We start from the raw sequence: 57,671 nt of genomic DNA, 5'->3' as shown, positions 1-57,671 counted from the left end.
CCTCTGGATGAACGCTCGTGTGCAACGATGATCTGCAACCGCTCTTTGGCCAGTTGTGCGGTGTTCTGTTTCTTGTTGGAACGAAAATAATCCAATAATGACATGCTTAACTCCCGAACAGTCGGCTAAAGAAGCCCTTCTTCTCTGCTTCCAAAAAACGAAATTCCTTGGTGTCGCCCAGCAGGCGGGACACCGCATCTTCATAGGCCTGACCGGCATCGGACTCTTTGTCCAGAATCACCGGCTCGCCGGAGTTGGAGGCGCGCAGCACCGCCTGGGACTCCGGGATCACCCCGAGCAGGGGGATGGCCAGGATCTCCTGCACGTCCTGCACGCTCAGCATGTCGCCGCGGTTGACGCGGGTCGGGCAGTAGCGGGTCAGCAGCAGGTGCTCCTTGATGGGGTCTTCTCCGCGCTCGGCACGGCGGGACTTGGAGGCCAGGATGCCGAGGATCCGGTCCGAGTCACGCACGGAGGAGACTTCCGGGTTGGTGGTGACGATGGCCTCGTCGGCAAAGTAGAGGGCCATCAGGGCGCCCGCTTCGATCCCGGCAGGGGAGTCGCAGACGATGTAGTCGAATTTCATCTCGGCCAGCTGATCCAGGATCTTCTCGACCCCTTCACGGGTCAGTGCGTCTTTGTCCCGGGTCTGGGAGGCGGGCAGTATGAACAGGTTCTCGCAACGCTTGTCTTTAATGAGGGCCTGGTTAAGGTTGGCCTCGCCATTGATGACGTTGACGAAGTCATACACCACGCGGCGCTCGCAGCCCATGATGAGATCCAGGTTTCTCAGACCGATGTCAAAATCGATGACCACTGTCTTGTGACCACGCTGGGCTAAACCTGTGCTCAGGGCCGCACTGGTTGTGGTCTTGCCAACGCCACCTTTACCCGATGTAACGACAATAATTCGCGCCATTCTCGCTTCCTTGTAACTCTATTTGATACGGTCTATTCGGAGTTGTTCATTGTCCAGCCGGATATGTACCGCTTGCTGGATCAGGCCTGCCGGCAGGGCATCGCTCAACTGGAAAGTACCCGCGATGGAGAGCAGCTCGGCCTGCAATTGCTGACAATAGATCCGGGCCCGGGTGTTGCCACGGGCGCCGGCAATGGCCCTGCCACGCAGGGTGCCATAAATATGAATGCTGTCATCGGCGAGCACTTCGGCCCCCGGACTGACTGAGCCCAGCACCACCAGGGAGGTGCCTGCGGCATAAATCTGCTGACCGGAGCGCACCGGCCCCACGTGTACCCTGGTCGGGATCAGGGGGGCTGGCTCGGGTTCGAGGGCCACCACGGGGGCGACCGGCTCGGGGGCCGGTTCACTCTTGCGGCTCTTGCCGGAGGCCATCACCGCCAGCCCTGCTGCCTTGGCCGCCGTCTTCATCTCTTCATTGCGCGCCCCGGTCACGCCCACCAGCACGAACTCCTCGGATTCCACCAACTCCTTGAGCTGCTCAAAATCCGGGATATGTTCCAGCCGGGAGACATTGATCACCAGGGGAGCACAGTTAAAAAAGTAGGGGGCCTGGGCCACCTTTTCGGCCAACAACTGACGGATCCGCTCTGGCTCGCCATCGCTGATATGCAACACAGAAATAGTGAAGGTGGACCCTTTCAATTCGTTATCGCGCTCAACCATGAATCTTCCCCGAGGCAGAGATGCTAATCCGTTATTGTTATTCAATTCCTGATGTTATAGTTTGCCCCCATCAGAGGCAATAAACTCGTCGGATTATATCAATTTCCATGTTGTGTGCAGTCTATAAAAGTCGCAAAAAAGCCGAGACCTATCTTTTTGTTGAAAGAAGAGAGGATTTTTCCCGCGTACCCGAGGCGCTGATGACCACCTTCGGCCGTCCCGAGCTGGTGCTGATGACCAAGCTGGACCCCGCCAAGCCTCTGGGGCTAGCCAATGTCAGCAAGGTGATGGCTGCGCTGACGACCCAGGGCTTCTATCTGCAGGTGCCACCCCCTCCGGAAAATTTGCTGGAACAGCACAAGGCGCAGCTGAAAAAGTCTGGTTAAATATCCAGTACCCAATCGCCGAGAATGGATGGCGAACCGGCTATTTGTATTTTTAGCGCCCCATTTCGGGGCGCGTCATCTCATGGCAAGGATGCAGATAATTCCGGCAATAATAGGTACGCCGAATTAATCGGTGCGTTGAAATATTGCCCAATACATCCAAATTAAAAGTCAATCCGGCCCGGACACAATATCATCAACTTTTGCGACCGCTCACAAAATAGCGTGAGTGACCACCCCTGATACTTATTTCAGCGCGGACTTTTTGCCCCTTGTCCATATTTGCAACTCCCTGTTGCGGCTGAACTTCTCTTGTCTGGGCAAGTGCTCTCGTACGCAGACCCGCGCAGGCAATGAGACGGACTGCCGTATACCGTGATACTGCGGGTGGCTGGCGAGGGCCGATAACGGGCGTCCGGAGCTGTGCCAGGAGAAAAGGAAGGGCGCTGTGAAAGAGAGTATTAAAGCGAGTCTAAAAAGAGGGTTAGCTGCACGAGCATAGCGGTACTGGCCGGCGCTATTGGCTTGCGTGATCCAAAAAGCTTGGCGCTGGCGTGGCGAAAAACGGCAATAAAAAAGGCGGGATAACCCGCCTTTTTTATATTCTGGACTGCTTATTCGCAAGCAACCTGCATCACCTTGATGGCTAGGCCACCGCGAGAGGTTTCGCGGTACTTGGAGTCCATGTCCTTGCCGGTGATGTACATGGTCTCGATGACCTTGTCCAGGGAGACGCGCGGTTTGGAGGTGCGGCGCAGGGCCATGCGGGAGGCGTTGACCGACTTCATGGCGGCGATGGCGTTGCGCTCGATGCAGGGTACCTGCACCTGGCCGGCCACCGGGTCACAAGTCAGACCCAGATTGTGTTCCATGGCGATCTCGGCCGCTTCACACACGTGCTCCGGGCTACCACCCATCAGCTCGGTCAGACCGGCTGCGGCCATGGAGCAGGAGACGCCCACTTCACCCTGGCAACCCACTTCGGCGCCGGAGATGGAGGCGTTCATCTTGTACAGGATGCCGACGGCACCGGCTGCCAGGAAGAAACGGGTGTAGTCGTCGCGGCCAACCGGCTGGATGAACTTGTCGTAATAGGCCAGCACGGCGGGGATGATGCCGGCGGCGCCGTTGGTCGGTGCAGTCACCACACGACCACCGGCCGCGTTCTCTTCGCTCACCGCCAGGGCAAACATGTTGACCCAGTCGACGATACCCATGGGATCGTTGGAGAGGTTCTCGTTGGTGCTCAGCTGACGGAACAGGGGAGCGGCACGACGGGGCACGCGCAGCGGACCGGAGAGCACGCCCTCGGTGCGGCAGCCGCGATCGATGGCTTCACGCATGGTGTTCCAGATCTTGCCGAACTTCTTGTAGATCTCTTCCGGGGTGTTGAAGCACTTCTCGTTCTCCATCATCAGGGAGGAGATGGAGAGACCGGTCTGGCTGCAGTGGGCAACCAGTTCGGCTGCGCTCTTGAACGGGTAGCGCACGGCCATGTCGCCGCTGTCGGCCTTGCCGAAGTTCTCCTCGTCGACGATGAAGCCACCGCCGATGGAGTAGTAAGTCTTGCTGTAGATGACGTCGTCTTCGATGAAGGCGGTCAGCTTCATGCCGTTTTCGTGCAGGGGCAGGGCTTCATCGTGAAACACCATGGCATCGCGTGGGAAGCTGACGGTGTGGCAGTGCAGACCAATGGGCAGACGCTCGGTCTGCTCGACACGGGAGATGAACTCGGGGATAGCGTCGATATCAACGTTCTCCGGCAGGTTGCCGGCCAGACCCATGATGATGGCGGTGTCGGTGTGGTGGCCCTTGCCGGTCCAGGAGAGAGAGCCGTAGACGTCGACCTTGATCCGGGTGATATCGCGGATCTTGCCGCCTGCGCGAAGCTCGTCAACAAACTGTTTGGCAGCCTTCATCGGGCCAACAGTGTGGGAAGAGGAGGGGCCTACACCGATTTTGAAGATATCAAAAACGCTGATCATGTCACTATTACCTCAGGGTAGAAGGGGGCGGCATGCCCACTCACTTGAATTGGGGAGATCCATGGTGCGCACAGATTGCGCGGCTCATTGAACCAGATAACCGCAGTGTAACGGTTCAAAGCCTAAAAAAAGTTGAAATAGATCTATTTTTGTTGAATTTAAGGCGCGAGTATAAAATTTATTTTGGTACTTATCCATTTTGTTAAGCCGATAAGCAAAAAAATACCCGGCCAGGCCGGGTAGTTGAGGGCTGAATGAAGCTCGCATCGGCTTATTAACATTCTGTAATGTTAACAGCCAGGCCACCACGGGCCGTCTCCTTGTACTTGGTCTTCATGTCGTTGCCGGTTTCCCACATGGTCTTGATCACCTTGTCGAGCGACACCTTGTGCTCGCCGGTACCGCGCAGCGCCAGGCGCGCCGCGTTGATCGCCTTGACCGCCCCCATGGCGTTGCGCTCGATGCAGGGGACCTGTACCAGCCCGCCAATGGGGTCGCAGGTGAGCCCTAAATTGTGCTCCATGCCGATCTCGGCGGCGTTTTCCACCATGGCGGGGCTGCCACCAAGCAGTTCGGTGAGGGCACCGGCGGCCATGGAGCAGGCGACCCCCACTTCCCCCTGACAGCCCACTTCGGCCCCCGACAGCGACGCGTTCTTCTTATAAAGGATGCCGATGGCGGCGGCGGTGAGAAAGTAGCGCACCAGGATCTCGTCATCCACCTTGTGAACGAAGCGATCATAGTAGTGCAGCACCGCCGGGATGATACCGGCGGCGCCGTTGGTGGGAGCGGTGACGACCCGGCCGCCCGCCGCGTTCTCTTCATTGACGGCGAGGGCAAACAGGTCCACCCACTCCATCACCATCAGGGGATCCTTGTTGAAGTTGGTCTCGCAGCTGAGCTGGCGAAACAGCCCGGGGGCGCGGCGACGCACCTTGAGTCCGCCCGGCAGCACCCCCTCGCTCTTGCAACCCCGCTCGATGCAGCTTTGCATGGTGTGCCAGATCTTGCGAAGTCCCGCCTTTATCTGTTCGTCGCTGCGAAAGACCCGCTCATTGGCGAGCAGCAGGCCCGAGATGGAGAGGCCGCTCTCCTGGCAGTGGGCGAGCAGTTGGGCTCCGCTGTCAAAGGGATATGGGATGGGGTGCTCGGCATCAAGACGGGCCGCGTCCTCCTTGGCCGTGGCGAACTGGCTCTCCTCTATGATGAAGCCGCCCCCGACCGAGTAGTAGGTCTGGCTCGACACCATGGCATCGTCGGCGGCAAAGGCGCGCAGGGTCATGCCATTGGTGTGGGCGGGCAGGGTGGTACGCCGGTTGAAGATGATGGCGCCGCTGCGGGGGAAGCGACTAGGTTGCTCGCCTGCCAGCAACAGGGTTTGTTCTTGGTCGACCCGGGCCAGCATGGCCGGGATGGCGTCGATGTCGACGGATTCGGGTTCAAATCCCGCCAGCCCCAGAATGATCGCCTTGCCGGTGCCGTGCCCCTTGCCGGTCTGGCCCAAAGAGCCGTAGCACTCCACCTCGACCCGGGTGATGTGGGGTAAATGCCCCTGCTGCTTGAGTTGTTGAACGAAGGCATAGGCTGCACGCATGGGGCCCACCGTGTGGGAAGAGGAGGGGCCGATACCTATGGAAAAAAGATCAAACACGCTGATCATGTCATCACTCCGGTGATGGTTTATGTCTGTTTATTCTAGGATTTTTCCCATGGATGAAAAGCGGTGATCTGCTGCGCTGTGACCTGGACAGCGATATGGGAGCCGGTAGGCAAACCGGGTTGAAGGGGAAACCCCCTTCAACCGGCAGGATCAGGAGAGAAACTCGCAGAGGTAGGCGGTGGGGGTGGCCACTTGCAGCTTGAAGGAGGAGTGTCCCGCGACCACGAAAGAGTGGCCCTGGCTGTAGGTGTGCCACTCCTCTTCACCGGCCAGTTGAATGGTCAGGGCGCCCTTGATCACCGTCATGCGCTCGGGGGCGGCAGTGTTGAACAGGTAATCACCCACGTTCATGACGCCAACCGTGGATTTCTCGTCATTTTGCTCAAAACCGATGGATTTTACATTTCCGTCGAAATATTCGTTAACTTTCAGCATCTTTACATCCTTGTTTATTCGTTGACAGGGTCAAACTAGCACACTCTTTCGCCCGTTGTCATGGCAAGATGCGGGAAAAACAGACAAGACCGTATTGAATCTTTACTTTTTAGCAAAATTATTAATAGCTTCGGTTAACGATTTGCTGATTTAAAACAGCAATTAAATATGAGATAAAGCGCCCAAACAGGGGAATGAGCAGATGCTCATTCCCCTGTTTGGTTAATTGCACTGGGAAAAGTGTGAATTTTGCTACATAAAGGAACAGATTGTGTTAACTAAAGGACTCATTAGAAATATCGGCTTCCAAGTGATGGTTGCCATGGTACTGGGTGTGCTGGCCGGGGTGTTCATGGGTGAACAGGCGGCCATCTTCGCTCCACTCGGTAGCCTCTTCATCCAGCTGATCAAGATGCTGGTGATCCCTCTGGTGGCGGTGGCCATTCTCTCCGGTGCCGCCAACCTGGGGACCAGCCCGGCGGCCGGCAAGATAGGTGCCGCCACCCTGGGCTTCTTCCTGCTGACTTCTGCACTGGCCGTCTCCTTGGCGCTGGTGATGGGACAACTCTTCAAGCCCGGCATCGGTGTCGACTTCGGTGCCATGTCCACCCTGTTCAGTGGTGACTACTCCGACAAGGGCGCACTGCCCGATGCGGTGGCCACCGTGCTCGGGATGATCCCGACCAACGTGTTCCAGTCTTTGAACGAGGCCAACATTCTGCAGATCCTGGTGTTCTGCATGTTCCTCGGCATCGCGCTGGCCAAGCAGCCCCGTGAACGGGCCAAGCCGCTGGTCGATGGCCTCAACACCCTGGTGGATGCTTTCGTTTGGATGATCAACAAGGTGATGCTGATTGCGCCCCTGGGGGTCTTCGGCCTGATGGCCGATGCCATCGGTACCTATGGTTTCGATGTGCTGACCCTGGTGCTCAAGCTGTTCCTGGTCTATGTCGGCGCTATCCTGATCTTCGGTTTCGTGGTCTACCCGCTGCTGGTAGCGATCTTCTCCAACACCCCGGTGATGAAGTATCTCTCCGCCATGAAGAAGCCGCAGATCGTGGCCTTCTCCACCGCCTCTTCCATGGCGACCCTGCCGGTCAACATGGAAACCTGCGAGCGGGAGTTGAAGGTGAGCAACGCCACTGCCTCGTTCGTGCTGCCTCTGGGTGCCACCATCAATATGAGCGGTAACGCCATCTATTACGGTCTGGTCGCTATCTTCTTCGCCCAGATCTACAACATCGATCTGAGCGCCGGTGCCTGGGCGGCCATCATTGTGACCTCCACCCTGGGGGCTATCGGTCAGGCCGGCGTGCCGGGCCCGAGCTTCCTGGTGGTGGCCGTGCTGCTGGCGGCCGGCATTCCCATCGAAGGCTTGCCGCTGCTGTTTGCCCTGGATCGTCTGTTCGACATGATCCGTACCGCTCTCAATATCACGGGTGATGCGGCCTGTGCGGTCATCGTCGACCGCTTCAGCCCGGAATATGACCCGCAGCGCTGGAACAAGGCGTAACGATGCCATCTGCCAGCCTGATTGCATAGCTTGAAGGACAAAGCCCCCACCTCGCGGTGGGGGCTTTTTTGATCCCAGCTGGCAGGCAAAAGTTCGTTCAGACGAGGTGAGCGAGTACGGTCAGGCCAGGGAAATTCAGATTGGGAGGGCAGGCCGTGGGGGGATGGCAGCGCCGATGGTCATTCAGGATTGAAGATGACGTGAGCAATCGCGGGCAGCAAAAAGGGGAGCCATGCTCCCCCGGATATGATTGGACACTTCGTCCTGCTGTCCTGTCACCCTGGCGGTGAAAAAAACGACGCCAAGATGATGAAATCATATTTAAGTGGCTTGTGATGGCATCAAGGCTGAAAAATGCCTGTTAGTGGCGATTTATCAGGCTTGGCTGACACAAGCGGTCCGGATTGATGTCTCCCTATCCGGCTCAGAACTGTGACAGTGAGGGCAGAGAGACAGCAACCAGGGTGAAAAAGACGGTGAATACCGCAGTCACAACAAATTCTTTCATTTTTTTCTCCCCAAGTCGTTGATTGATGATGTCAAGATACCATACGTCAGCCTTAAAACAAGGGTTAAATTTGAAAAAGTGATGTCTTTTGTCGCCCATGATGATGAAGGCTGTATTTTTACAATATGGAGCTCGTTTAATGGGCATGGTGATGGTTAGGGAACATCTTTCTTGTTTGATGATATTTAATTCTTTTAAATTCATATTGTTATGCGATCATTTATCCTTCTTTTTTGTGGGTTTTATATGATTCCCATTCGTGAAATGGCACTTATCTGACTGAAAAGGGGTGCTTTTGGTTGACTAAAGTGCGTATAAACTGGATTTGACAGGATGTGACATGGATATCTCATCCACTGAATATCACCGCGCGTCATTTCACGGTCAGGCCTTGTCATATCAGGCTTCTATTCGCAGTGAACTGCATCAGAGTTTGCAGAAAATGGCCCGTTTTCAGGTGCGTTGACCGCATAACAGAGGCTGCAGAGGCGTGGGTGTGCATTTTATCGCCACCAATATAGTGGTGCGACCGGTTAGCCTGTCTAGTTTGTCAGGGCAAGTCGCTGGTAGTGACGGATTGGCACGGGAGGTCAGGCTGGAATGCGCTTGCCTTACATTGCTCGGCTTGAGGTCGGTATAAGCAAGATGGGCGTCTTGGTTGTCGTGCACAGCGGTACGCAAGAGAGCAGGGGGTGATGGTGATCGCGTCTTTGTTGAGTCGCGAATGTTGAGCCGCGAGCCTGACAGGTACAAGCGCTTGGCGCTTTGCGTTTCTCCTGAGCAGAGGCAGGCACATGTTGTGCTGGATAAGAGCTCTGGCGCAATGAATGGGGTTGGCCATCAGGCAGAAATAAAAAACCCTCCGGGTGGAGGGTTTTTATCAGACTGGCCTGTTTGGGCTGATATGCCTTAGAACAGGGTGGTGGAGAGGTTATAGAGCTCCTGATCGAAGGGGCGCTTCATGTTCTCGATGCAGTCGATGATGTCGTGGTGAACCAGCTCGTTGCGCTGGATACCGACGCAGCGGCCACCGTGGCCGGCCAGCAGCTGTTCGACGGCATAGGCGCCCATACGGCTGGACATGATGCGGTCACGGGCCGTCGGGGCACCACCACGCTGGATGTGGCCCAGGATGGTGGCTCGGGTTTCGCGGCCGGTCATGGCTTCGATATCCTTGGCCAGTGCATTTACGTCGGTAACGTGTTCACAGATGGTGATGATGGCGTGCTTCTTGCCTTTGACTTCACCTTCCTTGATCTGTTGCAGCAGCTTCTCTTTGTCGAAGGCCACTTCCGGCACGATCACGTATTCGGCACCACCGGCAACGGCGGCAGACATGGCCAGATCGCCACAGTGGCGGCCCATGATCTCGACCACGGAGATGCGGTGGTGGGAGCTGCAGGTGTCGCGCAGACGGTCGATGGCGTCTACGACCACGTTCAGGGCAGTATCAAAACCGATGGTGAAGTCGGTGCCTGCGATATCGTTGTCGATGGTGCCCGGCAGGCCGATGCAGGGGAAACCCTCTTCGGTCAGCTTCTTGGCACCCATGTAGGAGCCGTCACCGCCGATCACCACCAGGGCGTCGATGCCGTGCTTTTTCAGGTTCTCGATCGCTTCGGCGCGAACGGCCGGATCTTTGAAGGCAGGGAAACGGGCAGAACCCAGGAAAGTACCACCACGGTTCACCACGTCGGAGACGCTGTGGCGCTCCAGCTTGACGATGCGATCCTGGTGCAGACCGAGATAGCCATCATAGACGCCGTACACTTCCAGGCCATGATGCAGGCCGGCGCGCACCACGGCGCGAATGGCTGCGTTCATACCCGGCGCGTCGCCACCACTGGTCAGAACACCAATACGTTTGATTTGTTTGGTCATGAGTGCCTCTGGATCTGAGTTGTCAAATACGAATGTTTGGAAATAGACAAGCCATTTTTACTATATCGGCTTTCGTATGGGATGCGGGGGCCACCATAGGAAAAGCGATACGCAGGAGGGGGCAAGCGCCCCCTCCATGGCAGCCGATTACTTGGCCGCGCCAGCGATGATCTGGGAGAAGTCGTCCACTTTCAGGGACGCACCACCCACCAGGCCACCGTCGATGTCCGGCTGACCGAACAGGTCGGCAGCGGTCGCGCCAGTTACGGAACCACCGTACAGGATCTGTACCTTGGCAGCCACGTCTGCGTCAAAACCGGCCAGGTACTGACGGATGTGGGCGTGAACGGCCTGGGCGATTTCCGGGGTGGCAGTCTTGCCGGTGCCGATGGCCCATACCGGCTCGTAAGCGATGACGGCGTTGGCGAAAGAGGCGATACCGCAGCGGTCGATAACGGCCTTCAGCTGGGTCTCAACCACCTGGTTGGTGGTGCCGGCCTCGAATTGGGCCAGGGTCTCACCGATGCACAGAACCGGTACCAGACCGCCTTTCTGGATGGCTTCGTACTTGGCAGCAACCACGTCGTCGGTCTCTGCGTGCAGGGTGCGACGCTCGCTGTGGCCGACCAGGGAGTAGGTGCAACCGAAGGCCTTGAGCATGGACGGAGCGTTCTCGCCGGTGAAGGCACCAGACTCGTGCACGTCAGCGTTCTGGGCGCCGTAGGCAATCTTGGTGCCGGCAGTCAGCTGTTCAACCATACCCAAAAAGATAACAGGGGGGCAGACGGCGACTTGAACAGAAGGATGAGCGGCAGCCGCCGGGGTCAGTCCTTTGATCAGTGCTTCTACGGAAGCCTTGGTGCCGTTCAGTTTCCAGTTACCCATTACCAGGTGCTGTCTCATCTTCTATATCTCCTAGGCATTTGATTGCGCGACATTATATGAATTGAACCGAGCCCAAGATAGCTGACCCGGCGGCAAATGACGTAATTTTTTTTCGCTTTCCTGATCCAAATCAGGAATGAAACGCTTGATCGCTCATTCGTTAACCTGCCCCCGCAAGCGTGCCCACCATACCCCAATCCATTCGTGAATGGCAGCCTCGGAATACATCAGATAACGCCCCTTGGGCAGATAACTATAGAGAGGCTGGGGCTCCTGGCTCTGCTTGGCGGTGTAATCGGTGGGGGCCGGCACGGCATTGAGTCCCTGTCCCTGATAGAGGGCCATGGCGCGGGGAAGATGGGTGGCTGAACTCACCAGTGCGACCCGTTTTCCCTTGAGATGGCGGCTGATACTGACTGCTTCATCATGAGTGTCTTTGTTGTTTTCAAACAACGTGATCCGTGTACGCGGTATGCCGAGGCTCTGTGCCATGCGGGCATTGACCTCGGCGTTCGACAGGGGATCCCCCGACACGTAACCGGAGAAGATAAGCTCGGCATCGGGATAGGCCTGGGCCAGGCGCACCCCTTCCAGAGTGCGGGCCAGGGCAATGTTGTTCTGCCAGGAACGCTCGGGCACCGCCGGATCGCTGACATGGCCGTTGCCCAGTACCACGATGGCCTGGATATCCGGATGCTGGCTCACCTCGAAGGGCGGGAAGGTCTGCTCCAGTGGGCGGGCCAGCTCATAGCTTATCGGGCGCGTGCCCATCAGGGCGACGATGAGCAGGGAGAGGGTTGCCAGCAGCTTGCCGGTTTTCTGAAAGCGTGTGAACCAGAGCAGCAGCAGGGCCAGCAGCAACAAGGAGAGAGAAAAGGGGAGCGGCATCAGCAGCTGGCCAAGCCACTTCTTGATGGCAAAAAAGTTGAGCGCAAACACGGCACTATCGTCCTTGAGTTTTCAGCAAATTCGGGATGTGACAGAATACCTCTCTTTTTTGGGATGGCCACAACCCTGTGGCGCAAAAGTTGAGTTTCTCCTTGAAGCAAGATCAGAGTTTCGACGGGCGGGCCGACAAGTTCGCCCGCAATATTTATGACTCCACCAAGGGGCGCATTCGTACCACCATCGTCTGGAGCGACATCGAGGCCTGTCTGGCCCGCCTTGGCAACCGGCCCCTGCGCATCCTGGATGCGGGGGGCGGATTTGGCTACTTTGCCCAGAAGCTGGCGGCCATGGGCCATCAGGTGGAATTGTGCGATCTCTCCGCCGAAATGCTGGCACTGGCCCGGACCCAGATCGCCGAGAAGGGGCTGGAAGACAATATTCGTCTCATTCATTGCCCCATTCAGGATCTGAAGCAACATGTGACCGGTACCTTCGATCTGGTACTCTGCCACGCCGTGCTGGAGTGGCTTGCCGAGCCACGCCAGACCCTGTTAGGTCTGTTTCCTTTCGTCAATGCCGGGGGCATACTGTCGCTGCTTTTTTACAACCGCCATGGTCTGCTGTTCCAGAGCCTGGTGGTGGGCAACTTTGACTATGTGCGCCTGGGTTTGCGCAAGAAGCGTCAGACTGCCCTGACCCCCACCAATCCCCAGCTGCCGGAGCAGGTCTATGACTGGATAGGGCGGGGGGGCTTGCGGATCATCGGCAAGACCGGGGTGCGGGTCATTCACGACTACATGCGCCACAAGCAGGATCAGGTGGAAAAATTCGACGATCTGCTGGCCATGGAGCAGCAATATTGCCGCCAGGAACCGTTTGTCGCCCTGGGGCGCTATATCCACGTGATGGCGCAAAAGCCCGCCAGTTGATAGACGTTCTTGTTTTTATCGGTGGGATGCTGCCAAAGGCAGCTGTGAACGGGTTGCCGCTTGCATTTGATAGCACGACGAGATGGCCGGATTGTTCTGATAAGGCCATCCAATGGATAACAACGAGATGGCCGGATCTTCCTGATGAGGCCATCCAGATGGATAACAACGAGATGACAACGTCATGATGAGTACATCCCGTACCCTGCCCGAGCGTTCTTTGCCGGAGATAGTAGGGTGGGTCAGGCAGGAGGGGTTGGCGCTAAACCTGCCCACCGACCGGCTGGCCTTTCTGATTGCAATCAAGACCCTGTCCGAAGATGAGTCGGATCTGTCGGAGGCGGCCCTGCACGATGCCTTTGGCTACGTCAGCAGTGCCTTTGGCCAGATGGACGAGACCCTCACCGGCCGCGCCAACAACGCCATCAACGATCTCATTCGCCAGCAGTTGCTGTCGCGCTTCAACACCGACATGGTGGCGGGGGAGAGCCTCTATCGCCTGTCGCGCCTTGGCATGAGCATCGTCGATTTCTTCCTGGATCAGCGTCAGGTTGACTCCATCAAGCTCTCCATTTTGCTCGAACACCTGGCGGCCGAGCTCGATACCGCCCGCAAGGCGGCGCTCGAGACCAACACCCGCGAGCAGTGGGATGCCGAGGTGCTGCCGCGCCTCACCTTCTCCCTGGAAGAGACTCTGGGGCGCATCGATCTCACCCAGCGCGCCATGGATGAGCAGCAGAATCAGGTCAAAAACGAGATCGCGGCCCTGCTGACCCAGAACTGGGTCGATGCCATTCACAGCTGCGAAAAACTGCTGCACGAGACCGGCCAGACCCTGCGCGAGTTGCAGGATACCCTGGACGCCGCTGGCCACCGCCTGCAGGCGGGGCTGCTCAACATTCAGGAAGCTGCCCAGGGGCGTGAGGATCTGTTCCACGTCGAGGAGCTGACTCACGCCTTGCAAGGACGGCTCGACGTCATCACCTCCTGGGGCCAGCAGTGCATCGAGCTGTGGGCCCGCTACGACAGGCACGTCCACAAGTTCATCCGCAACGCCATCGACATGGACAAGAACCGCGCCTTCAGCCAGCGGCTGCGGGAATCCATCCGTAACTTCGATCAGCACAACTGGCAGCTGCGGGTGGCCGAAGAGCCGCGTTTGCTGGAGCTGCGCGACGAAACCATCGCCATCCACGACGAGGAGGTGACCGGCGAAGTGCCCCTCGAGATGGAGTACATGGAGATGGTGGACATCAACCAGGAGCTGGCCGAGCGTATCGAGCGCTACCTGGCCCGCTATCCCGAGCAGGGTCAGCAGCTGGATTTGGCCGACGTGCTGCGGGAATACCTGCTGGACTACCCGGCCCATGCCCACTTCGACGTGGCGCGTCTTCTGATTGACCAGGCCGTGCGCCTGGGCCATGCCAGCGGCGAGCGCGAGCTGCATCGCCAACCTGCATGGAAACCCATTAACCAAGCTGGATCCAAGGTTCAGGCCTATGTCATTGATCAATACTGAGTTTCCCTTGCCGCTGCGGCTCGCAGAGGCCATTGCCAACCCCTTGTTTCCGCGCATCGATACCGCCTTGCGCTCCGGTCGTCACATCAGTGCCGACGAGTTCGAACAGCACTCGGCACTGGTGGAGTATCACCAGGAGCTGGAGATCTTCTACGGCCGCTATCAGGTCGAACTCATCAAGGCGCCGGAAGGCTTTTTCTACCTGCGTCCGCGCCCCAGTGCCGACATCGGCACCACAGTGCTCTCCGAGCTCGATATGCTGGTGGGCAAGGTGCTTTGCTACCTCTATTTGAGCCCTGATCGCCTCGCCTCGGAAGGGGTGTTTGCCATGGGCGAGCTGCAGGAGGAGGTGCTGAGCCTGGCCGACGAGAAGCAGCTGCTGCGCATGGTCAACAGCCGCTCCGGCGGCACCGATCTGGACAAGAAGAAGCTGCTCGAAAAAATTCGCACCTCCATGCGCCGGCTGCGTCGCCTTGGTATGATCACCGCCCTTGGCAACGGGGACAAATTCCGGGTCAACGAGTCCGTGTTCCGCTTCGCCGCCGATGTGCGTTCCGATGAGGATCCCCGCGCCGTCCAACTGCGGATGATCCAGGAAGGGGAGGCCATCTTCCACGACGACGAAATGCCGAGCAGCGACTCGCTGTTTGACGATATCGAGGCGGACCTCGATGAAGAACAACTGGATCTGGAGGTATAAAAGGTGCGAGGCAAGTTCAAATCCCTGACCATGGTCAACTGGAACGGCTTCTTCGCCCGGACCTTCGATCTCGACCAGCTGGTCACTACCCTCTCCGGCGGCAACGGCGCGGGCAAGTCCACCACCATGGCGGCCTTTATCGCGGCCCTCATTCCCGATCAGTCTCTGCTCCATTTTCGCAACACCACGGAGGCTGGATCGAGCAGCGCCTCCCGTGACAAGGGGCTCTACGGCAAGCTGCAGCGCGGTCACTGCTACTCAGTGCTGGAAGTGATGAACAGCCGCGAGCAGCGGATCTGGGTCGGCGTGCATCTGGAGCAGGTGGCCAACCGTGACAACAAGGTCAATATCACCCCGTTCGCCTTGGTGGATGTGCCGGACAATCTGGTGCCCACCGATCTGCTGCTGGAAAAACTCGAGGACGGCAAGGGGCGGGTGCGCGCGTTTGCCGATCTGAAAGGGGCGGCGGCGGAGCTGGGGGCGTTGAAAGTCGCCAAGTTCAATACGGTGACCGACTATCACAACTTCATGTTCGAGTTCGGCATCACCCCGAAGAAGCTTCGTGATCAAAAAGATCGCGGCAAGTTCTATCGCCTGATCGAAGCCTCCCTCTACGGCGGTATCTCTTCGTCCATCAGCCGATCCTTGCGTGAATACCTGCTGCCGGAGAACTCCGGCGTGCGCAAGGCGTTCCAGGACATGGAGGCGGCCATCTACGAGAACCGCCGCACCCTTGAGGCTATTAAAGAGACTCAGGGCCAGCGGGATCTGTTCAAGAACCTCATTACCGAGACCACTCACTATGTGGCGGCGGATTATGTGCGCAATGCCGCCGAGAAGAACCGCCTCTCCGAGCAGGCCCTCAAGGCTCGTCAGGAGCTGGCAGGAAAACGCCGCCTGTTGGCCGAAGAGAAGCAGCGCGCCATCTATCTGGCCGACGAGGTGGAGCAGCTCACCAACCGCGAGAAACTGCTGACCGACGAGCTGGAGTCCGCCGCCGAGCATTTGGCCAAGGTGATGGCCGCAGTCAGCTTGCAAAAGAAGATCGAGATGTACCGCGCCGATCTGGCGGATCTCTCTAACAAACTCGAACAGCAGCAGGCGGTGGTAGAAGAGATCCACGGCCAGTTGCTGGAGGTGGAGGAGCGCAAGGAGCTGGCGCAAGGAGAGGTGGACAGCCTCAAGACCCAGCTCGCCGACTACCAGCAGGCGCTGGATATCCAGCAGACCCGCGCCATCCAGTACCGTCAGGCGGTGCAGGCCCTGGAGACGGCTCGCGAGCAGTGCGAGCTGCCGGGGCTGACCGCCGAACAGGCAAGCGATACCCTGCACCAGTTCCGCGCCGCCGAGCAGAGCCTCACCAGCCGGGTGCTGGGGGCCGAGCAGCAGCTGGCGCTGGCCAAGGCGGCGGTGGCCGAGCACGAAGCGGCGCTGGCGCTGCTTTTGAGCATCGCCTCCGAGACCGCCCGCGAGGCCGCCTGGCCCACCGCGCAGGCACTGCTCAAGCGCCATATCGAAGACAAGGCCCGCATCGCCCAGGGGCAGGGGCTGCGCGCCGCGCTGGCCCGCCTCGAGAAAGAGAGCGAGAGCCAGCAGGCGCTGCTGCGCTTGCGTGACGAGCTGCAGCAGGCTTCTGGCCAGCTGATCGCGAGCCAGGACGAGCTGGAAATCTTCCTCGAAGCCCAGCGCACCCGTCAGGAGGAGCTGGCCGAGCAACAGGCTGAAGTCAATCAGCGCCGCGCCAGCCTCGAGCATCAGGGCACTCAGCTCGGCCGCGATATCGCGGAGCTGACCAAGCTTGCCCCGCGCTGGCTGAAATCCTTCGAAAAGCTCGAGCAATTGCGCGAGCAGAGTGGGCTGCCGCTCGCCACCGCCGAAGAACTTTCTTCCGGCATGCAGAGCGTGCTCGACAAGGAGCGTGAGTTCGAGCAGGAGAGCAACCGCATCGCGGCGCAGAAACAGGCGCTGGAGCTGCAAATTCGCAACCTGCAGCTGGGGGCTGGTGAGGCAGATCCGCGCCTGGCCCGCATTGCCGAGCAGGTGGGGGGCGTGCTGCTCTCCGATGTCTATGACGACATCTCCATCGACGATGCCCCTTACTACTCCGCACTCTATGGCCCGGCTCGCAGCGCTCTGGTGGTGCTCGACCTGGAAGGCGCCATCGAGCGGCTGAAAAAGCTGGAAGATTGCCCGGAAGATATCTACCTCATCCAAGGCAACCCCGACTCCTTTGACGAGGATCTGGTGGAGGCCGACGAGCTGGGTGACGCCGTGCTGGTGCGCACCAGCAAGCGTCAGGTGCGCTTCTCCCGCTACCCCGAGCTGCCGCTGTTTGGCCGCGCCGCCCGGGAAAAGCGGATCGAGCAGCTCGACCTTGAGCGCGAAGAGCTGATCGAGGGTTACGCCAAGGCCGCCTTCGAGCAGCAGAAGTACCACCGCCTCTACGGTCACTTCCGCGACTTTATCGGCCAGCATCTGGATATCGCCTTCCGCCCCGACCCCGAAGCGGAAGTGCATGCCAAACAGACCGAGCAGCGCAAGCTGCAAGAGACCATCGCCGAGTGCAACAAGCAGCTGAATGATGCCAAAGCGGCCGCCGCCCAGCTGACCCGCCATATCCAGCTGGTGCAGGGGATGCTGCCCTTTGCCCACCTGTTTGCCGAGACAGAGCTGGCTGCCCGCCTCGAGGCGGCTCACGCCGATGTGGAAGCGTTGAAACAGGCCGAAGCCTTTATCGCCAAGCACGGCAAGTCGCTCGAGAAGCTGGAAACCATGGTGCAGGTGCTGCGTCAGGATCCGCAGGATCTCTCTGCCCTACAGGCGGCGTTTGACGAAGCCAACGAATTGCTGGCCGAGCAGAAGCGCCGTTGCTACGCCCTCGATCAGCTGGTGGCCCGCCTGCCGCACTTTGCCTATCAGGATGCGCAAGACCTGCTGGGCAAAGCCTCCGAGATGAGCGAGCGACTCAAAGAGAAGCTCAAGGCGGCCGAGTTGGCGGCCCGCACCGCTGGCGAGCAGCACAAGCAGATTGCCCAGCGTCACACCGAGGCGTTGCAGCTGCGCACCGCCCTCAACTCCAGCGTCGAGGCCAAGCGCCAGACCCTGACCGAGTTCGAGCAGGAGCTCGCGGCCATGGGGCTGACCCTCTCCGATGACATGGAAGAGAAGGCGCGCGCCCACAAGAAAGAGATTGAAGAGCTGCTTATTCGCACCCGCTCCCGTCGCACCAGCGCCGAGGCCCAGCTGCAGGTAACCAAGCGCGAGATCGAATCCCTCGGTGGTCGTCTCAAGCTCGAAGGCAAGGATTACTACGGCGCTCGCAAATCCCTGGTGGGTCACAAGGCGAGCTGGTCGCGGGTGGTGCGGCTGGCGCGGGAGACCGACGTCGAGAAGCGTTTGAATAAGCGCGAGCTGGCGTATCTTGACAGCGACGAGCTGCGCTCCATGTCGGACAAGGCGCTCGGCGCCCTGCGGGTGGCGGTGGCCCACGACGAGGCCTTGCGCGATGCGCTGCGTCTCTCCGAAGGCAACCGCAGCACCGAGCAGAAGGTGGCCTTCTACGTGCAGGTCTACCGTTACCTTAAAGATCGCATCCGCAACGACATCATCCGCTCCGATGATCCGGTGGAGGCCATCGAGGAGATGGAGATCGAGCTGGCCCGTCTTGCCGACGAGCTCAAGCAGCGGGAAACCCATCTGTCGCTCTCCTCCCACGAGGTGGCGGCCAAGATCACCAACATCATCCGCCGCGAGCAGAACCGCATCCGGGTGCTGAACCAGGGCCTGCAGAACATCGCCTTCGGTCTGGTGCGCGGGGTGCGCCTCAACGTCAATATCCGCGAGGCGCACACCCGTTTGCTGACTGCGCTTGCCGATCAGACCGCCATGCACAACGACCTGTTCGCCGACAAGGAGCTTAGCTTCTCCGAGGCGATGGCCAAGCTGTTCCAGCGCCTCAACCCGCAAATTGAACAGGGGGATCGCAGCTATCAGGTGATGGGCGACGTGCTGCTCGACTATCGCAACTACCTGGAGCTGGAGATCGAGGTGCAGCGCGGTGCAGATGGCTGGCTGCGGGCCGAAAGCGGCGCGCTCTCCACCGGCGAGGCGATCGGTACCGGTCAGGCCATCCTCTTGATGGTGCTGATCAGCTGGGAGGAGGAGTCCCGTCGTCTGCGCGGCAAGGACATAGCCCCCTGCCGCCTGTTGTTCCTCGACGAAGCGGCCCGTCTGGATGGCAAATCCATCGCCACCCTGTTCGAGCTGTGTGAGCGGCAGGACATGCAGCTGCTTATCGCCGCGCCGGAGAACATCAGCCCCGAGAAGGGCACCACCTACAAGCTCATCCGCAAGGTGCAGGGCAAGCACGAGCACGTGCATGTGGTGGGTCTGCGCGGCTTCGGCTTTAGCGATGACAAGCTTATCGCCTGACCACGCCTGACAAAGGTTGACGGGTGAATAAACAAAACGGGAGGCTTGGCCTCCCGTTTTCTATGGAAAATATGCGAAAGTGGACGACTCGTGCGCGAAAGCCGCATTTTGGCAACGAAGCGTCAGCCTGCGGGTCGGGTGGCGCCATCAATATCGGGGAAACAGGATGAAGAGGGGAGTGCAAAAAGGGCTGCTGTTATCGCTTAGTCTGCTACTGGCAGCCTGCAGCAGCCAGCCTGATGCAGGTCGCGGCGGCAACTGGCAAGGCTATACCGAGACGGGGCTCGCCTCCTACTACGCCGACCGCTACCACAACAAGCGCACTGCCAGTGGCGAGCGCTATCAAACCAATCTCAACACCGCCGCCCATATGACGCTGCCTTTTGGTTCCATGGTGCGGGTCACCAATCTCGCCAACGGCAGGAGCGTGGTGGTTAAGGTCAATGACAGAGGCGCCTTTAAGCGCGGGCGCATCATCGATCTCTCCCGCTCCGCGTTCAGCGCCATCGGCAATACGCGCGCTGGCCTTATCAAGGTAAAGATCGAGGTGATGTAGCGAGTGGCGTGAGCCCAAAAATGGCTCCGCCCCCTGCCTTTGACCAACTTTCTCCATTTCCCGTGGAGTTTACTGGCGCCGGTTATGTCAGTTTCGATGGCTCTCGGGTATCGTCCTGATGGACTCGTTCTCTGACTGATAAAGAGGACGGAGTACCCGATACCTATTTTGATGATGTTTCTGGGATGGAGCAGAGTTGATGGAAATTATCAGGGCCGGCATGGATGATCTGGATATCATCAGCCCCTTATTTAACGCATACCGGATCTTTTACGGCCAACAAGAGGATATGACCCTGGCTCGTCATTTTCTGGCCGAGCGCCTGTCACAACAGGAGTCAGTGATCTTTTTTGCCAGAGATAAGCAGGGTGCCGGCATCGGTTTTACCCAGCTCTACCCCTCATTTTCATCCGTCGCCGCCAAACGGATATGGGTTCTGAACGACCTGTATGTCGTGGCGCAGGCCAGGCGCTTGGGAGTTGCCAAAAAATTGATGGATACGGCAAAGGCGTTTGCCATGGCGACAAACGCCAGGGGGCTGGCCCTGGAAACCGCGAGAGACAATTCGGCCGCGCAAAGATTGTATGAGTCCCTGGGGTATAGGAAGGAAGATGGGTATCACTATTTCCTGGCGCTCGATAAATAGCCGTTCGCAGGCGTGTAAAACCAAATACGGGGCAGCCTCTCCTCAAGGTGAATGGGGAGGAAAACAGAGCAGGGGAGCAGAGATGAGGCGATGGCCGGGGATATCAATTCACCAGCGGCCCTTATCGCTATGATTGTGAGGTGACCGTGATAGGAGAGCCTGATCGCCCGCCCGGGATGCTGGTGGTCTATAAAAAAGGTGTCGAGATAGTGCGCCAGCCGGTGTTAAAGAGCGAATAGCCATCTCAATGCCATGACGGCGTTTCTCGCCATAACCCGCGGCCAACAGGCCGCTTTTCTATTTGCGTGGTTTGCGTGCGAGTGTGCTCGACAAGCTGTTTGATATGACCCACATGTCCGTCAGCCCTGTGGCACCCTGACTCCTTTATCGAGATAGAGGCTGCTGTAGTGGGCACGGTGGGTGATAAACATGATCTGATGGCGGCTGCCGTCGGAGAGAATGATAAAGTCCCCGGCGAGGGCGGGGCTTTGCAGGCTGATCTCTTGCTCCGGGGCGGTCAGGCGATCGGCTTCATCCTTGAAGGTGAGGGTGTAAGAGTACATATGGCGCTCCACAACAGGCTCATATCAAACACATCATCAAGGCTAGTTCGTGATAACGCCGTGCGCGGCGCCCGTTCGGCGCTCTTGCCCTTTATTTATGGGCAACCCGCGGGGGCCGGTGTTATTTGAGGATATGCGGCAATAAAAAACCGCCTGCTGGCGGTTTTTCTTATCGCGTAGCCCTTACTTCAGGGCCTTCTTCAGCTTCTTGATCTTGCTCTCGTGCTTGGCAATCTTCTCGAGACGGGCGGCGATCTTCTTCTTGATCTCTTTCTTGCTGACTTTGGCCATCGGTGGCGCTCCTTTGCTGTGATGACACCTCGGTGTCGTGGTGGATCTTTCCCTGAGATTGGCCAGAGTGCCACAAGCTGGTTGCCCGGGCCACCCATAGCCGTTTCTTTTTGTTGGAAAAGTAGTCTATTTCGCAGTTGTGGGGGTATTGGGTCAGGGATGTTGACTGTCGCGTACCTGTGCTTTTTCCGGTTGTAAGGGGGCGCAGCGGTTGTGGTCAGCTCTGGCCCGACGCTTGATCTGCGCCATATGATGGACGCCGGAGTACGGCTACCAGGGATGAGGCTCTTATTATCATAATGATAATGGCAGCCCCGCCCATATCATTTATGTTCCCCATTGCAGGGCCCTGATGATAATTCCTGGTTGGCAGGAGGCGTTTTTATCAATCTTGATTCATGCACTATTCACGGCAAATGACAGAAGCCGCCGACGTGATTGGATAACTCTCTGAAATAATCGTTATTTTTGTGCCGTTCATCACATACTTTTTCCTTTTCCTATTATTCCCCCGCCTTTTTTTAATCTGGCACGCTTATTGATTATCTCTTGTCGACGCTAACCGATGAGCTCACCCACAACCGTGACGCTGGTGACATCGTGAGTGAAAGGGGAGCTATCCATATATCATCCAATGATTGGGGCGAACGATGAAAGCAGTTAACGATTTAATCAAAGAGATAAAGGCACTCAACTCCAACCTTCACGAAAAAGATTTTCTGCTGACCTGGGAGCAAACCCCGCAGGAATTGGAATTGGTATTGAAACTGGCCGAATCCCTCAAGACCCTGCGCGCCGAAAATATTTCCACCAAGCTGTTCAACAGCGGGCTCGGTATCTCGGTTTTCCGCGATAACTCCACCCGGACCCGCTTCTCTTACGCGTCCGCCCTGAATCTCCTTGGCCTGGCCCAGCAGGATCTGGATGAGGGCAAATCCCAGATAGCTCACGGTGAGACGGTACGCGAGACCGCCAACATGATCTCGTTTTGTGCCGATGCCATCGGCATTCGCGACGACATGTATCTCGGGGCCGGCAACGCCTATATGCGCGAAGTGGGGGCGGCGCTCGACGAAGGGTTCGAGAAGGGGGTGCTGCCCCAGCGTCCGGCCCTGGTCAACCTGCAGTGCGACATTGATCACCCGACCCAGTCCATGGCTGATCTCGCCTGGCTGCAGGAGCACTTCGGGAGCCTGGAAAACCTCAAGGGCAAGAAGATTGCCATGACCTGGGCCTACTCCCCGAGCTACGGCAAACCGCTCTCTGTGCCGCAGGGCATCATCGGGCTGATGACCCGTTTTGGCATGGACGTGACCCTGGCTCATCCCGAGGGGTATGACCTGATCCCGGACGTGATCGAGGTGGCCAAAGAGAACGCCAAGGCCTCCGGCGGCAGCTTCCGTCAGGTCACTTCCATGGAAGAGGCGTTCAAGGATGCGGACATCGTCTATCCGAAGTCCTGGGCGCCCTACCAGGTGATGGAACAGCGCACCGAGTTGCTGCGGGCCAATGACCACGCCGGCCTCAAAGAGCTCGAGAAACATTGCCTGGCGCAAAACGCCAAGCACAAGGATTGGCACTGCACCGAAGAGATGATGAAACTCACCAAGGGGGGCGAGGCGCTTTATATGCACTGCCTGCCGGCGGATATTTCCGGTGTCTCCTGCAAGGAGGGTGAGGTGACCGAAGGGGTATTCGAGAAATATCGCATCGCCACTTATAAAGAGGCGAGCTGGAAGCCCTATATCATCGCCGCCATGATCATGGCCCGCAAATTCTCGGCGCCTGCCGAAACCCTGGAAAATCTGATCAAGGAAGCGCAAAAGCGCGTCAAATAATGGCAAGTCGGGCAGGGTGGTTATTTCACCCTGCCCACTGCAAGAGCGCATTTATTATCGCGAGTCTTCTCCCCGGATAGCCCCTTGAATAAGGTCTCTCCGGCGAGATGGCTCTTGGTGAAGTCACTCTTCGTGAGGTCACTCTTTGTGAGGTCACTATGTCCCAATTTTCTCTGAAGATGGATATTGCGGATAACCGCTTTTTTACCGGAGAAACATCCCCGTTATTTTCCCGTGTCGAAGCACAAAAGGCCCGTGCATTTCATAAAAAACTGGCCGGATATGAACCGACGCCGCTCTGTGATTTGAAAGCACTGGCGGATTATGTCGGGGTGAAAAATATATTGGTCAAGGACGAATCCAAACGTTTTGGTCTCAACGCCTTCAAGATGCTGGGGGGCGTCTATGCCATCGCCAACCTGCTCTGTGAAAAATACGGGGTGGCCATCGAGGATTTCACCTTCGATCTCATCAAGCGCACCATCAAGGAGCCGATGACCTTTGCTACCACCACGGATGGCAACCACGGCCGTGGCGTCGCCTGGGCCGCCAAACAGGTGGGTCAGCATGCGGTGGTCTATATGCCCAAGGGCTCGGCCCGGGAGCGGGTGGATCACATCCTGAACCTCGGCGCCGAGTGCATCGTCACCGACATGAACTATGACGATACCGTGCGCCTCACCATGAAGATGGCCGAAGAGCGCGGCTGGCACATAGTGCAGGACACCGCCTGGGAGGGGTACACCAGGATCCCGACCTGGATCATGCAGGGTTACTCCACCCTGGCCGATGAAGCGGTCGAGCAGATGCAGGCCATGGGCATCCAGCAGCCCACCCATGTGCTGCTGCAGGCCGGGGTCGGGGCGCTGGCAGGCGGCGTGCTCGGCTATCTGGTGGACTGCTTCGGGGCAAGAAACCTGCACAGCATCGTCATCGAGCCGGAGCAGGCCGACTGCCTCTACCGCTCCGGCGTGGCCGGCGAGATGGTCAACGTGGGGGGCGACATGCGCACCATCATGGCCGGGCTCGCCTGCGGTGAACCCAATCCCCTCGGCTGGCCGCTGCTCAAGCACTGCACCACCCAGTTCATCTCCTGTCACGACAAGGTGTCGGCGCTCGGTATGCGGGTGCTCGGTAATCCCCTTGGCGACGATCCCCGCATCATCTCGGGCGAATCAGGCTCGGTCGGCACCGGGTTGCTGGCGGCGGTGCGCCACCACCCGCAGCGGGATGCCCTGATGGCGCGGCTGGGGCTCAACCAGGATTCAGTGGTGCTGCTGATCAACACCGAAGGGGATACCGACGTGGCCCACTACCGGGAGGTGGTGTGGGAAGGCAAGCACCCCGCCTGCGAGTAAGAAGACGAATTGAAGCATTGATCGCGCCCTGTCAACGGGGCGCGGTGAAGGGTCAGGGCGGGGCTGGCAAACAGGCCAAACCTCGCACATCAGGTTGTTATGGAGGATCACAATGAACAAGCAAATTCCGTTTGAAATGGTGTTGGAGAAGGCCTACCAGTACAAGGCCGAGATGAGCCAGTTCCTGCGCGACATGATCGCCATTCCCAGTGAAAGCTGCGACGAGAAGAAGGTGGTGCTGCGCATTAAGCAGGAGATGGAGAAGGTCGGTTTCGACAAGGTCGAGATTGACCCCATGGGCAACGTGCTGGGTTATATCGGCCATGGCCCGCATCTGATTGCCATGGATGCCCACATTGACACCGTGGGCGTCGGCAACATGGCCAACTGGACCTTCGACCCCTATGAGGGGATGGAAGATCACGAGATCATCGGCGGGCGCGGCGCCTCGGATCAGGAAGGGGGCATGGCCTCCATGGTCTACGCCGGCAAGATCATCAAGGATCTGGGGCTGGAAGATGAGTACACCCTGCTGGTGACCGGTACCGTACAGGAAGAGGACTGCGATGGCCTCTGCTGGCAGTACATCATAGAGCAGAGCAAGATCCGCCCTGAATTCGTGGTCAGTACCGAACCGACCGACTGCAACATCTATCGCGGCCAGCGCGGTCGCATGGAGATCCGCGTCGAGGTGCAGGGGGTGAGCTGCCACGGCTCGGCGCCCGAGCGCGGCGACAACGCCATCTTCAAGATGGGCCCCATCCTTGGCGAGTTGCAGGAGCTGAGCCACAACCTCGGCCATGACGACTTCCTCGGCAAGGGCACATTGACCGTCTCCGAGATCTTCTTCACCTCCCCGAGCCGCTGCGCGGTGGCGGATAGCTGCGCCGTCTCCATCGACCGCCGCCTCACCTGGGGCGAGACCTGGCAAGGGGCGCTCGACGAGATCCGCGCATTGCCGGCCGTCAAAGCCGCCGGTGCCGAAGTCTCCATGTACCAGTACGACCGTCCTGCCTATACGGGTCTGGTCTATCCCACCGAGTGCTACTTCCCGACCTGGAAAGTGGAAGAGGATCACATCACGGTCAAGACCCTCTCCAAGGCCTATCGCGAGTTGTTCCGCAAGGAGCCGGTGGTCGACAAGTGGACCTTCTCGACCAACGGGGTTTCCATCATGGGTCGTCACGGCATTCCGGTCATCGGCTTTGGCCCGGGCAAGGAGCCGGAGGCCCACGCCCCGAACGAGAAGACCTGGAAGGAGCATCTGGTCAAGTGCGCCGCCATGTATGCGGTGATCCCCATGCTCTATCTGGCGGAGCTGGACAAGTAAGCAAGGGTGCAGGGATGCCGGCATCCCTGCTACCAACGATATGCCCCGCCCAGGCGGGGCTTGGTGCGTGAAGGGCAACAGGGGTTGAGGGGGAGCGGATGAAACGGCTCATCAAGAACGGCATCCTGGTGGATGCGCAGGGGGAATATCGCCAGGATCTGCTGATCGATAACGGGGTGATCCGGGCCCGCGCCGCCCATATCCAGCCCGATGACGAGACCGAAGTGATCGAGGCCGACGGCTGCTACGTGATGCCGGGGGGGATCGACGTCCACACCCACTTCAACATCGATGTGGGCATGGCCCGCAGCTGCGATGACTTCTTCAGCGGTACCCGTGCCGCCGCCTGTGGTGGCACCACCACCATCATCGATCACATGGGGTTCGGCCCGGCGGGGTGCAACCTGCATCACCAGCTGGCTCGCTATCACGATTATGCCGCCGATCAGGCGGTGATCGACTACGGTTTTCACGGCGTCATTCAGCATGTGGATGACGACATTCTCCACGAGATGGCCGCCATGGTGCAGGAGGAGGGGATCAGCAGCTTCAAGCTCTATCTCACCTACCGCTACAAGCTGGGAGACAGCGACGTGCTGCGCGCCCTGGCCCGCCTCAAGGAGGTGGGGGCGCTTGCCACCGTGCACCCCGAGAACGATGCCGCCATCGCGGCGCGCCGGGCTGCCTTGCTGGCTGCCGGCCACTGTGAGCCCAGGTATCACCCGCAAAGCCGCCCGCTGGAGTGTGAAGCCGAGGCGGTGGCCCGGATGATTAATCTGGCGGGGCTTGCTGGCAATGCGCCCCTTTATATCGTTCACCTCTCCAATGGCCTGGGGCTGGAGTACCTCAAGCTGGCGCGCCGTCAGGGCCAGCCGGTCTGGGTGGAGACCTGCCCGCAATATCTGCTGCTTGATGAGCAGTGTTATTACAAGGAGAACGGGGTCGACTACCTGCTGAGTCCGCCACTGCGCTCGCGCCGCGAGCAGGACAAGCTGTGGGTCGGGTTGGCGGCCGGGGATATCGATACGGTGGCGACCGATCACTGCAACTTCTCCCACGCCCAGCGCATGACCCTCTCGGGGGGCGATTTCAGCCGCTGCCCCAACGGCTTGCCCGGGGTCGAAAACCGGATGCTGCTGCTGTTTGCCCACGGAGTGCTCGGCGGGCGCATCTCGCCGTCCCGCTTCGTGGCCTTAACCAGCGCCAACCCGGCGCGCCTGTTTGGCCTCTGGCCGCGCAAGGGCAACCTGCAACTTGGGTCTGACGCCGATCTGGTGGTGATGGATCCCCGCGGTGAAACCCTGATTTCCCATCAACAGCTGCACGACAACGGCGACTACAGCCCCTACGAGGGGATGCGCTGCCCCGGCCGGATCAGGCTGACCCTGAGCCGCGGCGAGATAGTGGCCCGCGACGGCGAGTTTCTGGGGCGGCGCGGCCATGGCCGTTTTCTGGCCCGCGCCCCCTTTGCCCCCGAGCTCAATCTGCTCCTGTATCCGGCGCCGCACTAGCATTTTGAGAACACCGCCTAGGAGCGCCTGCCCGTGGGGCGAGAGCCCCGCATGTTGGCCGAACAGTTTTTTCATAGAGAGATAGATGCACACAAAGGGAGCCGACCGCGCGCCGGCTTCTCCCATCACTGGAGAGCACAAGAATTGGAGAGCACAAGATGAAACAGCGAATCGTACTGGCCCTTGGCGGCAACGCTCTTGGCAACAACCTGCCCGAGCAGATGCAAGCGGTGCAGGGCACGGCGCGCACCATCGCCGACCTGATTGCGAAGGGGCATGAGGTGGTGGTGACCCACGGCAACGGCCCGCAGGTGGGGATGATCCAGCAGGCGTTCGAGGTGGCGGCCCGCCACGACGAAAAGGCGCCCCATCTGCCTATGTCGGTCTGCGTGGCACTGAGTCAGGGTTATATCGGTTATGACCTGCAAAACGCCCTGCGCGAGGCGCTGCTCGAGCGCGGTATCCATAAGCCGGTTGCCACCTTGGTGACACAAGTTGAGGTGGATACAAACGATCCCGCCTTCCTCGACCCGAGCAAACCCATCGGCGGCTTTTTCAGCAAGGAGGAGGCCGAGGCGCTGATGGCCAAAGGCGAGCGCCTCAAAGAGGATGCCGGTCGCGGCTATCGCCGGGTAGTGGCGTCCCCCAAACCCGTCGACATCATCGAGAAGGAGACGGTCTCGGCCATGCTGGCGGCGGGGCAGGTGGTGATCACGGTCGGTGGCGGCGGCATCCCCGTGCTGCGCGAGGGGAACCACCTGCGCGGCGCCAGCGCGGTGATCGACAAGGATTGGGCCAGTGCCAGGCTAGCGGAGCTGATTGATGCTGACATGCTGATCATCCTCACCGCGGTGGAAAAAGTCGCCATCAACTTCGGCAAGCCCGACGTGCAGTGGCTCGACACCCTGAGCGTGGCGGATGCCCGGGGCTTTATCGAGCAGGGGCAGTTTGCCAAGGGTTCCATGCTGCCCAAGGTGGAGGCGGCGCTTTCGTTTGCGAGCTCCATGCCGGGGCGCAAATCCCTCATCACTCTGCTGGAGAAGGCGGCCGAGGGGATCGCCGGCAAGACCGGCACCCTGATAAGTCAGTAGGCTCGATCTTGTCAGCACAAACAGGGGGCCATCGGCCCCCTTTCTGTTGGCTGGCGCAAGGGATTGGCAGACGGGAAAAATAAGTCGGCAAGTTGTGATCCGCGATGGGCAGGGTGACAGGAGCGGCGTAAGATGGCTCCCCCAAAAGCGGGCTGATTGGCGATAGAAGAGGCAACAAGGCAAGTAATGAGTAGCAAGATCAACATGGCGGCGCTGGGGGGATTGGTTCTGCTCACCGCCATCTGGAGTTACAGCTGGATCGTGATGAAGCAGGTGATGCTCTACGCGGGGGCCTTCGAGTTCACCGCCCTGCGCTGCCTGTGCGGCTCTTTGGTGTTGCTGCTGGTGCAATGCCTGCGTGGCCGCAAATACCTTAAACCCACTCCGTTTCGCTACACCCTGGCCATCGGGTTGTTCCAGACCTGCGGTATGGTGGGGCTGGCCCAGTGGGCCCTGATCAGCGGCGGGGCGGGCAAGGTGGCGATCCTGAGCTACACCATGCCGTTCTGGGTGGTGATCTTCGCGGCGCTCTTTTTGGGTGAGCGGATGCGCCGACTCCACTACGTGGCGGTCGGGGTGGCCGCCTGCGGCTTGCTGCTGGTGATCGAGCCCTGGCAGCTGCACCTCGACTCCATGAAGAGCGCGCTGCTCGGGATCGCTTCCGGCATCTGCTGGGGGATCAGCGCCATCATCGCCAAACGGATGTATGCCCGTCATCCCACAGTGGATCTCATGTCCCTCACCACCTGGCAGATGATCTACGCCACCCTGGTGATGGCGCTGGTGGCAGCCTTGGTGCCGGAGCGACCCATCGACTGGCAGCCCTATGTGTTTGGCGCGCTCGCCTACAGTGCTATTTTTGCCACGGCGCTGGCCTGGAGTCTCTGGCTGTTTGTGCTGAAAAAACTGCCGGCGGGGATTGCCGGGCTCAGCACCCTGGCGGTGCCGGTGAGCGGCGTGCTGCTCTCCTGGTGGCTGCTCGGGGAAAACCCGGGGCCGGTGGAGGGGAGCGGCATCGCCCTTATCGTGCTGGCGCTTGTCGTCATCAGCCGCAAGGGCAAACGCTCCGTGGTGTCGGTGGCGGGGGAGACCCGGGTCAAGCAGGGTTGAGTCGTATTGCTGGTAAAGGCATAAAAAAGGGCCCGCCATTATGGCGGGCCCTGTTGTCTTTGTGTCTGCTTATCTGCGTTGGGCCAGGTGCATCATGGCCTCCTGCACGGCGCCGCCCATCGATAACGCGGGCCTTGCCGATAGGTTGTGTGTTCGCGCTTATCGGCGCTGGGTCAGGTGCATCATGGCTTCCAGCACGGCGCCGCCAATGGCGCGGGCCTTGTCCGACACCGTAGTGGCATCGGCCCGCTCGCCCCTGGGATCGATATCCCCGATCTTGAAGCCTGCCGGTACCTCTATGCCGTCACTCAGCAGCCCCCGCACCATGCCTGAAAGCGGCGCGATAATGGGAGCGTCCCCCACGTGGGCGATCACGTCCCCTTCCTGCACCAGATCGCCGAGCTTGATCAGGCTTTTCATCACTCCGGGGGCGGGGGCACGCACCACCCGGCGGGCCGAGTGTCCCTCGATGACCCCGGGAATGCCGGTATTGGGCTGGGCGGGGCCCTGATAGATGACCCGGCCCAGATGGTGGCCGCGGTTGGTCTCGATCACCGCATTGCAGTCGCGGCCCGCCTCAAAGCCCGGGCCGAGGGCCACCGTGATAGGGGCCATCTCCCTGCGGGTGCCGAGGTTCTGCTTGGCGAGGATGGCATCCACCAGGTAGCGGGGCTTGAGTTCGGCGAGAGTCGCGCAGTCGGGGTCCACCAGCAGGGGGATGATCCCCTGCTCCAGCAGCGCAAAGGCCTGCTCGACACTCTCGGCCCGCTTGGCGCGCACTCCCTCGACGCAGGTCTCGCCGTCAAACATCCCCTGGGCGAAGGCGACGGTGCGGCGGATCACCGTGGGCTTGTCGAGATCCAGCATTACCACCTTGAAGCCTGCATTGTGCAGGCGTAGCGCCACCCCGGTGGCGATATCGCCTGAGCCGCGCATCACTACCAGCCGATCCTGTTTGAGGCGCACATCGTCCTGCATCAGGCCACCCGCCTTGCCGTTTTTCACCTGCAACAGCTCGGCGAGGATGCTGATGGCGATCTCCTCCGGGGTCTCGGCCCCTATGTTGTAGCCGATGGGAGCGTGCAGCTGCTGCAGCTGCTCCTGACTCACCCCTTGCTGGCGCAGCGCCTGGGTAAAGGTCTGCACCTTGCGCTTGCTGGCGAGCAGTCCCAGGTAGGCGAGGGGACGGGTGATGAGCCGATCCAGCGCCTCCTTGTCCTGATGGTTGGTGGCGATGATGACGAAGTTGGCGGGCTCGATGGCCAGCGCCTCGATGACGGCGCTGATGGTGTCGGCCTGCTGAAGATGAGTGCCGGCGGGGAAGACCTCGGGATTAAGGCTCCCCTCGAAGCAATCCCCCACGTGGATGTCAAAGCCAAGCGGGGCCGCGGCATGGGCCAGCGCCCGGTTGACGTGACCGGCGCCGATGAGCACCAGCCGGGGACGCAGGCCGTAGACATCGATATAGACCGACATGGCGCCGCCGCAATCCGAGCCCACCGCATGTTCGCCGTTGCGGGCCATCCGGCCCTGGAAGATGCGCGGCTTGCGCTCGGCAATGGCGGCGATCGCCTCCTCGATCACCCGTCGCTCTATCATGCCACCGCCGATGGTGCCGTGGATCCGGCCATCTCCCTCGATCAGCATCTGGGCCTGATGGCGCGGGGTGGAGCCGCGGCTCTCGATGATCCTGGCCATGGCGAACGGGGTGTTGGCTTGTTCCAGCCGGGCAGCGTGTGCAAACAGATTCATAAGGTACCTCTTGTTATCCTTAACCAAACCGGGACCGTGGCTAAACCGGCTCCCCGGGTATGAGCGCGATGGCGTGGCGGATGGCTTGCGGTTCGCGCACCGCCCCCTGCCAGATGGCGTGAAGTTCGGGGTGACGGGCCAGCAGGTTTATCAATGGCGGCTGCCATGACGCCTCATTTTGATAATCACCGTTGATAAACCAGATCCGTCGCGCCCTTGCAGGGGTGCCCTTGAACACCCCGTCGGGGTGGGAGAGCAGCCTATCGAACAGCGGCCAATCCAGCGGTTCACCTGGCGCAATCCCGCATAAAGCCTGAAGCTCGGCCCAGCGGTGGATCTGCGCCGGGTCGGCCTTTGCCCCTACCATGGCGCCGCCCACCAGGGCTATCACCCAATCACTGCTTCCTGGAATGCAAGGTTCGTGCAAAGCCGGCACTTTCAATAACTTGTGATGGGCACCGTCCGCCTCGACCAGGATGATGTCGAAGCGCTGCTGCCCCTTGATGAGATCCAGCTGCTGGGGCGTGGGGCCTGCTACCTTGCCGCTGGCCTGCTCGATATGGCTGAACAGGGCGATCAGGGCCGGGCCATCGGGCAGCTGCTGGCAGCGGGTCAGCTGGTGGACCGGATCTGCTTCGATGATCAATTCCCGATAGTGGGACGGGGAGGGCAGAAACATCCGGGTGGTGGTGGTGATCAGCACTTTCTTGCCCTGTTGATGGAAATAGTCGGCCAGCCAGAACAGGGTGCTGGTTTTGCCGCCGGCTCCGCACAGACTAATTAATGTGGTATGGCTATCACTATTTTTTATGAGCTGGTCTAATAATGAGGAAATATCCGGAAAGGGGATCGATACAGGAGCAGGTAATGACATGGTGATGTCCGAATTAAATAAAGAAGGAAGCGAGAAACAGTCTGCCAATCGAAAAGAATCGTGCGACTGCGTAATGACGGCGGCGGGATTGTCCTCCCGAATGGGTAGCTGGAAAATGATGCTACCTTACGGTTCGGGGACAATACTTGATGCAAGTCTCAAAAATGCCCTGGCTTGTTGTGAGCGGGTCATTCTGGTGGTGGGATATCGCGGCGACGAGCTGGTGGCCCGTTATGGCGGGCGGCGCGATATTCAGATCGTGAATAATCCCGACTATGAACAGGGGCTGGGCAGTTCCATCCGCTGCGCCCTGGCGGCGAGTGAGGCGGACTACCTCTTTATCAGCCACGGGGATCTCCCCTGCATTCCTCCTTCCGTGTTCCAGACGCTCTGGCAGGCGCGGGGAGAATATGCACTTTTTCCGACCTGGCAGGGGGAGGCGGGTCACCCGGTATTGTTGCCAAAATCCCTTGCCAGGGCGCTGGCGGCGGCTCCGGCGCAAGGTTCGGTGCGGCGCTGGCTGCAGCAGCACCCTCACCGTCTGGTGCCGGTCGACAGCCCCGCCATCCTGTTTGATGTGGATACGCCGGACCGTTATCAGGCTCTGCTGGCGCAGGCGCCGACAGCAGGTGCTGAGATGCCCGCATCCACTCTTTAAGCAAGCCTGCCTGACAAGGTAGCCGCAGCTCATCTCTTGCTTTTCCTTTATTCCGGCAGCACCCGTGCATCTATATATGGCGGCCGACAGGGCCGCCATTATCGTGATAAAGGCGATAATTTTGGCCGTATCAAAGTGATATGGACATCTGCCTGATTTGATAGCCCCCATTTTTTATCACGGTATGCCTGAATATATTTTCGAGTGAGTGATAACCACTCTCATTTAATATGGCGGGCCAATTGTCTGTCACTTTCATTAATTGGAGCTGCCTCACGCTTTTATCGCAAAAAAATCATTTGCAGCCGCGCTGGCCTGATAGTTGCTCTTCTCCTTTACAAGGGGCGATCCCGCAGGAAAACCCCAGTTATTCACCATGTAAATGAGCAGAGCCGCTGCAAGGAGATCATCATGGGCGATATTATGCGACCCGTTCCCTTCAAGAACCTTCTGACCCGAATTTTTGCGGAATATAAAGAGAGCCAGTCCATCTTCGGCATTCCCGCCGCGCAATTCTATCGCAAGCAGGACGAGCGCAAGATCAAGGTATTCGGTGAAACCTGCGAGACCCCCATCGGCCCGGCGGCCGGCCCCCATACCCAGCTGGCCCAGAATATCGTCACCTCCTGGCTGACCGGCGGGCGCTTTATCGAGCTCAAGACGGTGCAGATCCTGGACCGTCTCGAACTGGCAAAGCCCTGCATCGATGCCGAGGACGAGTGCTTCAACACCGAGTGGTCCACCGAGTTTACCCTGACCAAGGCGTTTGACGAGTACCTGAAGGCCTGGTTCGCCCTCTATCTGCTGGAGGAGATCTTCGATCCGCGCCTCGACGGGGAAGCCAAGTCCTTCATCTTCAACATGAGCGTGGGTTACAACCTCGACGGCATCAAACAACCACCGATGCAGCAGTTCATCCACAGCCTGATGGATGCAAGCCAAAGTTCGAAATTTGCCGAGTACCAGCAGGTGGTACGTGACCTGGTGGCCGACGAGCAGTTTATCGCCGAGCTGGGGCTGGAGGCGCGCCGGGATCGCCTGCAGCAGCTGGCGGACTGCATTCCGGCCACCCTGGTCCACGGCGTTACCCTCTCCACCATGCACGGCTGTCCACCCAACGAAATCGAGGCCATCTGCCGCTACATGCTGGAAGAGAAGGGGCTCAACACCTTCGTCAAACTCAACCCGACCCTGCTGGGCTACCCGCGAGTGCGCGAGATCCTCGATGGCTGCGGCTTTGATTACATTGGTCTGAGCGAAGAGTCGTTCGATCACGATCTCAAGCTGGATCAGGCCAAGGGGATGCTGACCCGTCTGATGGCGCTGGGCGCCGAGAAGGGGCTCACCTTCGGGGTGAAACTCACCAACACCCTCGGAACTATCAACCGCAAGGGGGCGCTGCCGGGGGATGAGATGTACATGTCCGGCCGCGCGCTGTTCCCGCTCTCCATCAACGTGGCCGCCGTATTGTCGCGCGCCTTCGATGGCAAGCTGCCCATCTCCTACTCGGGCGGTGCCAGCAAGTTCAATATCTGCGAGATCTTCGAAACCGGCATCCGCCCCATCACCATGGCCACCGATCTGCTCAAGCCGGGTGGCTACCTGCGCCAGCTGGAGTGTCTCAAGGAGATAGATGCGTCCGACAGCTGGGCCATGACCCGGGTGGATGTCGCCAAGCTGGAGGCCCTGGCCGCCAAGGCCCTCACCATGGATTACACCCAGAAGGAGTGGAAGTCCGAGGATCGCATTGAGGTGGGTGGCGGCCTGCCGCTGACCGACTGTTACGTGGCGCCCTGCGTCACCGCCTGCGCCGTGCATCAGGATATCCCCGAGTACATTCGCCTGATGGGCGAGGGGGAGTATGTGGCGGCCCTCGAGCTGATTTACCAGCGCAACGCTCTGCCCGCCATCACCGGCCATATCTGCGATCACCAGTGCCAATACAACTGCACCCGTCTGGACTACGACAGCCCCCTCAATATCCGCGAGCTGAAAAAAGTGGCCCTCGAGCGCGGCTGGGAAGGGTACAAGGCGCGCTGGCACAAGCCGGCCGGCAGCGGTGACAAGCACCCGGTCGCGGTAATTGGCGCAGGTCCGGCGGGTCTGTCCGCCGGTTACTTCCTGGCCCGGGCCGGTCATCCGGTCACCATCTTCGAGCGCGAGGCCGACGCCGGCGGTGTGGTCAAGCACATCATCCCCGAGTTCCGCATTCCGGCTGAACTTATCCAGCACGACATCGACTTTGTCGCCGCCCACGGGGTCAAGTTCGAGTTTGGTTGCGATCCGGCGCTAACTGTCGACAAGCTGCAGGAGCAGGGCTTTACCTATGTCTTCGTCGGGATCGGGGCCGACAAGAACGGCGGCATGCGTCTGGAAGGGGATCACGAGCGCATCTACAAATCCTTCCACTTCCTGCGCAGCTTCAATCAGGGCAAGCCGCTGCCGCTCGGCCGCCATGTGGCGGTGATCGGCGCCGGCAACACCGCCATGGACTGTGCCCGCGCCGCCCTCAAGGTGCCGGGAGTGAGCGATGTGACCGTGATTTACCGCCGCAGCGAAAAAGAGATGCCCGCCTATCGCGAGGAGTATCTGGAAGCGGTGGAGGATGGGGTGCGTTTTTGCTTCCTCACCAATCCGGAGCGCTTTGATAAAGATGGCAAGCTCACCGTGCGAATGATGTCCCTCGGGGATCCTGACGAGCAGGGGCGCCGCCGCCCCGTGCCCACCGAACAGACCGAGGTGATGCAGATGGATGCGCTGATCACCGCCATCGGCGAGCAGCCCGATTGCGAGGTGTTGCAGCGCATGGGGATTCCCCTTGGCAGCGATGGTTGGCCCGAGGTGGATGCCCAAAGTGGCGAGACCCGCCGTCGCAACGTCTTCCTCATCGGCGACGTGCAAAGCGGCCCGTCCTCCATCGTGGCTGCCATCGGTGGTGCCCGCCGCGCCGCGGATCTGGTATTGGCCCGCGAGCACATTGCCGGCCAGCCGTGCGATGTGACCAGCCAGCCGTCTGACAAGGAGGAGATCTACCGCCGCAAGGGCAATATCGCCGTCACCCTGGTGGACAAGGGGGAGCGGGATGCCTTCGTGGCCCAGGAGGCGCATCGTTGCCTCGAGTGCAACTACCTCTGCAGCAAGTGCGTGGATGTCTGCCCCAACCGGGCCAACGTCGCCATCGCGGTGCCGGGCTTCAAGGACCAGTTCCAGACCTTGCACCTGGACGCCTACTGCAACGAGTGCGGCAACTGCGCCCAGTTCTGCCCCTGGCAGGGCAAGCCCTATCAGGACAAGGTCACCATCTTCAGCCTGCCCGAGGACTTCGACAACAGCCGCAACCCCGGTTTCTATCTGGCCGAGGGCCATGACGGAGGCGGTGAGCTGCGGGTGCGTCAGGGCGGCGAGACCTATCGCCTGACCATAGACGCCCAAAGCCGGATCCTGGATGTGCCCGAGGCCCTTGGTGACATGTGCCGCATCATCAGCCATGTCCATGCGCACCACCACTACCTGCTGGGGGCCGTCGCGGCCTGAGCGAATAACGAATAAGCGAAGGAGCAAACCATGTTTATTCTGAAAAACGTCACCGCCGTCCAGCTGGAGCCGACCCGGGTGTTGGAGGGGGTGGATATCGCCATCGAAGGTTCCCTTATCAAGGCGGTAGGCCCTAATCTGCGGGCCCTCTACCCGGAAGCGAACTATCGGGAGATGGGGGGCAAGCTGGTGATGCCGGGCATTGTCTGTGCCCACAACCACTTTTACTCCGGCCTGTCGCGGGGGATCATGGCCAACATCGCCCCCTGCCCGGACTTTATCTCCACCCTGAAAAACCTCTGGTGGCGCCTCGATCGGGCGCTCGACGAGGAGTCCCTCTACTACAGCGGTCTCATCTGTTCGCTCGAGGCGATCAAGAGCGGCTGCAGCGCGGTGATCGACCACCACGCTTCGCCCAATTTCATCAAGGGCTCCCTCAATGTGCTGCGCAAAGGGTTCATGGAGGCGGGGCTGCGCGGCATGACCTGCTTCGAGACCACGGATCGCAACGGGGGGCTGGCCGAACTGCAGGCCGGGGTGGAGGAGAACATCCAGTTTGCGCAAGCCATCGATGCCGCCAAGGCCAAGGGGGACGAACCCTATCTGGTGGAGGCGCACATCGGCGCCCACGCCCCCTTCACGGTGCCGGACGAGGGGCTGGCCATGCTGCGTGAAGCGCTGCAAGTCACCGGGCGCGGTCTGCATATCCATGTGGCGGAAGACCGTTACGACATGGCCCACGGCCACCACCACCATGGCAAGGAGCCCATCGCCCGGCTGGACGAGTTTGGCCTTGTCGACAGCAAGACCCTGATCGCCCACGGCATTTACCTGAGCCCGGCCGATATCGAGCTGCTCAACAGCCGCGATGCCTTCCTGGTGCACAACGCCCGCTCCAACATGAACAACCACGTGGGCTACAACCTGCACCTGCCGGAATACCGCAACCTGGCGCTTGGCACCGACGGCATCGGCTCTGACATGTTCGAAGAGCTCAAGTTTGCCTACTTCAAGCACAGGGATGCCGGCGGGGCGCTGTGGCCAGACAGCTTTGCCCGGTTCCTGTGGAACGGCAACACCCTGCTCGAGCGCAACTTCGGCGCCAAGTTTGGCCGACTGGAGGCGGGTTACAAGGCCGACCTCACCATCTGCGACTACGCCGCACCGACTCCGCTGGCGCCGCGCAACCTCGGCGGCCACCTTGCTTTTGGCATGGGTTCATCCTCGGTCAACAGCGTGATGGTGGAGGGGCGCATGGTCTATCAGGATCGCGAGTTCGCCTTTGACGTCGAGCCCATTTATCAGCAGGCCAGCAAGGTGGCGAGCCGCCTGTGGCAACGGATGGACGCGCTGGCCTAGGGCCGCCGTTTGCAGATTTGCACCGGATTGCCCGCCCTGTGGAACGTCCCGGCGGCGGGCAGCAAGAGTAAGGACGACACATGATTGAACAATTCTTCCGACCCGAGCAACTGGGTCAGGCGTTGGCCCTCAAGGCCCAGTTTGGCAACGACGCCGTCTACATGGGGGGCGGCAGCAAGCTCAACGCCGCCCCGACCCGCACCGACAAGAAGGTCGCCATCTCCCTGGCGCGGCTCGGCCTTGGCCAGATTGAACAGCAGCATGGCCAGCTCCACATCGGCGCCAGCGTCACCCTGCAAACCCTCAAAGAGGATCCCCGTACCCCGGCCGCGTTGGGCGAGGCGCTGGGATTTGTCTACTCCCGTCACCTGCGCAACCAAGCCACGGTCGGCGGCGAGCTTGCCTGCCAGCAGCAGGACTCCCCCCTGCTGCCGGTGCTGCTGGTGCTCGAAGCCGTGGTGGTGCTGGAGAACAACCAGCTGCAGCCCATCGACGCCTATCTGGCCGGCCAGCGCAAGGAGCTGGTGTTGGGGGTGGTGCTGCCGGAACCCGACCTGCGCTGCGCGACCCGTCGCATCAGTCGTAACGCCGACGGCCTGGCCGTGATGACGGCGGCGGTGGCCCTCGATGCCCTTGGCGAGATGCGGGTCGCCTTGGCCGGCGTGACGCCTCAGCCCATGCGGTTGCGTGATGTGGAGCGGCGCGATCTGCACGATGCGGCGCTGGAGGCGGCGGTGAGCGAGCTGGTCACTCCGCGTGCGGATCTCGGTGGCAGCGTGGCCTACAAGCGCTATATCAGCGGCGTGGTGGTGGCGGATCTGCTGGTGGAGTGCCAGCAGCAGGAGGTACAGGCATGATGGAACTCAACTTCACCCTGAACGGTGCCCTGCGCACCGTCATTTGCCCCGCCGGCGAGAATGCCCAGCGGGTGCTGTTCAACCAGTGCCGGATGCATTCGGTGCGCAACAGTGACGACGGCTTCGGCTTTGCCGGCTCCGACGCCATCCTCTTCAATGGCAAGGTGGTCAACGCCTCCCTGCTGATCGCCGCGCAACTGGAGGGGGCCGAGGTGCGCACCGCCGAGTCGCTTGGCAGCTGGAACCAACTCAGTCTGGTGCAGCAGGCCATGGTGGACGTAGGGGTGGTGCAGTCCGGTTACAACGATCCGGCCGCCTCCCTGATCGTGACGGACCTGCTTGATCGCCACCCGAACCCCACCCGTGATCAAATCGACGATGCACTCTCGGGCCTGTTCCACCGTGACGGCGGTTACCAGCAGTTCTACCAGGCCATTGAGCTTGCCTGCTCGCGGATGAAGGATCCCGATTACCTGTGCCAGATCGCCCCCGAGTTTCGCGATGACCTGCGCCACATCGGCAAGAGCTGCCCGAAGGTGGACGCCGCCAAGATGGTGCAGGCCAAGCCCTGCTACGTGGAGGATCGGGTCACCGAGGATGCGCTGGTCATCAAGATGCTGCGAAGCCCCCATCCCCACGCCCTTATCACCCGGCTTGACGTGAGCCGCGCCGAAGCCATGCCCGGGGTGGTGCACGTCATCACCTACCGCAACTGCCCAGATGTCTACTACACCCCGGGTGGCCAGAGCGCCCCCGAGCCGTCACCGCTCGATCGCCGCATGTTTGGTCGCAAGCTGCGCCACGTGGGGGACAGGGTGGCCGCCGTGGTGGCCGAGAGCGAGGCCATTGCGCTGGCGGCCCTCAAACTCATCGAGGTCGAGTATCAGGTGTTGCCGGCAGTGATGAACATTGATGAGGCGATGGCCCCCAATGCGCCGTTGGTGCACGACGAACCCATCGTCTACATGGCCGGCTCCCCGGCGGATCTGGAGGCCCAGAACGCCAACGCCGTCTATCGCGATGACGAGCACATGATCATCAATTTCCCCATCGGGGCTCGCCCCCACGAGAACCTGGCCGCCAGCGTCCATGGCCAGATTGGCGATGTGGCCAAGGGCTTTGCAGAGGCAGATGTGGTGCTGGAGCGCACCTACGAATCTACCCAGGCCCAGCAGTGCCCGACCGAGCCGCACATCTGCTTTACCTACATGGATGGGGAGCGCCTCATCATTCATGCCTCCACCCAGGTGCCCTGGCACGTGCGCCGTCAGGTGGCGCGCATCGTTGGCATGAAGCAGCACCAGGTGCACGTCATCAAGGAGCGGGTAGGGGGCGGCTTTGGCTCCAAGCAGGACATCCTGCTGGAGGAGGTGTGCGCCTGGGCGACCAAGGTTACCGGCCGTCCGGTCACCTTCCGTTACACCCGTGAAGAGGAGTTCATCAGCAACACCTCCCGCCACGTGGCCAAGGTGACAGTGAAGATAGGGGCCAAAAAAGATGGCACCCTCACCGCCATCGACATGGATTTTCGCGCCAACACCGGCCCTTACGGCAACCACTCATTGACGGTGCCAAGCAACGGCCCGGCGCTCTCCCTGCCGCTCTATCCGTGCGACAACGTGCGCTTCACCGTCAACACCTACTACAGCAACATCTGCCCGACCGGGGCCTATCAGGGTTACGGTGCGCCCAAGGGCAACTTCGCCCTGACCATGGCCATCGCCGAGCTGGCGGAGCAACTGGGCATCGATCAGCTCGACATGGTGGAGCACAACCGGGTCCACGAAGGGGACATCCTCAAGGTGCTGGGGGCCATCGGCGAGGGCAAGATGCCCACCTCGGTGCCCCACGCCGCCAGTTGTGCCCTCGAGCCCATCCTGAAACAGGGGCGCGAGCTCATCGCCTGGGACAGCCCCAAACCCGCGGATGGGGATTGGCGCATCGGTCGTGGCGTCGCCATCATCATGCAAAAATCGGGGATTCCGGACATCGATCAGGCCAACTGCATGGTCAAGCTGGAGTCTGACGGTACCTTTATCGTCCACTCCGGTGGCGCCGATATTGGCACCGGCCTCGATACCGTGGTGGCCAAGCTGACCGCCGAGGTGCTCGGTTGCCCGCTCGGCGATGTGCATGTGATTTCCGGCGACACCGACCACGCCCTGTTCGACAAGGGGGCCTATGCCTCTTCGGGCACCTGCTTCTCCGGCAATGCGGCCAAGAAGGCGGCCGAGAACCTCAAGGAGAAGATCCTGTTCCATGGCGCCGCCATGCTGGGCGAACCGGTGACGGATGTCGAGCTGGTCTACCCCGGGGTGGTGCGCGGCAAGCTGGGAGAGGTCTCCCTTGGCCAGATCGCCCACAAGGCGGAGACCGGCACCGGCTTTGGCATCCTGGTGGGCACCGCCAGCTACATCACCTCAGAGCTGGCCTTCCCGTACGGGGCCAACTTCGCCGAGGTGGCGGTCAACGTGCGCACCGGCGAGATCCGCCTCGACAAGTTCTACGCCCTGCTCGACTGCGGCACTCCCATCAACCCCGAGCTGGCCCTCGGCCAGATCTACGGCGCCACCATGCGGGCCATTGGCCACTCATTGACCGAGGAGATCTGCTACGACGGCAAGGGGATCCCGCTCACCCGGGATCTCAAGAGCTATGGGGCGCCCAAGATTGGCGATATCCCGCACGATTTTCGGGCCTTCCTGGTACCGAGTGACGACAAGGTCGGCCCCTATGGCGCCAAGTCCATCTCGGAGATCGGGGTCAACGGCGCCGCGCCCGCCATCGCCACCGCCATTCACGACGCCTGCGGGATCTGGCTGCGCAAATGGCACTTCACGCCGGAGCAGATCCTGCGTGAGCTCGGCAAGCTGGAGCAACAAACGGTGGCATGACAACAACCAAGGTGAGGGGCGGGCGCAGGCTCGCCCCGACACCTGACAGCGGAATGAGTACTCCGCCCATATTCTGTGTGATGGGACAATCAAGATGTCTAAAACAACACGCAAGCACTCGGATCTGATCTACGAGCTGGAAGACCAGCCCCCCTTTTCGCAAACCCTGATGGGCGCAGTGACCCATCTGCTGGCCATTTTTGTGCCCATGGTGACCCCGGCTCTCATCGTCGGCGGGGCCCTCGGCCTCTCCACCGAGACCACCGCCTATCTGGTCTCCATGGCGATGATCGCCTCCGGCATTGGCACCTGGCTGCAGGTGAACCGCTACGGTCCCATCGGCTCGGGGCTGCTCTCCATCCAGTCGGTCAACTTTTCCTTCGTTACCGTGATGATTGCGCTCGGCAGCGCCATGAAAAAAGATGGCCTGCACGAGGAGCTGATCGTCTCGACCCTGCTCGGGGTCTCTTTTGTCGGCGCCTTCCTGGTGATGGGCTCCTCCTTCGTACTGCCTTACCTCAAGCGGGTGATCACCCCGACCGTGAGCGGGGTGGTGGTGCTGATGATTGGCCTTAGCCTCATCAAGGTGGGGATCATCGACTTTGGCGGCGGCTTCTCCGCCATGAGCAGCGGTACCTTCGGCAAGTACGAGAACATCGGCCTGGGGCTGCTGGTGCTCTGTGTCATCGTCGCCTTCAACTGCAGCAAGAGCCCGCTGCTTCGCATGAGCGGCATCGCCATCGGCCTGCTGGTGGGCTATGTGGTGGCCCTGATGCTCGGCATGGTGGATTTTTCCCCGTTAAATGATCTGCCCCTGGTCACCATTCCGGTGCCGTTCAAATACGGCTTTACCTTCGATGCCCACGCCTTCCTCTTGGCAGGCACCATTTATCTCTTGAGCGTGCTGGAGGCGGTGGGGGACATCACCGCCACCGCCATGGTCTCGCGCCAGGAGATCCGCGGCCCCGAGTTTCAAAAACGGCTTTCCGGCGGCGTACTGGCGGACGGCCTGGTGTCGGTGATCGCCTCGGCCCTCGGTTCCCTGCCGCTCACCACCTTTGCCCAGAACAACGGCGTCATCCAGATGACCGGGGTGGCCTCGCGCCACGTGGGCAAGTTTATCGCCGTCATCCTGGTGCTGCTGGGGCTCTTCCCCGTGGTGGGGCGCTTCTTCACCACCATTCCGTCCCCGGTGATGGGGGGCGCCATGACCATCATGTTCTCCATGATCGCCATCGCCGGTGGTCGCATCATCATCAGCCACGGCTTCGATCGCCGCGAGACCCTGATTGTCGCCACCTCGCTGGGGCTGGGGCTCGGCGTCTCCTACGACCCGAACGTCTTCAAGGTGCTGCCCGCCGGCATCTACATGCTGGTAGAGAACCCCATCTGCGCCGGCGGCATCACCGCCATCATCCTGAATCTGGTGCTGCCCCAGAGCCGCAAGCACAAGGTGCTCAAGGGCGCCGAGGGGGTGGAAGTGATCCAGCTCAGCGACAAGCCGGACAGCGCCTTTCAGGCCGCCCCCGCCAGCCGGGAGGCAGTGCCCAGGGTAGAGGAAGCAGGGGTGAGTGCTCCCGGGATAGAGCGGGTCTGAATCTCATTACAGAACGATAAAAACAGGGACAAGGTTATGAACTACGACAACTCAGTCAAAGCCATCCGTGGCAGCTTTTTTGACATCACCCGGGTGGTGGATCACCCCGAGGAGATAGAGGCCCACGCCCGCCTCGTCGAGGATGGGCTCCTGATCATCCGCAACGGCTGCATCGACTGGTTCGGCCAGTGGGAAGAGGGCAAGGGGCGCATCCCGACCGAGGTGAGGGTGCGCGATTATCGCGGCAAGCTCATCGTGCCGGGCTTTGTCGACACCCACATTCATTACCCCCAGAGCGAGATGGTGGGGGCCTATGGCGAGCAGCTGCTGGAGTGGCTCAACCAGCACACCTTCCCGGCCGAGCGGCGCTACAACGATCGCGAGTATGCCCGCGAGATGTCCACCTTCTTTATCAAGCAGCTGCTGCGAAACGGCACCACCACGGCGCTGGTGTTCGGCACTGTTCACCCCGAGTCGGTGGATGCCTTGTTCGAGGCTGCCAGTCGCATCAATATGCGGATGATCGCGGGCAAGGTGATGATGGATCGCAACGCCCCCGACTACTTGCTGGATACTGCCGAGAGCAGCTATCTGCAGAGCAAGGCGCTCATCGAGCGCTGGCATGGCAATGGTCGCCTGCTTTATGCCATCACACCACGATTTGCCCCCACCTCGACACCCGAGCAGCTGGCGATGGCAAAACGACTGCGCGAGGAGTACCCCACCACCTATCTGCACACCCATCTGTGTGAAAACAAGGAGGAGATCGCCTGGGTCAAATCCCTCTTTCCCGAGCATCAGGGCTACCTCGACGTCTATCACCAGCACGGTCTCACTGGCCACAACTGCGTGTTTGCCCACTGCATCCACCTGGAAGAGCAGGAGTGGGACTGCCTCAAGGAGACCGACTCCACCATCGCGTTTTGCCCCACTTCGAACCTGTATCTCGGTAGCGGCCTCTTCAAGCTGCACAAGGCGTGGCACAAGCAGGTGAAGGTGGGGATAGGCACCGACATCGGTGCCGGCACCACCTTCAACATGCTGCAGACGCTGAACGAGGCCTACAAGGTGATGCAGCTGCAAAGCGAGCGGCTCTCGGCCTATCAGGCCTTCTATCTCGCCACCCTGGGGGGCGCCCATTCGCTGGGGCTGGACGAGAAGATAGGCAGCTTTGCCACGGGCAAGGAGGCGGATTTCGTGGTGCTCGACCCGGTCGCCACTCCACTGCAGCAGCTGCGTTACGACAACTCCACCACCTTGCGGGACAAGCTCTTTGTGCTGTTGACCCTGGGGGATGACAGATCCATCTACCGCACCTATGTGGATGGCCAGCTGGTGCACGAGCGAGGGTAGGGAAGGCAACGGGGCGGCGTGAAGTTGCCCCAGAGAACACGAAGGCTGGCAAACCCGCAAGGGGCGCCAGCATCGCAGACACCGGGGCCAGACCCCGGGACACAAGGGGAAATGGCCCGGTTTTGTTGACCAGCAAGGCAAACGTTTGAATCTGCCTGTTATCTGGTCTTGGCGCTGCGACAGGCCCGCAGGAGAGACCCGCAGTGAGTACCGCCATTTCGTCACGACACGCATGTCGTTACGACACATTCAGGTGTTTTCGAAAGGAGTTGGGTATGACCCAGGCAAACAGCAGGATACGCAGTGTGCAAGAGCAGGCCGGGCAGGAGATTGGCGAGGCCGGATCAGGACAAACACCCATGGGGGCGCTCGATCGCTTCTTCATGATCAGCGAGCGGGGCAGCAACGTGCGCCAGGAGGTGTTGGCCGGGCTCACCACCTTCCTCGCCATGGTCTATTCGGTGATCGTGGTGCCCAGCATGCTCGGCAAGGCGGGCTTTCCCCCCGGCGCTGTCTTTGTGGCTACCTGTCTGGTGGCGGGCTTTGGTTCGCTTTTGATGGGGCTTTGGGCCAAGCTGCCCATGGCCATCGGCTGCGCCATCTCGCTCACCGCCTTTACCGCCTTCAGCCTGGTGCTGGGGCAGCAGATCTCCATCCCGGTGGCGCTCGGCGCGGTCTTTTTGATGGGGGTACTGTTTACCGCCATCTCGGTGACCGGGGTGCGCAGCTGGATCCTTGATAACCTGCCGATGGGGATCGCCCACGGCACCGGCATCGGCATCGGCCTCTTCCTCTTGCTGATTGCCGCCAACGGGGTGGGGCTGGTGATCAAGAACCCGCTGGAAGGCTTGCCGGTGGCGCTCGGGGCCTTTACCTCCATGCCGGTGATCATGTCTCTCATCGGCCTTGCGGTGATCTTCGGCCTTGAAAAACTGCGGGTACCGGGCGGGATCCTGTTAGTCATCATCGCCATCTCTATCTTCGGTCTCATCTTCGATCCGGCGGTGACCTATCAGGGGCTGTTCGCCATGCCGAGCCTGGCGGATGCGCAGGGCAACTCCCTTATCTTCAGCCTCGACATCATGGGGGCCCTCTCGCCCCTGGTGCTGCCCAGTGTGCTGGCGCTGGTGATGACGGCGGTGTTCGACGCTACCGGCACCATACGGGCGGTGGCGGGCCAGGCCAATCTGCTGGACAAGGATGGCCACATCATCAACAGCGGCAAGGCGCTCAGTGCCGACTCGGTCAGCAGCATCTTCTCCGGCCTGGTGGGGGCGGCGCCGGCCGCCGTCTATATCGAGTCGGCGGCAGGCACGGCAGCGGGCGGCAAGACGGGGCTCACTGCCACCGTGGTGGGATGTCTCTTCCTGCTGATGCTGTTCCTCTCGCCGCTCTCCTACCTGGTGCCGGCCTATGCCACCGCGCCGGCCCTGATGTACGTCGGGCTCCTGATGCTGAGTAATGTCACCAAGCTTGATTTCAGTGACTCTGTCGGGGCCATGTCCGGCCTGGTGTGCGCCGTCTTCATCGTGCTCACCTGCAATATCGTCACCGGCATCATGCTGGGCTTCAGCGCCCTGGTGATCGGACGCGTCTGCTCCAACGAGTGGCGCAAGCTCAACCCCGGGACCGTCATCATCGCCCTGGCCCTGGTGATTTTCTACGCTGGGGGGTGGGCCATCTAGGGATGCCTACCCGTTTCGGGGCCGCCGTCAGGCGGCCCCGTTTTTTTGTGGGGAGAGGGGAATGTTTGGCAACAGTGGTTGGCTTCTCTTGTCGGTGTGGCAAGAGAGCGGGGCGCCTCTTTTTGCTATGTGAAAAGAGAGTCAGAGCCCCTTTGGCAGGAAAGATCTGGCCGCTACCATTTTGATAAAGCCAGCTACCAGATTGATACGTCCGCTCTTTCTGCTCTCCTTGTTTGCCACCCTGCTTGCCTGCCAATATCCGCGTCGGGGGCGAGAAATTCAGGCAGATGGGATCCCCTTCACACTTCTTGCCATCCTCACGTTCCCATGGGGAAACGGGCGCATATCTTGCTGTTTTTCATCTGGTTCTGGAATTTTCCCATCTGAAAAAGGACTGGATCATGTCCATAGGATTACCCCTCAAGCGGGTGGATGCCGAGGCCAAGGTGACCGGCAGCGCCCGCTACACCGATGACAACATCATGCTCGGCATGCGCCACGCCAAGTACGTGCGAAGCAACATCGCCCACGGCAGGGTGCTAACCATCGACGCCTCCGAGGCGCTGGCTCTGCACGGGGTCGAAGCCGTGTTTACCCATGAGGATGTGCCCGCCACCTGCTATCGCACCGCCGGCCACGCCTGGTCCCTCGATGAGGCCAAGCGGGATGTCAAAGACCGGCGTCTGCTTACCGACCATGTGCGCCACTTTGGCGATGGCGTCGCCATCGTGGTAGCCCGCGATCCCCTGGTGGCCGAGAAGGCCGCCGCCCTGGTCAAGGTGAGCTACGAGCCGCTGCCAGTGATGACGGATGCCCGGAGCGCCCTGGCCGACGATGCCCATCCCATCCACCCCGGCGGCAACCTGCTGCGGCAAAGCCAAATCCGGGCGGGGGAGCCGGAACAGGCCATCGCCGCCGCTGACGTTCAGTTCAAAGGCCACTATCAGACCCCTGTGGTGCAGCACTGCCATCTGGAGACGGTCACCTGTTACGCCTACATGGATCAGCCGGATCATATCGTGGTGGTCTCCAGCACCCAGATCCCCCAGATAGTGCGCAGCCGGGTGGCCAAGTCCCTCGGCCTGTCTTGGTCGAGTGTGCGGGTCATCAAGCCCTACATGGGGGGCGGTTTTGGCAACAAGCAGGATGTGCTGGAAGAGCCGATGGCGGCGTTTCTGAGCTACAAGCTCGGCGGCGTGCCGGTCAAGGTTTCCTTAAGCCGGGAAGAGTGCTTCTTTGCCTCTCGCACCCGCCACGGCTTTTCCATCGACGGCACCCTCGGTATCGACCGGGATGGCACCCTCAAGGGGTATCAGCTGGGCGTGCTCTCCAATACCGGCGGTTATGCCTCCCACGGCCATTCGATTGCCAGCGCCGGCGCCAACAAGATCAGCTACCTCTATCCACGCAGCGCCTTTGGCTACGATGCCAAGACCTTTTACAGCAACCTGCCCACCGCTGGCGCCATGCGCGGTTACGGCGCCCCCCAGGTGGTGTTTGCCCTCGAGTGCATGCTGGATGATGCCTGCGCCGAGCTGGGTCTGGATCCGCTCGCCGTGCGTATCGCCAACGTGGCCCGCGAGGGGGACGTCAATCAGGTCAACCAGAAGACCATCTACAGTGCGGGCTTGCCCGAGTGCCTGCGCCGGGGGGGCGAGCAGTTCGAATGGGAGCGGCTCAGAGCCGAGTGCCTGGCGCAGGACCCGGCGAGCCGGGTACGGCGCGGGGTGGGGGTGGCCTGTTTTAGCTATGGCTCCAACACCTATCCGGTGGGGGTGGAGATCGCCGGCGCCCGCATGCTGCTTAATCAGGATGGCACCGTCAATCTGCAGATCGGCGCCACCGAGATAGGGCAGGGGTCGGACACCGTCTTTGCCCAGATGGCGGCCCAGACTCTGGGGATCCCGTTTGAGCAGATCCGGGTCATCTCGACCCAGGATACCGATATCACTGCCTATGACCCGGGCTCGTTCGCCTCGCGCCAGAGCTATGTGGCGGCCCCCGCCATCCATCAGGCGGCGCTCCAGCTGCGGGCGCGCATCCTCTCGCTGGCGGCCCAGCTCTGCCATCAGGATGTGGGCTCGCTTACCCTGGTGGATGGTTATGTGGTGCTGGCCGGTGCACCGGACAAGGTGCTCATCAGCGTGGCCGAGGTGTCGGTCAATGCCTACTACCACCTCACCATCGGCGGCCAGATCACCTCGGAAGTCTCCCACAAGACCACCACCAACCCGCCGAGCTTTGGCTGCACCTTTGTCGATCTCAGTGTCGACATCGATCTCTGCAAGGTGACCATCAATCGCATCATCAACCTGCACGATGCGGGCAAGATCCTCAATCCGCAGCTGGCCGAGGGGCAGGTGCACGGCGGCATGGGGATGGGGATCGGCTGGTCCCTGTTCGAGGAGATGATCATCGATGCCAGGACTGGTGCGGTGCGCAACCCGAACCTGCTGGACTACAAGTTCCCCACCATGCTGGACTTGCCCGAGCTTGAGTGCGACTTCGTGCAGACCCATGAGCCCCAGTCGGTCTATGGCCACAAATCCCTGGGGGAGCCGCCCATCATCTCCCCCGGCCCGGCTATTCGAAACGCCATCAGGATGGCCACCGGCGTGACCATCAACGAGCTGCCCATCACCCCCAAGACCCTGTTTCGGGCGTTTGTCGCGGCGGGCTTGATCACCGAGGGCACAAGGGAGGAGCAACCCCATGTTTGATATTGCCCGTTACTATAAGGCCCACAGCGTGGCCGAGGCCGTTGCCCTGCGTCAGGCCGATCCCGAGGCGCGCCTCTTGGCCGGTGGTACCGACGTGATGATCCAGCTTCATCACCTCAATGCCGCTTATCGCCATATCGTCGATATTCACGACTTGCCCGAGCTCAAAGGTGTAAGCGAGCTGGCCGACGGTTCTATTCGCATTGGTTCCGGCACCACCTTTACCGAGCTCATCGAAAACGAGCTGGTGCAGCGCCGCCTGCCGATGCTGGCCGAGGCCGCCGCTACCATCGCCGGCCCGCAGATCCGCAACGTCGCCACCTATGGTGGCAACATCTGCAACGGCGCCACCAGTGCCGACTCGGCGGCGCCCACCGTGGCGCTGGAAGCCGAGCTGGAGATTGCCGGCCCGGGCGGTACGCGCCGCATCCCCATCGCCGGTTTTCACACCGGCCCCGGCAAGGTGGCGCTGCAACCGGCGGAAATCCTGGTGGCATTTCACTTTGCCCCGGACTCGCACCCCCATGCGGGATCCCACTACTTCAAGTACGCCATGCGGGGTGCCATGGATATCGCTACCATCGGCTGCGCCGCCTACTGCCAAATTGAGGATGGCCACTTCAAGCGTCTGCGGTTGGCTTATGGCGTAGCGGCACCGACGCCGGTGCGCACGCCCCACGCGGAAGCGGCGGCCGAGGGGCAACCCCTGACCCGGGCGACGCTCGTGGCCATCGCCGAGGCGGTGGTGGCCGACGTGGCGCCGCGCTCTTCTTGGCGGGCGGAGAAAGAGTTCCGCTTGCACCTTATCAAAACCCTGGCGCAGCGGGTGGTCACCTGCGCCGTCGAACGGGCCGGAGGCCAGATCCTATGATGCAACCGCAAACCTGTCCCGCTGTGGAGATCCAGTGCGAGATCAACGGCAAGCCCTACTCCTATGCGGTCTCGCCCAGTGTGTCGCTGCTTCACTTCCTGCGCGGCCTGGGGCTTATCAGCGTGAAAGAGGGGTGCAGCGTTGGCGAGTGCGGCGCCTGTACCGTTCGGGTGGATGGCGTGGCCCTCGACAGTTGCCTCTATCTGGCGGTATGGGCCGATGGCAAGTCCATCCGCACCGTGGAGGGGGAGCGCAAAGGTAACGAGCTCTCCGACGTGCAGCAGGCCTTTATCGACGAGGGGGCGGTGCAGTGCGGTTTTTGCACCCCGGGCCTGGTGATGGCGAGCGCGGCCCTGCTCGACAAGACCAAGCGTCGCCCGTTGACCGAGGCGGAGATCCGCCGCGGCCTTGCCGGCAACCTCTGCCGCTGCACCGGCTACCAGAACGTGGTGCGGGCGGTGAAAAAGTGCTGCAGAAGTGAGTGACCAGGCGCTGTACCTGCAAGCCGGATAGCAAAAAGGCCCGCCTTCATCAGGCGGGCCTTTTTATGGGGGATGGCAGGGGGATCACCCTTTTTGCTGGTCGATCACCAGTTTGCCATCCTTGACCGGGATGGTGGCCCCCGGCGCCTTGTCCATCCGGATCACCCCTTCCTGCCCCGCAAGGCGGTAGGTGACGTCATAGCCCAGAGTGCGGGTGCTGCTCTCCTGCACGGTTTTGCAGCGCTGCTCCGTGGTGGTGTAGGTATCCCCCGCCTGCATGTTGCCCTGCACCTGGTTGCCGGCATAGCCACCCGCGACTGCACCGGCGGCGGTCGCCACCTTCTTGCCGCTGCCGCCACCAAACTGGTGGCCGAGCACACCGCCCAGCGCCGCCCCTACCACTGTGCCCAGCACCTTGTGTTCATCCTGCACCGGCTTGCGGTGGGTCACGGTGACGTTGCGACACTCCTGACGGGGCGTCTTGATGGTTTCGGTCACCGGCTTGCTGGCGATCACCTCGGCGAAGGTGGGCTCGGGGGTAAAGAAACCACCGCTGGCCGCAGCCGACAACGCCAGTGCCGATGTAATACCGATCCCGATCCCCGCCATCATGGACTTGTTCATCTTCTCTTCTCCTGCAATCTCAATCTGGGTGCTTGGCTAGCCTGTATTCATCTTGTCAATAGCGCCCTGGTCGGACAAGGCGAGCCGGGGCTGGCTGCGACAGCCGCTGACAAGGTCAAAAAAGCGCCACTTCAAAAAGTGTCTGACTTTGGCGACAACGGCGAAAAAATCGCCGCGAAATGGCGATGTCGAGGGAACAAGAGGGGGCATGGGCCTATTGTGAGTCGCATTTTGCAATCATCTGGCATAGAGATGGCCTCGGGCGAGGCTTGTTGGGCGGTTCGAGAGCCCTGGGCGTGGGGATTGGGGGCAAGGAGTCAATCCGGCAAGGCTTTTGCAGCGTATGTGGCAAGAAGCGGAAATAAGTCAGGGGAGATGGATGGCGCGTTGACGCAGAGCCACAGCCAATCCGGGACCTGATACTGAAAGAGTGAGAAGGGGGACTTATGTCACTGTTACCCAGCTGGATCACCCCGGCCATCCAGGCCAACGTCATCACGACGCAGCAAGCCGAACGACTGCTCGCCTCCCTCTATCAGCCGCTGGCGGCAGACGGGGAAGAGTTGCCCGCCGACCTCGCAGACATCAGCCTCAAGCTCTACTGTTTTCGCCAGCAGGGGCGGGTGCGTCACTAACGCCGGCATAAGAAACACGCCGCCCAGCGGCGGCGTGTCACGGCATTGGCCGATCAGGCCAGCATCACCTGCAGCACCAGCATCAGGGCGCCAAAGCCCAGCACGAAGCCCACCATGGGCAGCACGAACTTGACCCACTTGTTGAACTGGATGCCGAGCATCTGCAGGGTGACCAGCACCAGGCCGGTGGGGGCCAGGAACAGCATGGCGTATTGTCCCCAGTTATAGGCCGACACCACTATGTAGCGCGGGATCATCACGGTATCCGCCAGCGGCGCCATGATGGGCATGGAGAGTACCGCGAGCCCCGAGGAGGAGGGCACCACCAGTCCCAGCAAGGTGAAGACCAGCATCTGGCTCACCGCGAACACGGCGCCGTGCATGCCGGAGACCAGATCGGAGGCATAGGCCAGTATGGTGTCCGAGATCATCCCCTGATCCAGCACCAGGTTGACCCCCCGTGCCAGCCCTATGATGAGGGAGACGGCCACCAGCTCGGAGGCTCCCTGGGTGAAGGCTTCAACCGCCTCTTTCTCCTTCAGCCCCGAGATGAAAATGATGATGATGGCGATGGTGAGGAAGGAGGCAGCCATCTGCGGGAACCACCAGCCGGCCATGGAGACGCCCCACACCATCAGCGGGAAAGCGAGGATGAACAGGGTCAGGATGATCTTGCGGCGCAGGGTGAAGGATACGCCCTCATCCATGGAGCCCTCTTTCAGGAAGCGGGCCCGGAAGCTGTCTCTGTCCTCATAGGTGTAGGAGAAGGCCGGATTGGCCTTGAGCTTCTTGCAGTACCAGTAGAGATAGGCGATCACCACCAGGGTGCCCACCAGGCAGCCGACCGCACGGAAGATGAGCCCCTCGGTGAAGGGAATGCCGGCGGCATTGGAGGCGATCACCACGGAGAAGGGGTTGATGGTGGAGAAGGTGGTGCCCATGGAGGCGGCGAGGAAGATGGCCCCCACACAGACGATGGAGTCATACCCGAGCGCCAGGAAGATGGGCACCAGGATGGGGTAGAAGGCAACCGCCTCCTCTTCCAGCCCGCAGGTGGTGCCCCCCAGCGCCATCACCAGACAGACCAGGGCCACGAACAGGAACTCGTTGCCTTGTGTCTTGCGCGACAGTGCCACCAGGCCCGCACTGAAGGCTCCCGTCTTGTTGATGACGCCGATAAGCCCGCCGAGCACCAGGATGAAGACGATGATGTCCGCCCCCTCTATGGTGCCCTTGACCATGCTGACCGCCACGTCACCGAGCCCCTTGGGGGCCTGCTCCAGTCGCTCATAGGTGCCGGGAATGGCGATGGGCTTGCGAATGGTGCCGTTGATGAACTGGGCAACGTCGATATTGATATTCAATTTCTCAAGCTCTGCCTGGGTGGCGGGCACCTGGCTGGTTTCCCCCTGCGGTGTGTTGACCATCAAGGTAGCGCTGGCGGGATTATAGGAGAGCTTGGCATAGGCCCCCGCCGGAATAATCCAGGTGAGGGCAATAGCCAGCAACATGATCAGAAACAGAATGGTAAACGCGGTGGGGAATTGTCTCCGGGTCTTGGTATTCGGCTCGGCACACATAAAATGCTCCTCGATAAAGCAGGTTAAGGTTCGGCGGAATATCGGGTCGATAGGGTTCCTTCGTCATGACAGAGAAGTGCGCAGTTTGACTGCCAGCTGCGCACTCGTTGGCGAGAAATCTGGCCTGATATTGAACATCCGGTGGATTGTTTCAGGACGTAACCATAACGTGCTGGAAAGGGGATGAACATGGTACTCACTCGGCTTTATGGGCTGGTTCACAGAATATATTTCCGGCGTTCACAAACGTTAATTTCATGTTATTTGGTACGTCGTAATACTTATTTCATAATTATTCCTGATGTCGCCTTTGAATTTATTTTCGGGTGATGGCTGGATGAAAATAAATATATCTGGAGTGCGTATTTGGCTTGCTCCGAACCGCTCGCGCTATATCAATATTCAGCACAGGGAAAAGGCTTGGGGGTTGCCCGAATGAGAGCTTGAAAAAAGCCCCGCTCAAGATGCCGCACTCACGCTTTTAAAGCCTCATACGGATTCCAATACGACGTTTTGCTAATGGTTACCGCTCCCCCTCCCTGATACCCTGCCATTTTCGCAAGAGACCCACCCGAAGCATGATGCCCGGGTGTGGTGCCCGGTCCGTACCCAGACCGGATGAGTCCCCGCTTTGTGCCATATGTGAGGAAGGAACCCGATGACAAAGCAGAACATCTATGAGATGGGCCTTGAGCAGACATCCGCTAATTTCGATCCCCTGACCCCCATCAGCTTTCTGGCGCGGGCGGCCCGTGTCTATCCCGACTATCCGGCGGTGATCCACGGTCCCTTGCGCCAAACCTGGGCCCAGACCGAACGGCGCTGCCGTCAGCTGGCCTCGGCCCTCGGCCTGCACGGCATCGGTGAGGGGGATACGGTATCCATCGTGGCCCCCAATACGCCGGCCATGTTCGAAGCCCATTTCGGGGTGCCCATGAGTGGTGCCGTGCTCAACACCATCAACACCCGGCTCGATGCCGACGCCATGGCGTTCATCTTTCAGCATGCCCAGAGCAAGGTGGTGCTGGTAGACAGGGAGTTTGGCGCCGTGGTGCAAAAGGCGCTGGCACTTATCGAGAGCAAGCCGCTGCTGGTCGCCATCGATGATCCCCTCTATCAACAGGGGGAGATGATAAGCGAGCTCACCTATGAAGCTTTTGTCGCCATGGGGGATGGCGAAGCGCCCGGCTGGCTGCCAAAGGATGAGTGGCAGGCGATTTCCCTGAACTACACCTCGGGCACCACCGGCAATCCCAAGGGGGTGGTCTATCACCATCGCGGCGCCCATCTCAATGCGGTCAACAACGTGCTCTCCTGGGAGCTGCCCAAGCATCCTGTCTACCTCTGGACCCTGCCGATGTTCCATTGCAACGGCTGGTGTTTCCCCTGGACGCTGGCCGCGACCGCCGGGGTGAGTGTCTGTCTGCGTCATGTGCAGGCGGCGGCCATCTATGAGGCACTGCACGAACACAAGGTGAGTCACTTCTGCGCGGCGCCCATCGTGCTCAACATGCTCAACAATGCCGATCCGGCCCTCAAGCAGGGGCTGGATCACCCCATCAAGGTGATGACAGCAGGGGCGGCACCTCCCGCCACCGTGATCGCCGGCATGGAGGCGATGGGGATCGCCGTGACTCATGTCTATGGCCTGACCGAAACCTATGGCCCCTGCGTGCTGTGTGAACCGCAGCGCAGCTGGCAAGGGCAGGATGCCACCACGCTCTCTCGCCTCAAGGCTCGCCAGGGGGTGGCATCGCCGCTGCAAGGGGAGATGCGGGTCATCAATCCGGTCAGTGGCGAGGTGGTCCCCAAAGATGGCAAGACCATGGGGGAAATCGTGCTGCGCGGCAACGTGGTGATGAAAGGCTATCTCAAGAACCCGGCGGCCACCGCAGAGGCGATGGCGGAGGGGTGGTTCAGGAGCGGCGATCTGGCGGTGTGGCACCCAGATGGTTACGTGGAGATCAAGGACAGATCCAAGGACATCATCATCTCGGGCGGGGAGAACATCTCCAGTCTGGAGGTGGAGGATGTGCTCTACCGTCATCCCGATGTGGACGAGGTGGCGGTGATCGCCATGCCGGACGAGAAGTGGGGAGAGGTGCCTTGCGCCTTCGTCAAGCTCAAGGAGGGGCGTGAGGCGAGCCAGGCCGAGCTTATCGCCTTCTGCCGCGAGCAGATGGCCCACTTCAAGGCGCCCAAGCGGATCATCTTCACTCCGCTGCCCAAGACTTCCACCGGCAAGGTACAAAAATTCATGTTGCGCCAGCAGCTGTAAGAAAAGTGACGGGGTGGGGGGCTTCCCCTCACCCCCGGTTATTGCTCAGCAGGCGATGCAATTGCGGCCAATCTGTTTGGCCCGATAGAGCATCTGATCGGCGCGGGCATAGAAGCTCTCCATCTGCTCCCCGTGCTCGTTTTGTACCAGACCTGCGCTGATAGTGATGACGAGGCTGCTGCCATCGGGCAGTGTCAGCGGTTTGTTCATGACAGTATGCCGTAACCGCTCCGCCAGGGAGGCGGCGGCCGTCAGGTGGGTCTCGGGCAACAGGATGGCAAATTCGTCCCCCCCGATCCGGGCCAGCACATCTTCACTGCGCAGTACGGGTTGCATCACCTGACTCAGATGGATCAAAGCCCTGTCCCCCAGAGGGTGGCCGAAGCGATCATTGATGGTCTTGAACTGATCCACGTCCATCAGGATCAGCACCGAGTGACTGTGATGGCGGGTATTGAAGTTCAGCTGCTTGTCGCACAGCTCGAAGAAGAAACGGCGGTTGTAGAGCTCGGTGAGACTGTCGCGTACCGACTGGGCATGCAACTGCTCCTTGAGGTGGTGCAACTCAGTGATGTCGGATGAAAAACCGATCAGGGTAGGGGTGCCATTGGCCAGGACAAAGGGCACTTTCACCGACCAGTAGTAGTGCATCTTGCCCTGCTCATCGAACAGGCATTCCTCGCCGGCCTGGGTTTCACCGGTCGCAAACACTTTCCCATCCATCTGCTGCAACTGGGCGGCGATCTCCGCCGGCAACAGATCATCGTCGCGCATGTTGACCATCTGCTCGGGAGGCATGCCAAACAGCTCAGAGGTCTTCTGGTTGACGTAGAGGTAACGATGCTGGGTGTCCTTCATGTAGATGTAGGCATCGACGTGGGCGAGGATGATCTCGAGCAGTTGGTGCTGCTCCGCCAGCTTGGCCTCGATGGCCTTGCGCTCCGTGATATCGGTGGCGATGCCGCACAGGCCGATCAGGCGCGCCTCCTCGTCGTACATCGGCTTCTTGACGCTCAGATAAATGCGCGGCTCACCGGTCGCCTTGATGTAGTTGATCTCCTCGTCGGCGACGGTGATCTGCTGCTCCAGCACCTGGCGATCGTTGCGCCGCAGGGCGTCCGAGTCATTCAGGTTGAAAAAGCGGCTGTCGTCCTGCCCCTTCAACTGGGCCAGGGTACAGCCAAACAGATCCAGCACCGCCTGGTTGGCATAGGTGTAACGTCCGGCCAGATCCTTGGTGAAGATGTAGGCGCCAATCTCGTTGAAGATGGCTTTGAGCTGCTGCAGCTCTTGCTGGAGCTGGATGAGTGAAGCGGGAGGTTCCTGCATGAGTATATGGCCATCCTTGGAAGACACGATGGGATGGGTGGCAAAGGCGCCCACACCAACGCGCATCAATACTGCTAAATTAAGCTCCACTATCGGAAAAAATAGTGAATTTTCCGCGCCTTATGAGCTATGTCACAATGTTGTCAGTAGTCGAAACAAAAAAGACATCATATGAGTCTTTGTTTGTGCTACCGAAAGAGACGATTGTCGGCGCGTCCGTTTCCGCCGCCATTCATGTAGGCACACTCATGTTATGGATATTGGTGTCTGTGGTGTGAAATCGCCACTTAAGGGGCGAAAAACGGGCTGAACGGAAAGGAGGTTTGACGGTGAGCCGAGGGGACCGGAATCCTGCTTATGTTCATGCCTAATGCAAGCAGCATCACGGAAGGCAAACATGGCAATAAAAAAGGATGGCGCCGAAGCAACCACCCTTTCTGTGGTGTCAGCCCGGCATCATGGTTGCCGGGAGATATCCTGTATGCCGGATCAGGCCTTTTTCAGGTAGGCGGCAACCAGCACGATCTGCACACCATTGACCTTGCCTTCGATGTGCAGGGGGTTGTTGGTCAGGCGGATGCCCTTGACCAGGGTGCCGCGCTTGGCGGTGAAGCCGGCGCCTTTCACGTCCAGATCCTTGATCAGGGTGACGGAGTCGCCCTCTTGCAGCACGGCGCCGTTGGAATCGACGGTCGGTACGCTGTCGTCATCCTCATCGGCCATACCCGCTTCGGCCCAAGCCTTGGTCTCGTCTTCCATGTACATCATGTCCAGCAGATCCTGGGCCCACACTTCACCCTGACCGGACAGGGCCTTCAGCTGGCGCCATGCCATCACCTGTACTGCCGGCACCTGGCTCCACATGCTGTCACCCAGGCAACGCCAGTGGTTGACCACCAGAGTGTCCGGTTGTTCCAGCTGACCACGGCA

General features: G+C 60.4%; 44 protein-coding genes (2 of these 44 running past the window's edge). 27 read left to right on the top strand and 17 right to left on the bottom strand.

Annotation, left to right across the window (positions count from 1 at the left end; genetic code table 11):
• The 3 genes in view from minE to minC are tightly spaced (at most 18 nt apart) and all read right to left on the bottom strand, a layout consistent with a single transcriptional unit that may run on beyond the window.
• Positions 1–104: the 5' portion of a cell division topological specificity factor MinE gene (gene minE / locus I6L37_RS16440; protein WP_042012553.1), read on the bottom strand. 163 nt of this gene lie to the left of the window's left edge; 104 of the gene's 267 nt are visible here — the first part of the coding sequence; it begins with the start codon at positions 102–104; its stop codon lies off the left edge, out of view.
• 2 nt (positions 105–106) lie between these two features.
• A complete protein-coding gene (gene minD, locus I6L37_RS16435) occupies positions 107–919 on the bottom strand; it encodes a septum site-determining protein MinD (RefSeq protein WP_042026066.1) in 813 nt (270 codons plus the stop codon).
• 18 nt (positions 920–937) lie between these two features.
• Positions 938–1,645: a septum site-determining protein MinC gene (minC, locus tag I6L37_RS16430; RefSeq protein ID WP_216992409.1), complete on the bottom strand. Its 708-nt coding sequence runs from the start codon at positions 1,643–1,645 to the stop codon at positions 938–940.
• Positions 1,646–1,752: 107 nt separating this feature from the next.
• On the opposite strand from minC, the gene I6L37_RS16425 reads away from it, so the two are divergent.
• A complete protein-coding gene (locus I6L37_RS16425; RefSeq protein ID WP_042026070.1) occupies positions 1,753–2,031 on the top strand; it encodes a YcgL domain-containing protein in 279 nt (92 codons plus the stop codon).
• Between the two features lie 614 nt (positions 2,032–2,645).
• Here I6L37_RS16425 and I6L37_RS16420 read toward each other — a convergent pair.
• The 3 genes from I6L37_RS16420 to I6L37_RS16410 all read right to left on the bottom strand — a co-directional run bounded on the left by I6L37_RS16420 (position 2,646) and on the right by I6L37_RS16410 (position 6,111).
• Positions 2,646–4,016: an L-serine ammonia-lyase gene (locus tag I6L37_RS16420; protein WP_042026072.1), complete on the bottom strand. Its 1,371-nt coding sequence runs from the start codon at positions 4,014–4,016 to the stop codon at positions 2,646–2,648.
• Between the two features lie 274 nt (positions 4,017–4,290).
• On the bottom strand, positions 4,291–5,676 hold the full coding sequence (locus I6L37_RS16415) for an L-serine ammonia-lyase (protein ID WP_216992408.1): 1,386 nt from the start codon (positions 5,674–5,676) through the stop codon (positions 4,291–4,293).
• 150 nt (positions 5,677–5,826) lie between these two features.
• Positions 5,827–6,111: a pyrimidine/purine nucleoside phosphorylase gene (locus I6L37_RS16410; protein ID WP_042026075.1), complete on the bottom strand. Its 285-nt coding sequence runs from the start codon at positions 6,109–6,111 to the stop codon at positions 5,827–5,829.
• Between the two features lie 271 nt (positions 6,112–6,382).
• On the opposite strand from I6L37_RS16410, the gene I6L37_RS16405 reads away from it, so the two are divergent.
• Positions 6,383–7,624 (top strand): dicarboxylate/amino acid:cation symporter, encoded by a 1,242-nt coding sequence (locus I6L37_RS16405; protein ID WP_042026077.1) that lies wholly within the window; start codon positions 6,383–6,385, stop codon positions 7,622–7,624.
• A 424-nt stretch (positions 7,625–8,048) separates the two neighbouring features.
• Here I6L37_RS16405 and I6L37_RS16400 read toward each other — a convergent pair whose 3' ends face one another.
• The 4 genes from I6L37_RS16400 to elyC all read right to left on the bottom strand — a co-directional run bounded on the left by I6L37_RS16400 (position 8,049) and on the right by elyC (position 11,837).
• Positions 8,049–8,336: a hypothetical protein gene (locus I6L37_RS16400; RefSeq protein ID WP_216992407.1), complete on the bottom strand. Its 288-nt coding sequence runs from the start codon at positions 8,334–8,336 to the stop codon at positions 8,049–8,051.
• 705 nt (positions 8,337–9,041) lie between these two features.
• Positions 9,042–10,013: a 6-phosphofructokinase gene (gene pfkA / locus I6L37_RS16395; RefSeq protein ID WP_216992406.1), complete on the bottom strand. Its 972-nt coding sequence runs from the start codon at positions 10,011–10,013 to the stop codon at positions 9,042–9,044.
• 147 nt (positions 10,014–10,160) lie between these two features.
• Entirely contained in the window at positions 10,161–10,916 is a 756-nt protein-coding gene (gene tpiA / locus I6L37_RS16390) for a triose-phosphate isomerase (protein ID WP_026457842.1), read from the bottom strand.
• A 135-nt stretch (positions 10,917–11,051) separates the two neighbouring features.
• Positions 11,052–11,837, bottom strand: coding sequence for an envelope biogenesis factor ElyC (gene elyC / locus I6L37_RS16385; RefSeq protein ID WP_216992405.1), 786 nt, complete (start codon positions 11,835–11,837; stop codon positions 11,052–11,054).
• A gap of 101 nt (positions 11,838–11,938) precedes the next feature.
• On the opposite strand from elyC, the gene cmoM reads away from it, so the two are divergent.
• The 6 genes from cmoM (at position 11,939) to I6L37_RS16355 (ending at position 20,567) form a co-directional block, all read left to right on the top strand.
• Positions 11,939–12,715, top strand: a complete 777-nt coding sequence (gene cmoM, locus I6L37_RS16380; RefSeq protein WP_042069245.1) for a tRNA uridine 5-oxyacetic acid(34) methyltransferase CmoM — start codon at positions 11,939–11,941, stop codon at positions 12,713–12,715.
• Positions 12,716–12,899: 184 nt separating this feature from the next.
• Positions 12,900–14,234, top strand: coding sequence for a chromosome partition protein MukF (gene mukF, locus I6L37_RS16375; RefSeq protein WP_042069246.1), 1,335 nt, complete (start codon positions 12,900–12,902; stop codon positions 14,232–14,234).
• Positions 14,215–14,934 (top strand): chromosome partition protein MukE, encoded by a 720-nt coding sequence (mukE, locus tag I6L37_RS16370; protein WP_026457138.1) that lies wholly within the window; start codon positions 14,215–14,217, stop codon positions 14,932–14,934. The genes mukF and mukE overlap by 20 nt, the downstream gene beginning before the upstream one ends.
• A gap of 3 nt (positions 14,935–14,937) precedes the next feature.
• Positions 14,938–19,365 carry a chromosome partition protein MukB gene (gene mukB / locus I6L37_RS16365; protein WP_216992404.1) on the top strand — a complete coding sequence of 1,476 codons (4,428 nt, stop codon included), beginning with the start codon at positions 14,938–14,940 and terminating at the stop codon, positions 19,363–19,365.
• Positions 19,366–19,531: 166 nt separating this feature from the next.
• Positions 19,532–19,921, top strand: coding sequence for a septal ring lytic transglycosylase RlpA family protein (locus I6L37_RS16360; protein ID WP_216992403.1), 390 nt, complete (start codon positions 19,532–19,534; stop codon positions 19,919–19,921).
• A 199-nt stretch (positions 19,922–20,120) separates the two neighbouring features.
• On the top strand, positions 20,121–20,567 hold the full coding sequence (locus tag I6L37_RS16355) for a GNAT family N-acetyltransferase (protein WP_216994190.1): 447 nt from the start codon (positions 20,121–20,123) through the stop codon (positions 20,565–20,567).
• 359 nt (positions 20,568–20,926) lie between these two features.
• Here the strand turns inward: I6L37_RS16355 and I6L37_RS16350 are convergent, their stop codons facing one another.
• Complete coding sequence (locus I6L37_RS16350) at positions 20,927–21,130, bottom strand: hypothetical protein (RefSeq protein WP_026457241.1); 204 nt, start codon at positions 21,128–21,130, stop codon at positions 20,927–20,929.
• Between the two features lie 941 nt (positions 21,131–22,071).
• On the opposite strand from I6L37_RS16350, the gene ygeW reads away from it, so the two are divergent.
• The 6 genes from ygeW (at position 22,072) to I6L37_RS16320 (ending at position 29,659) form a co-directional block, all read left to right on the top strand.
• Entirely contained in the window at positions 22,072–23,259 is a 1,188-nt protein-coding gene (ygeW, locus tag I6L37_RS16345; protein ID WP_042069255.1) for a knotted carbamoyltransferase YgeW, read from the top strand.
• 158 nt (positions 23,260–23,417) lie between these two features.
• Positions 23,418–24,617: a diaminopropionate ammonia-lyase gene (dpaL, locus tag I6L37_RS16340; protein WP_216992402.1), complete on the top strand. Its 1,200-nt coding sequence runs from the start codon at positions 23,418–23,420 to the stop codon at positions 24,615–24,617.
• Positions 24,618–24,729: 112 nt separating this feature from the next.
• The gene (locus I6L37_RS16335) at positions 24,730–25,947 is read left to right on the top strand and encodes a YgeY family selenium metabolism-linked hydrolase (RefSeq protein ID WP_216992401.1); all 1,218 of its coding nucleotides are present in this window, start codon (positions 24,730–24,732) and stop codon (positions 25,945–25,947) included.
• Positions 25,948–26,045: 98 nt separating this feature from the next.
• Positions 26,046–27,458, top strand: coding sequence for a dihydropyrimidinase (hydA, locus tag I6L37_RS16330; protein ID WP_216992400.1), 1,413 nt, complete (start codon positions 26,046–26,048; stop codon positions 27,456–27,458).
• A gap of 158 nt (positions 27,459–27,616) precedes the next feature.
• Positions 27,617–28,549: a carbamate kinase gene (arcC, locus tag I6L37_RS16325; RefSeq protein ID WP_216992399.1), complete on the top strand. Its 933-nt coding sequence runs from the start codon at positions 27,617–27,619 to the stop codon at positions 28,547–28,549.
• Positions 28,550–28,735: 186 nt separating this feature from the next.
• Positions 28,736–29,659 carry a DMT family transporter gene (locus tag I6L37_RS16320; protein WP_216992398.1) on the top strand — a complete coding sequence of 308 codons (924 nt, stop codon included), beginning with the start codon at positions 28,736–28,738 and terminating at the stop codon, positions 29,657–29,659.
• Between the two features lie 159 nt (positions 29,660–29,818).
• On the opposite strand, the gene yqeB is transcribed toward I6L37_RS16320, so the two are convergent.
• A complete protein-coding gene (gene yqeB, locus I6L37_RS16315; protein ID WP_216992397.1) occupies positions 29,819–31,411 on the bottom strand; it encodes a selenium-dependent molybdenum cofactor biosynthesis protein YqeB in 1,593 nt (530 codons plus the stop codon).
• A gap of 40 nt (positions 31,412–31,451) precedes the next feature.
• On the bottom strand, positions 31,452–32,285 hold the full coding sequence (gene yqeC / locus I6L37_RS16310) for a selenium cofactor biosynthesis protein YqeC (protein ID WP_216992396.1): 834 nt from the start codon (positions 32,283–32,285) through the stop codon (positions 31,452–31,454).
• Here yqeC and mocA point away from each other — a divergent pair.
• The 11 genes from mocA to xdhC all read left to right on the top strand — a co-directional run bounded on the left by mocA (position 32,221) and on the right by xdhC (position 50,298).
• Positions 32,221–32,943 carry a molybdenum cofactor cytidylyltransferase gene (gene mocA / locus I6L37_RS16305; protein WP_302056808.1) on the top strand — a complete coding sequence of 241 codons (723 nt, stop codon included), beginning with the start codon at positions 32,221–32,223 and terminating at the stop codon, positions 32,941–32,943. The genes yqeC and mocA overlap by 65 nt on opposite strands.
• Positions 32,944–33,354: 411 nt before the next feature.
• Positions 33,355–36,477 carry a putative selenate reductase subunit YgfK gene (gene ygfK / locus I6L37_RS16300; protein ID WP_216992394.1) on the top strand — a complete coding sequence of 1,041 codons (3,123 nt, stop codon included), beginning with the start codon at positions 33,355–33,357 and terminating at the stop codon, positions 36,475–36,477.
• A 30-nt stretch (positions 36,478–36,507) separates the two neighbouring features.
• Positions 36,508–37,836, top strand: a complete 1,329-nt coding sequence (ssnA, locus tag I6L37_RS16295; RefSeq protein ID WP_061477508.1) for a putative aminohydrolase SsnA — start codon at positions 36,508–36,510, stop codon at positions 37,834–37,836.
• A gap of 80 nt (positions 37,837–37,916) precedes the next feature.
• Entirely contained in the window at positions 37,917–38,693 is a 777-nt protein-coding gene (ygfM, locus tag I6L37_RS16290) for a molybdopterin-dependent oxidoreductase FAD-binding subunit (protein ID WP_026458528.1), read from the top strand.
• Positions 38,690–41,587, top strand: coding sequence for a molybdopterin-dependent oxidoreductase Mo/Fe-S-binding subunit (locus tag I6L37_RS16285; RefSeq protein ID WP_216992393.1), 2,898 nt, complete (start codon positions 38,690–38,692; stop codon positions 41,585–41,587). The genes ygfM and I6L37_RS16285 overlap by 4 nt, the downstream gene beginning before the upstream one ends.
• A 94-nt stretch (positions 41,588–41,681) precedes the next feature.
• Positions 41,682–43,184, top strand: a complete 1,503-nt coding sequence (locus I6L37_RS16280) for a nucleobase:cation symporter-2 family protein (protein ID WP_254203500.1) — start codon at positions 41,682–41,684, stop codon at positions 43,182–43,184.
• Positions 43,185–43,220: 36 nt separating this feature from the next.
• Positions 43,221–44,537, top strand: coding sequence for a guanine deaminase (gene guaD / locus I6L37_RS16275; protein ID WP_042069273.1), 1,317 nt, complete (start codon positions 43,221–43,223; stop codon positions 44,535–44,537).
• A 359-nt stretch (positions 44,538–44,896) separates the two neighbouring features.
• Positions 44,897–46,222 (top strand): NCS2 family permease, encoded by a 1,326-nt coding sequence (locus tag I6L37_RS16270; protein WP_042026467.1) that lies wholly within the window; start codon positions 44,897–44,899, stop codon positions 46,220–46,222.
• 401 nt (positions 46,223–46,623) lie between these two features.
• Positions 46,624–48,942, top strand: a complete 2,319-nt coding sequence (gene xdhA, locus I6L37_RS16265) for a xanthine dehydrogenase molybdenum-binding subunit XdhA (protein ID WP_216992392.1) — start codon at positions 46,624–46,626, stop codon at positions 48,940–48,942.
• Entirely contained in the window at positions 48,935–49,813 is an 879-nt protein-coding gene (gene xdhB / locus I6L37_RS16260) for a xanthine dehydrogenase FAD-binding subunit XdhB (RefSeq protein WP_216992391.1), read from the top strand. The genes xdhA and xdhB overlap by 8 nt, the downstream gene beginning before the upstream one ends.
• Positions 49,810–50,298, top strand: a complete 489-nt coding sequence (gene xdhC, locus I6L37_RS16255) for a xanthine dehydrogenase iron sulfur-binding subunit XdhC (protein ID WP_216992390.1) — start codon at positions 49,810–49,812, stop codon at positions 50,296–50,298. The genes xdhB and xdhC overlap by 4 nt, the downstream gene beginning before the upstream one ends.
• An 81-nt stretch (positions 50,299–50,379) precedes the next feature.
• Here the strand turns inward: xdhC and I6L37_RS16250 are convergent, their stop codons facing one another.
• Positions 50,380–50,919 carry a glycine zipper 2TM domain-containing protein gene (locus I6L37_RS16250; RefSeq protein WP_042069279.1) on the bottom strand — a complete coding sequence of 180 codons (540 nt, stop codon included), beginning with the start codon at positions 50,917–50,919 and terminating at the stop codon, positions 50,380–50,382.
• Between the two features lie 446 nt (positions 50,920–51,365).
• Between I6L37_RS16250 and I6L37_RS16245 the strand changes: the two genes are divergently transcribed.
• Positions 51,366–51,554, top strand: coding sequence for a hypothetical protein (locus I6L37_RS16245; protein ID WP_216992389.1), 189 nt, complete (start codon positions 51,366–51,368; stop codon positions 51,552–51,554).
• Positions 51,555–51,607: 53 nt separating this feature from the next.
• Here the strand turns inward: I6L37_RS16245 and I6L37_RS16240 are convergent, their stop codons facing one another.
• A complete protein-coding gene (locus I6L37_RS16240; RefSeq protein WP_216992388.1) occupies positions 51,608–53,134 on the bottom strand; it encodes a YfcC family protein in 1,527 nt (508 codons plus the stop codon).
• Positions 53,135–53,792: 658 nt separating this feature from the next.
• Between I6L37_RS16240 and I6L37_RS16235 the strand changes: the two genes are divergently transcribed.
• Positions 53,793–55,412 (top strand): acyl-CoA synthetase, encoded by a 1,620-nt coding sequence (locus tag I6L37_RS16235; protein WP_201939624.1) that lies wholly within the window; start codon positions 53,793–53,795, stop codon positions 55,410–55,412.
• Positions 55,413–55,457: 45 nt separating this feature from the next.
• Here I6L37_RS16235 and I6L37_RS16230 read toward each other — a convergent pair whose 3' ends face one another.
• Together I6L37_RS16230 and I6L37_RS16225 are read right to left on the bottom strand one after the other, a co-directional pair.
• Complete coding sequence (locus tag I6L37_RS16230; RefSeq protein ID WP_216992387.1) at positions 55,458–56,741, bottom strand: diguanylate cyclase; 1,284 nt, start codon at positions 56,739–56,741, stop codon at positions 55,458–55,460.
• A gap of 489 nt (positions 56,742–57,230) precedes the next feature.
• On the bottom strand, positions 57,231–57,671 hold the 3' portion of the coding sequence (locus tag I6L37_RS16225; protein WP_042069286.1) for an alkylphosphonate utilization protein. 138 nt of this gene lie beyond the right edge of the window; the window shows 441 of its 579 coding nt (coding positions 139–579); its start codon lies beyond the right edge, outside the window — the gene reads right to left on this strand; its stop codon occupies positions 57,231–57,233.

This window comes from Aeromonas sp. FDAARGOS 1407, assembly GCF_019048725.1.
GTDB lineage: Bacteria > Pseudomonadota > Gammaproteobacteria > Enterobacterales > Aeromonadaceae > Aeromonas > Aeromonas enteropelogenes.
Note: the sequence above shows the minus strand (reverse complement) of the source record. Positions and strands in the feature narration are given on the sequence as shown.

Excerpts from the sequence above, each read along its gene's own strand:
- xdhC (WP_216992390.1), top strand. The coding sequence starts at position 49,810 with ATGATGCAACCGCAAACCTGTCCCGCTGTGGAGATCCAGTGCGAGATC.
- ygeW (WP_042069255.1), top strand. The coding sequence starts at position 22,072 with ATGAAAGCAGTTAACGATTTAATCAAAGAGATAAAGGCACTCAACTCC.
- mukF (WP_042069246.1), top strand. The coding sequence starts at position 12,900 with ATGATGAGTACATCCCGTACCCTGCCCGAGCGTTCTTTGCCGGAGATA.
- guaD (WP_042069273.1), top strand. The coding sequence starts at position 43,221 with ATGAACTACGACAACTCAGTCAAAGCCATCCGTGGCAGCTTTTTTGAC.
- I6L37_RS16335 (WP_216992401.1), top strand. The coding sequence starts at position 24,730 with ATGAACAAGCAAATTCCGTTTGAAATGGTGTTGGAGAAGGCCTACCAG.
- minD (WP_042026066.1), bottom strand. The coding sequence starts at position 919 with ATGGCGCGAATTATTGTCGTTACATCGGGTAAAGGTGGCGTTGGCAAG.
- I6L37_RS16250 (WP_042069279.1), bottom strand. The coding sequence starts at position 50,919 with ATGAACAAGTCCATGATGGCGGGGATCGGGATCGGTATTACATCGGCA.
- yqeB (WP_216992397.1), bottom strand. The coding sequence starts at position 31,411 with ATGAATCTGTTTGCACACGCTGCCCGGCTGGAACAAGCCAACACCCCG.
- hydA (WP_216992400.1), top strand. The coding sequence starts at position 26,046 with ATGAAACGGCTCATCAAGAACGGCATCCTGGTGGATGCGCAGGGGGAA.
- I6L37_RS16420 (WP_042026072.1), bottom strand. The coding sequence starts at position 4,016 with ATGATCAGCGTTTTTGATATCTTCAAAATCGGTGTAGGCCCCTCCTCT.
- I6L37_RS16355 (WP_216994190.1), top strand. The coding sequence starts at position 20,121 with ATGGAAATTATCAGGGCCGGCATGGATGATCTGGATATCATCAGCCCC.
- I6L37_RS16230 (WP_216992387.1), bottom strand. The coding sequence starts at position 56,741 with ATGCAGGAACCTCCCGCTTCACTCATCCAGCTCCAGCAAGAGCTGCAG.
- I6L37_RS16425 (WP_042026070.1), top strand. The coding sequence starts at position 1,753 with ATGTTGTGTGCAGTCTATAAAAGTCGCAAAAAAGCCGAGACCTATCTT.
- I6L37_RS16360 (WP_216992403.1), top strand. The coding sequence starts at position 19,532 with ATGAAGAGGGGAGTGCAAAAAGGGCTGCTGTTATCGCTTAGTCTGCTA.
- xdhB (WP_216992391.1), top strand. The coding sequence starts at position 48,935 with ATGTTTGATATTGCCCGTTACTATAAGGCCCACAGCGTGGCCGAGGCC.
- xdhA (WP_216992392.1), top strand. The coding sequence starts at position 46,624 with ATGTCCATAGGATTACCCCTCAAGCGGGTGGATGCCGAGGCCAAGGTG.
- I6L37_RS16280 (WP_254203500.1), top strand. The coding sequence starts at position 41,682 with ATGTCTAAAACAACACGCAAGCACTCGGATCTGATCTACGAGCTGGAA.
- mukE (WP_026457138.1), top strand. The coding sequence starts at position 14,215 with ATGTCATTGATCAATACTGAGTTTCCCTTGCCGCTGCGGCTCGCAGAG.
- I6L37_RS16320 (WP_216992398.1), top strand. The coding sequence starts at position 28,736 with ATGAGTAGCAAGATCAACATGGCGGCGCTGGGGGGATTGGTTCTGCTC.
- minC (WP_216992409.1), bottom strand. The coding sequence starts at position 1,645 with ATGGTTGAGCGCGATAACGAATTGAAAGGGTCCACCTTCACTATTTCT.
- I6L37_RS16400 (WP_216992407.1), bottom strand. The coding sequence starts at position 8,336 with ATGAATTTAAAAGAATTAAATATCATCAAACAAGAAAGATGTTCCCTA.
- ygfM (WP_026458528.1), top strand. The coding sequence starts at position 37,917 with ATGATTGAACAATTCTTCCGACCCGAGCAACTGGGTCAGGCGTTGGCC.
- I6L37_RS16415 (WP_216992408.1), bottom strand. The coding sequence starts at position 5,676 with ATGATCAGCGTGTTTGATCTTTTTTCCATAGGTATCGGCCCCTCCTCT.
- I6L37_RS16285 (WP_216992393.1), top strand. The coding sequence starts at position 38,690 with ATGATGGAACTCAACTTCACCCTGAACGGTGCCCTGCGCACCGTCATT.
- ssnA (WP_061477508.1), top strand. The coding sequence starts at position 36,508 with ATGTTTATTCTGAAAAACGTCACCGCCGTCCAGCTGGAGCCGACCCGG.
- I6L37_RS16350 (WP_026457241.1), bottom strand. The coding sequence starts at position 21,130 with ATGTACTCTTACACCCTCACCTTCAAGGATGAAGCCGATCGCCTGACC.
- ygfK (WP_216992394.1), top strand. The coding sequence starts at position 33,355 with ATGGGCGATATTATGCGACCCGTTCCCTTCAAGAACCTTCTGACCCGA.
- dpaL (WP_216992402.1), top strand. The coding sequence starts at position 23,418 with ATGTCCCAATTTTCTCTGAAGATGGATATTGCGGATAACCGCTTTTTT.
- I6L37_RS16245 (WP_216992389.1), top strand. The coding sequence starts at position 51,366 with ATGTCACTGTTACCCAGCTGGATCACCCCGGCCATCCAGGCCAACGTC.
- I6L37_RS16410 (WP_042026075.1), bottom strand. The coding sequence starts at position 6,111 with ATGCTGAAAGTTAACGAATATTTCGACGGAAATGTAAAATCCATCGGT.
- mocA (WP_302056808.1), top strand. The coding sequence starts at position 32,221 with ATGAGCTGGTCTAATAATGAGGAAATATCCGGAAAGGGGATCGATACA.
- I6L37_RS16240 (WP_216992388.1), bottom strand. The coding sequence starts at position 53,134 with ATGTGTGCCGAGCCGAATACCAAGACCCGGAGACAATTCCCCACCGCG.
- I6L37_RS16235 (WP_201939624.1), top strand. The coding sequence starts at position 53,793 with ATGACAAAGCAGAACATCTATGAGATGGGCCTTGAGCAGACATCCGCT.
- arcC (WP_216992399.1), top strand. The coding sequence starts at position 27,617 with ATGAAACAGCGAATCGTACTGGCCCTTGGCGGCAACGCTCTTGGCAAC.
- tpiA (WP_026457842.1), bottom strand. The coding sequence starts at position 10,916 with ATGAGACAGCACCTGGTAATGGGTAACTGGAAACTGAACGGCACCAAG.
- pfkA (WP_216992406.1), bottom strand. The coding sequence starts at position 10,013 with ATGACCAAACAAATCAAACGTATTGGTGTTCTGACCAGTGGTGGCGAC.
- I6L37_RS16270 (WP_042026467.1), top strand. The coding sequence starts at position 44,897 with ATGGGGGCGCTCGATCGCTTCTTCATGATCAGCGAGCGGGGCAGCAAC.
- yqeC (WP_216992396.1), bottom strand. The coding sequence starts at position 32,285 with ATGTCATTACCTGCTCCTGTATCGATCCCCTTTCCGGATATTTCCTCA.